This is a genomic window from Microbacterium sp. NPDC056736 (assembly GCF_042790415.1).
GTDB lineage: Bacteria > Actinomycetota > Actinomycetes > Actinomycetales > Microbacteriaceae > Microbacterium.
Window position 1 is genome coordinate 1 of record NZ_JBHTZE010000009.1, and the last position, 56,862, is coordinate 56,862.

Here is a 56,862-nt window from a genome sequence, read left to right on the forward strand (position 1 = left end):
GGCGCCGGGCGGGCGCCCCGAACGTTCACGACGCGCCCCGAACCCGGAGACGTGCGAGGGGGAAGGCAGCCGTCAGGCGTCGACGGGGGTGAGGGCGTGCTCGACGAGCCGGCGGAGCGTCGTCATGCCGTCGCGCGACAGGATCGACTCGAGGTGGCCCTGCACCGACGCGAATCCGGGGCCGCGCAGGGCGTAGACGTCGCCCGTCGCGTCGGCGGCGACCTCGGCCTCGCCCACGCGCCGCGTCCCGGCGGGGACCCGAGCGGTGAACGTGTTGTAGAACCCGATCGATGCGGGCACGCCGAACACGTCGACCGACTTCTGGAGCCCCTGGTGCGGCGCGTCCAGCGACGCGAGGTCGATCCCGAGCGAGTCGGCGAGGATCTGGTGGCTGAGGCAGACCGCGAGGATCGGACGGCCGGTCTCCCGCCGCCGGGCCACGACCTCGCGCATCCGCCGGATGCGGGGGCTGGAGGCGTCCCGGGGGTCGCCGGGTCCCGGCCCCGAGACCAGCAGCTCCGCGGCGTCGACCTGCTCGTCGGTGACCTCGCTCCACGGCGCGATGCGGGCGTCGAGCCCCAGGTGCCGCAGCTGGTGGGCGAGCATCGTGGTGAAGCGGTCTTCGGCGTCGACCACGAGGGCGGAGCGTCCCGTGAACGGGCCGACCTCGTCGGAGCCCTGCGGGTTCAGCCAGAACTCGGCCAGCCGCGCGTTGCGCGACGCGAGCAGCTCGGCGATCGCCGGGTCGTCGGCGAGCCGGCGCGGCGCCGGAGCGGGAGCGTCCTCGTCGATGACGTCGCCGTCGGGTACCGGCACGATCGCCGCCTCGGCGGCGGCGTCGCGCGGGACGGCACCGATCGCGCCGAGCACGCCGGCCGCCTTGCCGTGGGTCTCGCCGACCTCGCCGTACGGGTCGGAGTGGCGCACGAGGGTGGCGCCGACCGGGACGCGCAGGCGGCCGTCCTGGAGGTAGGCCGTGCGGATGAGGATCGGCGCGTCGAGGTCGTGGGTCGCCTCGCCGGCGGCGAGGGTGAGCCGCGGCGTGAAGAGCGCCGCCACGCCCGAGTAGTACCCGCGGGGCGTCGTCTCGTGGCGTTTGATCACCGTGCAGGCGTTCTGCATCGGTGACCCCGTCACCGTCGGCGCGAACATCGTCTCGCGCAGGATGTCACGGGGGTCGAGCCTGCTGCGGCCCCGCAGCACGTACTCGGTGTGGGTGAGCCGCGACATCTCCTTGAGATGCGGCCCGGTGATGCGGCCGCCGTCGGAGCAGACGGCGCTCATCATCTTCAGCTCCTCGTCGACCACCATGAACAGCTCCTCGGTCTCCTTCGTGGAGCGCAGGAACTCGGCGAGCGTCTCGGGGGTGGCGCCGCCGGCGGGGTGGCGGAACGTGCCCGAGATGGGGTTCATGGTCACCACGCCGTCGCGCGCGCTGACGTGCGCCTCGGGGCTCGCCCCGACGGCGACGTGCCCCGGGGTGACGACGGCGAACGTCCAGTACGCGCCCCGCTCGTGCTCGAGGAGCGCTCGGAACCACGTGAGCGCGGCGGTGGCGGCATCCGACCCGACGCCCGCGGTGAAGTCGCGGCGGATCACGAAGTTCGCGCCCTCGCCCCGGCCGATCTCATCGGCGATCACGCGGCGCACGATGTCGGCGTACTCCTCGTCGGCGATGTCGAAGCCGGCGTCCTCGAGCGCGACCGGCTCGGCGGGCAGCTGTGCCAAGACCTCCTCGCGAGGGAGCGCCACGCGCTCGGCCACGATCAGGCAGCGCAGCGGCGCGCCGTCGTCATGGCACTCGAAGCCGCGCTCGCGGACCTGCCGGAACGGCACCAGCGCGAGCACCTCGCGCGGCGCACCGGAGGCGTCGGTGAGCGGGATGTCGGCGAGCAGCTCGACGTCGACCACGTCGCCGGTGAGCAGCTCGACGGCGGTGCCGTCGCGTGCGATGAGGGCGAAGGGGATGCCGCGCTCGGCGATCTCGCGAAGCGAAGGGTGGGCGGGCCCGGTCATGGCTGTGGTCTTTCGTCGTGGGGGGAGGCATCCCTTACGAAAAAGAAGACCGCCCCGAGGGCGGTCTGAGTCGCTCGAAACCCACCGCCTATGCGGTGAGCCACCAGGAGAGGCGAGCGGACATGCGCCGAACCTATCACAGCCGGGATCGGCTCATCTGGGCGTGACGGCCCACGGGCGGCGCGTTTCGCTCCATACTGAGGCCGACCGTTTCCTCGCATCCTCGCGCCGCGGAGGCCCGTCTTGACCCGACTCCCCATCACCGAGCGCCGGCCCGACCCGGCCCGGGCGCACGACCGAACGCGCCCGTCGATCGCCGACCGCATCCAGAACATGGGGGAGCAGCGCACCGGCGCGCTCCTGCTGGTGCTCGCGACCCTCGCGGCGATCGTGTGGGCCAACCTCGGGGCGGCGTCGTACCACGACTTCTGGGAGACCGACCTCACGATCGGCTTCGGCGACATCGAGCTGGAGTTCACGCTCCACGCACTGGTCAACGATGCCCTGATGGCCGTCTTCTTCTTCACCGTCGGCCTCGAGGTGCGCCGGGAGTTCGCGATCGGCGAGCTGACGAGCTGGTCCCGGGCCATGATCCCGGTGATGGCGGCGGTGGCGGGTCTCGTCGTGCCGGCGGCCCTGTTCCTGGCGATCGCCGCGGGCACCGGGCAGGAGCACGCGTGGGGTGTCGTCATCTCGACCGACACCGCGTTCCTCGTGGGCGCGCTCGCCCTCATCGGCCCGCGCGCGTCGGGCCGGCTCCGGGTGTTCCTGCTGGCCCTCGCGGTCGTCGACGACATCGGCGCGCTGAGCATCATCGCGCTCTTCTACACCGAGAGCTTCACGCCGCTGCCGCTGCTGATCGCCGCCGCCGGTCTCGCCGCCATCTTCTTCACGCGCTACGTGCCCCGCGGGCGGGGGCCGATCTACGCGACGCTGTCGATCATCGTGTGGCTCGCGTTCCTCGCCTCCGGCGTGCATCCCACACTGGCGGGGGTCGCGATCGCGCTGCTCATCCCGGTGTACCGGCCCAACCGCCGCGACGTCGAGCAGGCGCTGGAGCTGGCGCGCATCTTCCGGCAGTCCCCGAACAGCGAGTACGCGCGCCAGGCCGCGAACAGCCTGCGCGAGTCGATCTCGATCAACGAGCGCCTCCAGTCGGCGTACGCGCCCTATGTCGCCTACGTGATCCTGCCGCTGTTCGCCCTCGCCAACGCGGGCGTCGAGGTGTCGGGGCCGATCCTCGCCGCGGCGGTGCAGTCGCCGGTCACCTGGGCCATCGTCGTCGGCCTCGTCGCGGGCAAGTTCGTCGGCGTGTTCGGCGCGGCGCTGGTCATGAAGGTGTTCAGGCTCGGCGAGTTCGGGCTGGGGCTGACCCTGGACCGTGTCGCGGGCGGCGCCATGCTGTGCGGCATCGGCTTCACGATCTCGCTGTTCATCATCGACCTCGCGATCGACGATCCCGGCGTGCAGAACGAGGCGCGCGTGGGCGTGCTGGCGGCCTCCCTGCTGGCGTTCGTGCTGGCGGCGGTCATGTTCCGCATCTCCGACGCCCGACGGCCCGACGACGACGGCGGCCGCACGCTCGTGCGGCCGGTGGACCCCCAGCGCGACCACATCTACGGCGACGTGAACGCCCCGCTGACGATCGTGGAGTACGGGGACTTCCAGTGCCCGTTCTGCCTCAAGGCCTCCGGCTCGATCGAAGAGGTGCGCCGCGAGCTCGGCGACCGTCTGCGGTACGTGTGGCGTCACGCGCCGCTCGAGCGTCAGCATCCGAATGCGCTCGCCGCGGCCGAGGCGGCGGAGGCGGCGGCGCTGCAGGGGAGGCTGCCGGAGTTCTCGCGGAGCCTGTTCGCCGACCAGGAGCACCAGCTGCCGTCCGACATCATCCGGCGCGCCCGCGAGCTGGGATTGGACGTCGACCGCTTCGAGGAGGACCTCGCCTCCCCGAAGGTCACCGGCCGGGTGCGCGACGACATGCTCGACGCCGAGGCGATGGACATCACGTCGGTCCCCACGTTCTTCGTCAACGGCATCCGTCACACCGGCCCGTACGACGCGCAGACGCTGATCCGCGCGCTCACGAGCTCCGCGCCCGACCCCGCCGAGCCCGGCGGGGTCGCCGAGCCGGGCATGCCCGACGCCGGGCGGTGACCGCCGGTCAGGCGGTCGCGCGCTCGAGCATCGCGGCGCCGTGGCGCCAGCCCACCGTCTCGTACCCGACGACGACCACCGCCGGCGAGCAGGCGATGAGGAGCATGCCGATGGCGAGCGACGCGCCCAGCGCGACCGCGCCCACACCCACGGCGAGGACCGCGACGACGCCGAGCCACAGCACGAGGTGGAAGCCGTCGAACTGCCTCACCAGCACCGCGTAGAGCACGAAGAGCAGCGTCTCGAACGCCAGCACCGGCACCGCGATGGTCAGCGCGGCGAACGTCGCGTCCACGTGCGCGTCGCCGCCGATCACCTACGCGGCGACGTGCAGACCCGCCCCCACGCCCACGAGCGCGCCGAAGAGCGCGATCTGCAGGTAGCCCCACGCGAAGCTCCGTTCCGGATGCCGCGCCAGCACCCGGCCCCAGGGGATGGCGAAGTAGATCCACCACATCCCGAAGGCGAGCGCCACGCCCGAGAAGGCGACGACGCCGGTCTCGAGGGTCCACCCGTCGACCTCCAGCACGGCCGGGATCGCAAGGATGGTCCCGAGGATCACCTCGCCGAGCGTGATGATCACCAGCAGCCCGTACCGCTCGGCGATGTGGTGCGCATGCCACGGCGTGCGCCCGAAGCGCAGTTCTGCGAAGAGCGGCCCGGCCAGTTCGAACAGGGTGAGCAGCGTCGTGACGACGAGCGTGATCCCGATCGGCATGTTCAGGAAGATGAGTGCGATCCACCCCAGCTGGGCGATCGAGATGTTCACGATGTAGGCGATCGCAGTGCGGCGTCGGGCCTCGTCGTGCATCGCCACGCGGGCCCACAGCGCCACCGTCGCCAGCCGCATGACCACGTAGCCCGCCACCATGACGGTGTTGTCGAAGATCCGCCCCTCCTCCAGCGAGTGGAACACCGGCGGCACGCCGAGCGCGACGACCAGGACGCCGATCATGACGACCATCGTCGCGAGGCGGAAGAAGAGGTCGTCGTTGTCGTACGCCGAGGCGAGCCAGGAGTAGTTGATCCAGGCCCACGTCACGGCGAACGTCGTGAAGGCGAACCCGACGAGGGCGGTGGGCAGGTGTCCCAGCTCGAGCTGGTGCGCCGTCTGCGAGCCGATCTGGCTGAAGGCCACGACGAAGACGAGGTCGAAAAGCAGCTCCAGCGGCGTGGCAGCCCGGTGAGCCTCGTGCGGGTCCCTGCCCGTCATGCGTCCGATGCGGTGGCTCAGGCTCAGGCCCGGAAGATACACCGTCCCCCGTACGGCCCGGCACGATGACGGATGCCGCGGCGCGCGGCATCCGTCGTCGACGGCGGCGGCTCGGAGCCGACGGTCAGATCCGCCCCGTAGGCTGGTGCCGTGCCAGCCGTGAATCTCGGGATGCCCAAGGTCCCCGAAACGCTCGCCCCCCGTCGCAAGACCCGCCAGATCAAGGTGGGCAAGGTGCTGGTCGGCGGCGACGCGCCGGTGAGCGTACAGTCGATGACGACCACGCCGACCACCAACATCAACGCGACGCTGCAGCAGATCGCCGAGCTGACCGCCTCCGGCTGCGAGATCGTGCGGGTCGCGGTGCCGTCCCAGGACGACGCCGATGTGCTGCACATCATCGCGAAGAAGAGCCAGATCCCGGTGATCGCCGACATCCACTTCCAGCCCAAGTACGTCTTCCAGGCCATCGACGCCGGCTGCGGCGCGGTGCGCGTCAACCCGGGCAACATCCGCAAGTTCGACGACCAGGTCGGCGCGATCGCCGCCGCCGCGAAGGCGGCCGGGGTCTCGCTGCGCATCGGCGTCAACGCCGGCTCGCTCGACCGGCGGCTGCTCGAGAAGTACGGCAAGGCGACGCCCGAGGCCCTCGTCGAGAGCGCGGTGTGGGAGGCGTCCCTCTTCGAGGAGCACGACTTCCACGACTTCAAGATCTCGGTCAAGCACAACGACCCGATCGTGATGGTCAAGGCCTACCGCCTGCTCGCCGAGCGCGGCGACTGGCCGCTCCACCTCGGGGTGACCGAGGCCGGGCCCGCGTTCCAGGGCACGATCAAGTCGGCGACCGCGTTCGGGATCCTCTTGGCGGAGGGCATCGGCGACACCATCCGCGTCTCGCTGTCGGCGCCGCCCGCCGAAGAGGTCAAGGTCGGCCACCAGATCCTGCAGTCGCTGAACCTGCGTGAGCGCAAGCTCGAGATCGTGTCGTGCCCGTCGTGCGGACGCGCCCAGGTCGACGTCTACTCGCTGGCCGACTCCGTCACGGAGGGGCTCAAGGACATGACGGTCCCGCTGCGCGTCGCCGTCATGGGCTGCGTCGTCAACGGGCCCGGCGAGGCGCGCGAAGCCGACCTCGGCGTGGCATCCGGCAACGGCAAGGGGCAGATCTTCGTCAAGGGACAGGTCATCAAGACCGTTCCCGAGGCCGACATCGTCGCCACCCTCATCGAGGAGGCGAACCGCATCGCCGACGAGATGGGCCCGGCCGCGCCGGTCGGCACCGCGCAGGTCGTCACCGCCTGATGGGCCTCGGCCGCCTGTCGGCGGCGCAGCAGGCGCTCGTCGCGTCGTGGCTGCCGGGCGTCGAGATCGTCGCGGATCTGAGCTGGAACCAGGCGGACACCGTCGTGCTCCGCGCGCGGCACGACGGCCGCGATCTCGTCGTCAAGGCGGGGGGAGCGCAGAACCACCACCTCGGCCGCGAGCTCGATGCGTACGAGGGCGGCTACACCGCGGGGTGGGCGCGGTCCGGACGCGCGCCCGGGCTGCTCCACGCCGATCGCCCGGCGCGCATCCTGGTCACCGAGTGGCTCGAGGGCCGGCTGGTGTACCGGACGCCGGCCGCGGCCGACCCCGACGTGCACCGCCGCGCGGGGGAGCTGCTGCGCGCGTTCCACGATCAGGCCTCGCGGCCGTCGGAGGGGACGGATGCCGCCGCCACCGGCCGTGCGATCGCCTGGCTCGATGCGGATCACGCGATCTCCGGCGACGTCGAGGAGCGGCTGCGGCATGCGCTGGCGGTCCTCGCGCCCGTGGAGGCGGACCTCGTGCCCACGCACGGGGACTGGCAGCCGCGCAACTGGCTCACCGACGGTGGCATCCTGCGTGTCATCGACTTCGGCCGGTTCGCATTCCGTCCGCCGGCGACCGACCTCACCCGGCTCGCCGCGCAGGAGTGGCGCGACGATCCCGCGTGCGAGGCGGCCTTCCTCGACGGTTACGGCCGGGACCCCAGGAATCCGGCGCATTGGCTCCTCCTGCGGCTGCGCGAGGCGATCGGCACCGCGGCGTGGGCGCACCAGGTGGGCGACACGGCCTTCGAGGCGCAGGGGCACCGCATGATCGCCGACGCGCTCGCGGAGTTCGATGCCGGCCAGGCGGGCGGTCGCCGTCCGTCGTGGCAGGATCCGATGTCATGACCGACGCCGAGTCCGCCGCGACCGCACCCGCGTCGGCACCCCTGTCCCGCCCGATCGTCGCCGGCATCGTCACGGCGCTCGTCGGGGTGACGAGCACGTTCGCGGTCGTGCTGACCGGTCTCGACGCCGTGGGTGCGACCCCCGCGCAGGCCGCGAGCGGGCTGCTGATCCTCTGCCTCACGATGGGCGCCTCGGGTCTGCTCCTGGCGTGGCGCCACCGCATGCCGATCACCGTGGCGTGGTCGACGCCGGGCGCCGCGGTGCTCGCGGCCACGGGTGCCGTCGACGGCGGCTGGCCGGCCGCCGTCGGTGCGTTCCTCGTCACGGCGGGACTCATCCTGCTCACGGCCCTGTGGCCGCAGCTCGGGCGGCTGATCGCCCGGATCCCGCCCTCGATCGCGCAGGCCATGCTGGCGGGCGTCCTGCTTCCGCTGTGCCTCGCGCCGGTCACCGGGCTCGTGACCAACCCGTGGGGCGTGGCGCCGGTCGTCATCACGTGGCTCGTCTTCGTGCGGCTCGCGCCGCGGTGGGCGGTGCCGCTGGCCTTCGTCGCCGCGTCCGTCGTCGTCGCGGTCGACGTCATGGCCCGCGGCGCCGCGTTCGACCCGGCCCTGCTGGTTCCGCGGCTGGAGTTCACCGCGCCCACCCTCACCGTGGGAGCGGTCGTGGGACTCGCGCTGCCCCTCTTCCTGGTCACGATGGCGTCGCAGAACGTGCCCGGCGTCGCGATCATGCGCAGCTTCGGCTACCGGGTGCCGTGGCGTCCCGCGATGGTGGTCACCGGCGTCGGCACGGCGGTCGGCGCGACGGCCGGCGGGCACGCGATCAACCTCGCCGCGATCAGCGCCGCGCTCGCCGCCGCGCCCGACGCCGACCCGGACCCAGCCCGACGGTGGGTGGCGGGAGTGTCGACGGGGATCAGCGGCATGGTGCTCGGCGGACTGTCGGCCGCACTGGTGGCGCTGGTGGTGGTGGCGCCGGACGCCGTCATCCCCGCCGTCGCCGGCATCGCGCTGTTCGCGGCCTTCGGATCGTCGGTGCAGCAGGCGATCGACGACCCCGGCGAGCGGCTGCCGGCGGTCGTGACGTTCCTCGTCGCGGCGTCGGGAGTCGCCGTCGCCGGCGTGAGCGCGGCGTTCTGGGCGCTCATCGCGGGGCTCGTCGTGCGCGAGGTGCTGCACCTCGGCCGCCGCGCGCGCTGACGAGCGGAGTCAGTGCAGCGCCCCGCCGGGCACCGCGGCGTCCGCGGCGACGTCCAGGCTCGTGCGCACGGCGATCTCGAGGGCCCGGGCGATGTCGGCCACCGGAAGGGTCGCGGACCCCGCCGAGGGCGCGTGCTCGGCGGACCACGGCACGTGCACGAAGCCCGCGCGGGTGCCGGATGCCGCGACCTCGAGGGCGGTGGAGAAGACGTGGTTGCAGACGAACGTGCCCGCCGTGTACGAGACCTCGGCGGGGATGCCGGCGGCGGCGATCCGCCGGGCGATCTCCTTGACCGGCAGGGTGGCGAAACGTGCGGGCGGCGCGTCCGGGACGCTCGGCTGATCGACCGGCTGCGCGCCGTCGTTGTCGGGGATCCGCGCGTCGACGAGGTTCACGGCGACGCGCTCGACGCCGATGGCCTCGCGCCCACCGGCGAGGCCCGCCGCGATCACGGCTTCCGGCCGATGCTCGGCCATCAGGGCTCGCAGTCGATCCGCCGCCCCGGCGAACGTCACCGGCAGCACCGCGGTGACGAGGCGCTCCGGTCCGCTCCAGCGCTCCGCGACCAGGTGCACTGCCTCGCCGGACGGATTGACGGCGTCGCCGCCGAACGGCTCGAATCCGGTGAGGAGGACGGTGGTCATCGCACCAGGCTATGCGGTGGGCTCCAGCACCACGGTTCCGGTGGCGATGTCGGCCGTGCGCACCCGCACCCGCACCGTGGTGCCCGGATCCGCGTCGAGATCGGCGACCTTCGCGGTCACCGGGGGCTGGACCAGCTGCACTCTTGCGGCGCCGTTGCGTCTGCCCAGCACCATCGCGTCGAAGACCGCACCCTCGCTGCCCGAGAGCAGGGCGGCCTCGACCCGGTCCAGGGTCGCCGCCTCGAGCCGAGCGGCGAGGCCGCCGCTGCGGTCCATGGTCTTCGGCAGCGAGGCCAGGCTCTCGCGCGCCCACGCCGGCACCTCGTCGCCGGCGGTGAGCGCCTCGCAGACGACGAGGGACCAGCGGTCGACGAGCCGGCGCAACGGCGCGGTGGTGTGCGCGTAAGGGGCGCCGATCGCGGCCTGGGAGGGATCCGCGGGCGGCTCCCCGTCGAACGCGACGTAGCCGGCGCCGCGGAAGAGCCCGGCCGCGGCGGCCAGGATCGCCAGTGCGGCAGGGGTGCGGCGGTCGAGACCGCGGAGGTAGTCGCCGTACGTGATGCCCGACGGCCAGGGGATGCCGAGCACCGAGGTCTGCGCCCGGAAGGCCGCGACGTCGTCGGGATCCGCCGCCGGCATGGTGCGGAGGATGCCGACGCGGCCCGCGAGCATGATGTCGGCCGCGGCCATCCCGGTCATCAGCGACACCTGCGCGTTCCAGTCCTCGACCGACAGCGGCGCGTCGCGCTCGAGCCGGTACCGGTCGCCGTCCGCGACGATGCGCGTCTCGGGCACGTTCAGGCTCGCGCCGCCGCGCTCGGCCTCCCGCTCCAGGCGGAGGGGGCCGAGCCATGCCAGCGCCGCCAGGCTCGGCGGCGCCGTCCCGGCGTCCAGCGCGGCCTGCGCGTCCACGTAGGTCCACTGCGCCCGCGACCGGATCGTCGCGCGTCGCACGGATGCCTCCACGGGACGCGCGACGTCGTCGAGCACGAAGCGCCACACGTAGGCGCTGCGCTGCACGCCCGGCAGCAGCGAAGCGGCGTCGTGGCTGATCGGCGCGGGGTGCAGCGGCACCCGTCCGTCGACCGCGTACAGCGTCCGGCCCCGTCGACGCGCCTCGACGTCGACGGCGCCTCCCGGCCGGACGAAGGCCGGCACATCGGCGATCGCGTAGTGCAGCACCGCCCCGGTGCGCGTCCGCTCGATGTGCAGCGCCTGGTCGAGGTCGGTCGAGCCGGCGGGGTCGATCGTGAGGAAGTCGAGGTCCCGCAGGTCGTCCAGTTCCCCGCCGGGTTCGGTGGACACCGACGCGGCGGCCTGCTGCGCCTCGGCCTCCACCTCCGGGGGGAAGGCGCCGGGAAGATCCAGCTCGTCGCGCAGCCGGCGCAGCGACTCGACCAGCTCGTCGTGCGCGCGGGCGGGAACGAGTCGGGAGCGGTGTGCGGGCACGCGAACAGTGTAGGCACCGGTGTGCGGGAGGCGCCGCGGACGCGGTCGATCCGGCCGTTGTACGGGCGGGGTGGGAACCTTCCGCGCGAACGCGGACACTACAGGGTATGGACGCTGATGACGCCTCCCTGTGGGAGCGGGTCCTGGCCGGCGACGAGGCCGCGCTGGCGGCGCTGTTCGACCGCCACGAGGCGCGTCTCTTCCGCCACGCGCGACGCCTGCTGACCGCGCGCGAGGACGCGAAGGATGCCGTGACGATCGGGTTCTTCGAGCTCTGGCGCAAGCGCGAGTCGGTCCGGCTGGTCGACGGCTCACCGCTGCCGTGGCTGCTGAACGCCGTGTCGAACTGCGCCCGCAACCTCGAGCGCTCGGGCCGCCGGTACCGCGCGCTCCTGGCGCGCACGCCGGTCGCGCCGAACCCGGGTGCACCCCAGGGCTCGGACGAGAGCGGCGTGCTCGCCGCACTGAAGCGACTGCCGGCCCGCGAGCAGAGCGTCGTCGTCCTGACGGTGCTCGAGGGCTATCCCGACCGCGCCGCGGCCGAGACGCTCGGCATCCCGGTCGGCACCGTGAAGTCCCGACTGTCCCGCGCCAAGGCGAGGCTGCGCGATGAGATGGCATCGATCGAGGGGGCATGGACATGAACGAGGACCTGACACCGCGGGAGCGCGGCGAGCTGCGCGACCTCGTCCTCGCCGGCGCCCAGCGCATCCGCCCCGCGGACAGGCGGCGGTCGCGGATCGCCGCGGGTGCGATCGCGCTCGTGCTCGTCGGGGCGGTGGGCGGCGGCGCCGTCACGACGGCGGCGCTCCTCGGCACGGACGCCCGTCCTGCGCCCACGACGAGCCAGACCGAGCCCACGCCCACGCCCACGCCGACGCCGACGCGGACGCCCGCGCCGACCCCCGAGCCCACGCCCCAGCCGACGGCGCCGGCCGCCCCACCCGAGGGCGTCACGCCCTTCGCCGGGGACTGCGCCGCCGCCCTGGACGAGGCCTCGGTCGAGGCGGTCGCCGGGATCGACATGATGCTCTCGGACTACCGGTGGAGGACGGGCGCCGACGACGTGCTCGGCGGAATCGACTGCGTGTGGGTGTCGGACGGCGTCTATCTCGCTGCCACGGCGCACCTGTTCGCCTACCCCGAGGCGGTGGTGGGCGAGGATCTGCGCGCCGGCACGCCGACCGGCTGCGCGTCCATCGAGGACGGCGCCCGCGTCGAGTGCACCCAGGCGGGCACGGTGGACGGCACCTGGATGGTGGTGCGCGCCGCCGGTGACACGGACGCCGTGACGGCCGCGGGCGTCGCCGGCCTCTTCGCCGAGGCGTCCACGCGGCTGGCCGATCACCCGACCCCCAGCCCCGCCCTGCGCACCCCGCAGTGGTGGTCGCTCCCGGACTGCGCCGAGGTCGCGGCATCCGTCGATCCCGCGGTGTACGGCTTCGAGCGCGTGGCGCTGCTCGGCCAGAGTAGCCGGGGCGAGGCGACGGAGCGGCTCGAGGGCATCGCCCTCTTCGCCGAGGCGACCAGCTGGTGCGAACTGCACTTCACCTCGGGCAGCGGCGACACGAGCTCCGGCGAAGTCGTCCGTGTCGACGTCGTCCCGGGCGGCGCGATCGCGTTCCCGACGGCGCTCGCCGCGGCGGGCGCGGAGCCGGTGACCGTCGACGGCGCCCAGGCCGCGGTCATCGCACCGGGACTGGACCGCTACGAGGGCTCCGGCGCGGTGGTCGTCGCGACGGACGGCGTGAACGTCCTCCTGGTGACGCCGGACTTCATCCGTCCGACGACCGATGCCCTGGCGCTGACGGCCGACGTGTTCGCACTCATGCACCCGTGACGCGAGGGCGCTGCAGCCGCTCGTCATACACTTGACCCTCGTGGTCACCCGTCTGTCGCACTACTTCCTCCGCACGCTCCGTGAAGACCCCGCCGACGCCGAGGTCACGAGTCACCGGCTGCTCGTGCGCGCCGGCTACATCCGGCGTGCCGCGCCCGGCGTCTTCACCTGGCTGCCGTTGGGCCTGAAGGTCAAGGCGAGGATCGAGGCGGTCATCCGCGAGGAGATGGCCGGCGCCGGCGCCTACGAGGTGCACTTCCCGGCGCTGCTGCCGCGGGAGCCGTACGAGGCGTCCGGCCGCTGGACCTCCTACGGCGACGGCATCTTCCGGCTGCAGGACCGCAGGGGCTCCGACTACCTGCTGGCGCCGACGCACGAGGAGATGTTCACGCTTCTCGTGAAGGACCTCTACTCGTCGTACAAGGACCTGCCCCTGACGATCTACCAGATCCAGGACAAGTACCGCGACGAGGCCCGTCCGCGCGCCGGCCTGCTCCGCGGGCGCGAGTTCACGATGAAGGACGCCTACTCGTTCGACTACACCGACGAGGGACAGGATGCCTCGTACCAGTCGCAGCGCGACGCCTACGAGCGGATCTTCCAGAAGCTCGGGCTGGAGTACGTCATCGTCGCCGCCGACAACGGCCTGATGGGGGGTGCGCGCTCCGAGGAGTTCCTGCACCCCACGGCCGTGGGCGAGGACACCTTCGTCCGCTCCGCCGGCGGCTACGCGGCCAACGTCGAGGCGTTCACCACGATCGCGCCCGACCCGATCCCGTTCGACGGGATCGGCGCCCCCGTGATCTTCGACTCGCCGAACACGCCGACGATCGAGACGCTCGTGAACCACGCGAACGCGCACCTCGACGCTCCCGCGTCGGGCATCGCCGGTCCCGCCACCGACGGGACGTCCGCGTGGACGGCCGCGCACACGCTCAAGAACGTGGTCCTCGCGCTCACCCACCTCGACGGACGCCGCGAACTCGTGATCGTCGGCATCCCCGGCGACCGCGACGTCGACGACAAGCGCGTCGAGGTCGCCTTCGCCCCCGCCGCCGTCGAGCCCGCGACCGAGCAGGACTTCGAGAGCAACCCGCTGCTGGTCAAGGGCTACATCGGCCCCTGGTCCGAGACCGGGCCGATCCTCGGCGAAGAGTCGGCGACCGGCATCCGGTACCTGCTGGACCCGCGCGTCGTCGACGGCACCGCCTGGGTCACCGGCGCCAACATCGACCAGAAGCACGTGCACACCCTCGTCGCGGGTCGCGATTTCACCGGCGACGGGTTCATCGACGTGGCGAACGTGCGCGACGGCGACCCGGCGCCCGACGGGTCGGGTCCCGTGGAGCTGGCACGCGGCATGGAGATCGGCCACGTCTTCCAGCTCGGCCGCTTCTTCGCTGAGACGCTGGGCCTGAAGGTCCTCGACGAGAACGGCAAGCTCGTGACCGTCACGATGGGCTCGTACGGCATCGGCGTCACGCGCATCCTCGCGATCATCGCCGAGCTCAACAACGACGAGCGCGGTCTCATCTGGCCGCCGGCCGTGGCGCCGTTCGACGTGCACGTGGTCGCCACCGGCAAGGACCAGGTCGCGTACGACCTCGCGGCGACGCTCGCCGCCGACCTGGAGGCATCCGGTCTCGACGTGGTCTACGACGACCGGCCGAAGGTGTCGCCGGGGGTCAAGTTCGGCGACGCGGAGCTCGTCGGCGTGCCGCGCATCGTCATCGCCGGCCGCGGCGCCGCCGACGGCCAGGTCGAGCTGTGGGACCGCCGCACCGGCGACCGCGAGGTCGTGCCGGCCGCCGACGCGGTGGCGCGCCTCACGGCGCGCTGACGCGCGCGCGGGGCCGCCGCGGCTGACGACGGCCGGCGGCGCCGGCGTCTTCCACGGCCGGCGGTCGCACGCAACCCCTGCGCACATCGGGCCCGGCCGGTGCTCCGACGTGGCAACGTGGAGGCATGGCCGACAGCACCGTGGTTCCCTCCGAGGTCACCGAGGATCTGCGCCGGATCCTCGCCGACGCCGGCATCAGCGACAACGCCGACCTCGTCGCGCGCATCCTCGCCACCGGGATCGGGCTCGGGATGGACGGCGCCGATCGACTCGACCTCAAGATCGCCAGCTCTGCGCTGACCGAGATGCGCGCGGCGTTCCGGCTCTTCGCGCCCTACGACGACGCACCCAAGGCCACCATCTTCGGCTCCGCGCGGACCAGGCCCGATGACGCGCTCTACCGCCAGGCATCCGAGGTGGCCGCAGCGCTCGCCGCCCGCGGCTGGCTCGTGGTGACCGGCGCAGGTCCGGGCATCATGCAGGCCGCCGCGGAAGGCGCCGGCCCGCACAACTCCCTGGGCGTGTCGATCCGGCTGCCCTTCGAGGAGAAGCCGAACGCGGTCGTCGGCGAGAGCGCGCGCAACGTCGCGATGAAGTACTTCTTCACCCGCAAGCTCATGCTGGTGAAGGAGTCGCGCGGGTTCGTGTGCGTGCCCGGCGGCTTCGGCACGCTCGACGAGATGTTCGAGCTGCTCACCCTGCAGCAGACCGGCAAGGCCGACCCGGTGCCGATCGTGCTGCTCGACGCACCCGGCGGCGGTTTCTGGGAGGGCCTGCGGCGGTTCATCGACGACCACCTGCTCAGCTCGGGCGTCATCTCGGACGGCGACTTCGACCGCGTGCTCATCACGGACTCGGTCACCGAGGCCGTGGACGAGCTCACGGGCTTCTACCGCAACTACGACTCGCTGCGATGGGTGGGCAAGCGGCTCGTCCTGCGGCTGCGAGCCGAGCCGACGGACGAGGAGGTGGCCGCACTCAACGAGGAGTTCGCCCCGATGCTCACCGAGGGTGGCATCGAGCGCCGCGGCCCGCTCACGATCGAGCGCGAGGACGCCGACAGGGTCGATCTGCCGCGGCTGGTGCTGCGGCTCGACCAGTTCCGCGTGGGGGAGCTGTACCGACTCATCCGGGCCGTGAACGCGCTCGGGTCGGCTGCCGCGCCGGCATGAGCCGGTTCTCACACGCTCGTCTCCGGCCGTTCACCCGGCGTTCCGGTGGACGTCGCCACGCGCGGCGAGGCTTCGGCCAGTCCCACCGAACCGTCTCGAACGCAGAGAGGACGATCGTGAGCATCGTCGAAGGATTCCGCCGCTCCCTCCCCATGGCCGACCACGCGCGAGGCAAGCGCCTCGCGGTCACGTGCCAGTACAAGTGCGCCAACGCGTGCCTGGGGCCCGAATGCAACCCGTCGCAGAACGAGACGTTCCAGCAGGTCGCCGCCGCCGCGCTGTCGCGGCGCGCGCTGCTCGGCCTCGGCGCCGCCGGCGCGGTCGCGATCGCGGTGGGGGCCACGCGCGGGCAGGCGCCGCTCTCGGGCCCGGGCTCGGCCGGCGTCGGGGGAGCGGGTGCCGCGTTCGCCCGTCCGGTGAGCGGGGGCCTTGCGTTCGACCCGATCGCGCCGGTCAACCGCTTCGTCGACGAGGTCGTCGTGCCCTCCGGCTACACGTGGCAGCCGATCATCCGCTGGGGCGACCCGCTGTTCTCCCACGCTCCGGTGTTCGACATCGCCGCCCAGACGCCCACGACGCAGGCCCTGCAGTTCGGCTACAACTGCGACTACCTCGACATCCTCGCGGACCCGAGCGGCAAGACCGGCGTGCTCGTCACCAACCACGAGTACGTGAACCCCGACATCATGTTTCCGCCCACGACCGACCCGGCCGAGCGGCGGCGTCGCGGCGACATCTACAAGGCCGCGATGGGCATGTCGGTGGTGGAGATCACGCGCACGCGCACCGGCGAGCCGTGGTCGTACGTCGTCGGCGGCACGCGCAACCGCCGGATCACCGTCGAGACCGTCTTCGAGCTCACGGGCCCCGCAGCCGGCAGCGACCTCGTGAAGACGGCCGCCGACCCCGAGGGTCGCTGGGTGCACGGAACGCTCGGCAACTGCGCGGGCGGGACGACGCCGTGGGGCACGATCCTCTCCGGTGAGGAGAACTTCAACGGGTACTTCGCCTGGGCGGCGGACGCCCCCGCGCAGAAGCGCTACCAGTCCACGTCGTCGACCTCGACGTCCACCGGGTGGGAGACCTACGACCCGCGCTTCGACGCGCACAGCCCCGACTACGTCAACGAGCCGAACCGGTTCGGCTACATCGTCGAGATCGACCCGCAGGACCCGACCTCGACGCCGCGCAAGCACACTGCGATGGGCCGTTTCAAGCACGAGGGCGCCAACGTCACCGTCGCCGAGGACGGCCGCGTCGTGGCCTACATGGGCGACGACGAGCGCAACGACTACCTGTACAAGTTCGTCTCGAAGAACCGGATCTCCGGGTCGCGCAAGAAGAACCTCGAGCTGCTCAGCGAGGGCGACCTGTACGTCGCGAAGTTCGCGGGCAACTCGCCGGCCGCGCAGATCACCGGCACCGGCGTCCTCCCGGCCGACGGCCTGTTCGACGGCTCCGGCACGTGGATCCCGCTCACGCAGAACGGGCAGTCGGTCGTCCCCGGCTTCTCGACCGAGGAGGTGCTCGTCTACACGCGTCTGGCGGCGGATGCCGTGGGCGCGACGAAGATGGACCGCCCCGAGGACGTCGAGCCCCACCCCACGACCGGCAAGGTCTACCTGGCGCTCACGAACAACTCGGCCCGCTCCGTTGCGACGCTCGACGAGGCGAACCCCATCACGGGGAACCGCTACGGCCACGTCGTCGAGCTCACCGAGACCGAGGGCCAGTCGGGCACCACGTTCGGGTGGAGCATCCTGCTCCTGTGCGGCGATCCCGCCGTGTTCGCGAACTCGTACTTCGCGGGCTTCCCGAAGGAGCTGGTCTCGCCGATCTCGTGCCCCGACAACGTCGCGTTCGACTCGGCGGGGAATCTGTGGATCTCGACCGACGGCGCCCCGAGCACCATCGGCTACAACGACGGGCTGTTCCTCGTGCCGCTCGAGGGGGCCGAGCGCGGTCACGTGCAGCAGTTCCTCGCGGTGCCGCGGGATGCCGAGACGTGCGGCCCCGTGATCCACGATGCCGAGGGACTCGTCTTCGTCGCGGTGCAGCATCCGGGCGAGGACGGCTCGTACGCGGCCCCGACGTCGCGGTTCCCCGACTACGGCTCCGCGGCGCCCGGCGATGCGCCGAACGCGCCGCGCCCCTCGGTCGTGCAGGTGTACCGCGCCTGACCCGTCCCCACTGCGACGCCGCGCCCCCTACCCCGGGGGCGCGGCGTCGCCCTCGTCGCGCGGTCACATCCGGGCGAGGCGGGCCCGTGCGATGGTGAACACGGCGTAGGCGATCAGCCCCAGACCGACGATCCATGCGAGCGCCGGACCGAGGAAGAGGTCCAGGAGCGCATCCACCGCGCCGTCCAGGCCACCCGCGACCTCGGCGTCCGTGCCGACGGCCGCGACCACCAGGAGCACGCCGACGATGGTCAGTGCGACACCCTTGGCCACGAAGCCCGCGATGCCGAGGATGGTGACGCTGCGTCCGCGCTTGCCCTCGGGGATCCGGATCCGCTTGCGGAAGCTCCGGCGCACGCCCATGACGATGAACGCGATCCCGCCGATGCCGATGCCGAGCCCGATGAGGAACAGCACGATCGACCCGCCCCAGATCCGCAGCAGCATCTGGCTCGCCGTCTCGGCGGCCTGCTCGCCGTCCGGTCGGGCGCCCAGCGCCACGGCGGCGGCGATCGCGCCGAGTGCCGCGAAGACGGCCGCCTGGCCCCACTCGGCCACCCGCCGCCCCCACTTACGGGCCGCTCCCTTCGTGTCGCCGGTCCAGTCGCGAGCCAGCAGCCCTTGACCGGCGCGCCAGACAGCCAGCGCCCACAGCCCGACCGCGACCAGCCACAGCAGCACGAAGCCGGCGGGCGCGCCTGCGACGGCCTTGAGCGCGCCGGCCTGGTCGCCGTCGCCGTCACCCCCGGAGGCGATGACGAGGACGATGATCCCGATGAGGGCGTGGATCACGCCGTTGGCCGCGTAGCCGGCGCGCGCCATCACCTCGAAGACGGTGTTCGACTCGGCCTCGCGCGCGAGCTGCTTGGCGCCCTGCCTCACGCCGTCGGTGCTCTCCACCCCCTCACGCTAGACCGCGCTCCCGGCCCCTGCACGGGCTTGACGCGGGTGCCGGGATGGTCCATCGGACGGGCGACCGCGGGAGGGCTCGCCGGACGGCTGACCTAAAATGGTGCGGATGATGCGCGCGGACCTCAGGGCTGCCGCGTCCGGATGGAGCATCGTCCCGCGCGTGGTGCGCGGTGCCTCACCGGTCGTGCTGGTCGTCGTGGGCGCCCTCGCGCTGCTGACCGGGCTGCTGATCGTCACGCGGCCGCTGACGTCGCTGCTGCTGCTGACGATCTACGTCGGTCTGAGTGCGATCTTCTCCGGCGTCGCCCGCATGCTCTCGGCACCCGAGACGCCGCTGTGGTCGCGGGTGCTGTTCGGCGCGGCGTGGGTCGCGCTCGGCCTCGCCGTCCTGCTCGGACTCGGCCGAACACTCGAGCTGCTGCCCCAGCTCATCGCCGTGCTGCTGGTGCTCGGCGGGCTGGCCTCGCTGTACGACGCGATCGCCCGCGGCACGGTCAGCCAGCGCGTGCTGGCGGCGGTGTGGGGCGGTGCGCAGATCGCGTTCGGCATCCTCTCGTACGCATGGCCGGACGTCACGGTGCTCGTCGTGGCGGTGGTGTTCGGCGTGCGCACGATCGTCTTCGGCGCGACGCTGCTCGTGCGCGCGGTCCGCGCGTTCGTCGAGGGGCGACGGACCGTGCCGTCGGGTGCGCAGGGCGGGGTGCGGGGCCATCGTCGGAAGGCGGATGCCGCGCCCTCGCGCCCGTCGTCGGCCGCCGGCGACGCCACCCCGCCGAAGCGGCCGTCGCGCACCCGCGCCGCCTGGCTCGCCGCGGGCCGCTACGCGCTGGCGGCGCTCCTGGTCGGGCTGGCCGCGGGCGGCTGGTGGGCGAACTCCTGGTTCCAGGACGGCGCGCAGGTGGTCGACGGGTTCTACGATCCGCCCGACGTCGTGCCGTACGAGCACGGCCGTCTGATCCGCTCGGACGACTTCTCCGGTCAGAAGCCGCCGGACGCCGACGTGCGGCGCATCCTCTACACGACGCGCGACGCGCTCGGGCAGCCGGCCGTCGCGAGCGCCCTCGTGATCATCCCGCAGGACCCGCCGCCGGGTCCGCGCCCGGTGGTCGCGTGGAACCACGGGACGACCGGCGTCGCGCGCGGCTGCGCCCCGAGCCTGCGGGACGCCTCGGCGACGAGATGGGCGATCCCGGGGCTCGATCGGGCGGTGGCCGAGGGCTGGGTGGTCGTGGCCTCGGACTACTCCGGCCAGGGCGCGCCCGGGGTCTTCCCCTACCTCATCGGGCGCGGGGAAGCGCGGTCGTCACTGGACGCGGTGATCGCGGCCGACGAGCTGGAGGGTCTCACCCTCTCCCGCCGGACGGTGGTGTGGGGCCACTCGCAGGGCGGCCACGCGGCTCTCTGGATGTCGCAGGTCGCCGGCGACTACGCGCCCGACCTCGACATCCTCGGGACGGCGCTGCTCGCCCCCGCGGCAGAGCCGGTGAAGCTCGCGGAGGAGCTGACGCGCGGCGATGCCAACGTGCTGCTGTCCATCCTGATCTCCTGGGTGCTCGTCCCGTACGCCGACACGTATCCCGACGTCGACCTGAACCGCTACATCGCCCCGGGCTCGGAGGCGATCGTCCGGGAGATGACGCAGCGCTGCCCCTCGGAGCCCGGCGTCGTCGTGTCGGTGGCGACCGCGCTGGGGGTGTCGGAGGACCGCCCGCTGTACGTCGGCGACCTCACCGCGGGACCCCTGGGCCGCCGGCTCGAGGACAACACGCCGACGGGGCCCTGGGGGCATCCGATCCTCATCGCCTGGGGCGACCAGGACGAAGTCATCCCGCCCCGCCTGCAGCAGGACTTCGTGGACCGCCTGTGCGCGCTGGGGGAGCAGGTGCGCAGCCTCGAGTACCGCGGCTACGACCACCTCCGTCCACTGCTGCCCGGCTCCGCCTTCGTGCCCGTGATCATCGACTGGACCGAGGCGCGATTCGGTCGCGCGGCCACGCACGTCGACGACTGCCCGCGGTGATCGGCGCCGACCGGCTCCTCGCGCCGGGGGAGTCGGCATCCGGTAACGTTGTAGGGTTCCGGCGCGCGGCGCGTGCCGGTGAGAGCTGAATACGGAGGCCATTGTGGACATCGATCTCGGACTGCTGCGGACTGTCGAGCGCGAGAAGGAGATCCCCTTCGACGAGCTGGTGCGGATCATCGAGCAGGCGATCCTGACCGCCTACGCCAAGCACACCTCGCCCACCGGCGAGCTGCCCGAGGGCGCACGGGCGCAGCTCGACCGCAAGACCGGTCACGTGGCCGTGTTCATCCCGCTCCGCGACGACGAGGGCGCCGTCATCGGCGAGGAGGAGTCGACCCCGGAGGACTTCGGGCGCATCGCGGCCTTCGCGGCGAAGCAGGTCATCAGCCAGCGTCTGCGCGACATCGCCGACGACGCCGTGCTCGGGGAGTTCCGCGGCAAGGAGGGCGACATCGTCGCCGGCGTCGTGCAGCAGGGCCCGAACCCCCGGATGGTGCACGTCGACCTCGGCACCGTCGAGGCGATCCTGCCGCCGGAAGAGCAGGTGCCGGGCGAGGACTACGCCCACGGCTCCCGCCTGCGCGTCTACGTGACGTCGGTGGCCAAGGGCGCGAAGGGCCCCTCGATCACGGTCTCGCGCACGCACCCCGGCCTCGTGCGCAAACTCTTCGCCCTCGAGGTCCCCGAGATCCCCGCCGGCCTCGTCGAGATCGTCTCGCTCGCCCGCGAGGCGGGTCACCGCACGAAGATCGCGGTCAAGGCCAACGACCCCTCGATCAACGCCAAGGGCGCCTGCATCGGCGAGCTGGGCCGGCGCGTCCGGGCCGTCACCGAGGAGCTCGGCGGCGAGAAGATCGACATCGTGGACTACGACCCGGAGCTGGCGAAGTTCGTGGCGAACGCCCTGTCGCCGGCGAAGGTCACGTCGAGCTTCGTGCTGGACGCCTCGAGCAAGGCCGTGCGCGCGCTCGTGCCGGACTACCAGCTGTCGCTCGCCATCGGCAAGGAGGGTCAGAACGCACGCCTTGCGGCCAAGCTCACCGGCGCGAAGATCGACATCCAGCCCGACTCCATCCTCGAGGAGGGGTGACCGTCGGCGCTGGCTCCCAGCCGGTCGGTGTACCATGGATCCTGTACGAACGTGCGTCGGATGCCGCACGCGTGCTCCCCGGTCCGCTCTTCTGAGAGTGGTCTCCATCGAATCCGTCCTCGTCCTCGACGAGCGCGCATCGATGCCCGGACGAGGCGCGTGGGTGCACGAGACGCAGGAGTGCGTGGATGCCGCCATCCGGCGCCGCGCCTTCGTGCGGGCATTGCGTGTGTCAGGCCCGCTTGACACGCAGACCATCGAAGAGCACATCCAGCGAAAAGGCTGAACGGCTATGGAAACAAAGTGAACGGCTCGAAATGAGACCCGTCCGCGACTAACGGTCTGCCCTGTCTGGGTGGACCCAGACAGGAGAATTTGTGGCTGCCAAACCACGCGTGCACGAGATCGCCTCCGAGCTCGGCGTCGACAGCAAGGTCGCGCTCGAGAAGCTGAAGGCGCTCGGCGAATACGTCAAGAGCCCCTCGTCGACCATCGAGCCCCCCGTGGCTCGCAAGCTCCGCGCCGCCCTCGAGGCGGACGGTGCAGGCAAGGGCGCTGCCGCAGCGCCCGCGGCGGCGAAGCCCGCCACGCCCGGCGCCCCTGCGAAGCCCGGGGCATCCGCGGCGAAGCCCGGTCCGGCTCGCAAGCCGGGACCCGCGCGCCCGGCCGCTCCGGCCGCCGAGCCGGCCACGCCCACGGCTCCGGCCGCGCAGGCGCCGGCTGCGGCTCCGGCCGCCGAGGCGCCCGCTGCGGCTCCGGCTGCTGAGGCCCCGGCTGCTCCGGAGGCGAAGACCCCCGGCGCGCCGGCCGCACCCGCCGGGCCCAAGCCCGGCCCCGCTGCCGCCACGCCGCAGCCGCCCCGCCCCGGCGGAACGCCGCGCCCCGGCAACAACCCCTTCGCATCGTCGCAGGGCATGGGTCAGCGTCCCGCGGGCCCGCGTCCGGGCAACAACCCGTTCGCGTCGGCACAGGGCATGGGTCAGCGCCCCAGCCCCGGCAACATCCCGCGTCCGCAGGCTCCGCGTCCCGGCGCCCCGCGCCCCGGCGCTCCCCGTCCGGGTGGCGCAGGTCGTCCCGGTGGCGGCGGTCGTCCCGGCGCGCCGTTCCAGCAGCGTCCCGGCGGCCCCGGTCGTCCGGGCGGCGCCGGTGCCGGTGCCGGTGGCGGCTTCCAGCGTCCCGGCGGCGGCGCTCCCGGCGGCTTCGCCGGTCGTCCCGGCGGTGGCGGCGGTCGTGGCCGCGGTCCCGGCGGTGGCACCGCCGGAGCTTTCGGCAAGGGCGGCGGCAAGTCGAAGCAGCGCAAGTCGCGTCGTGCCAAGCGGCAGGAATTCGAGATGCGGTCGGCGCCGGTCGTCGGCGGCGTCAACGTCCAGAAGGGCAACGGCGAGATCATCCGCCTTCGCCGCGGCGCGTCCATCGCCGACTTCGCCGACAAGCTCGAGGCGCTGCGCGGCTACACCGTCCAGCCCGGCACGCTCGTGACCATCCTGTTCAACCTGGGCGAGATGGCGACCGCGACGGAGTCGCTCGACGAGGCCACCTTCGAGGTGCTCGGCGAGGAGCTCGGCTACAAGATCCAGATGGTCTCGCCCGAGGATGAGGACAAGGAGCTCCTCGAGGGCTTCGGTCTCGACCTCGAGGCCGAGCTGGAGGCGGAGAACGAGGAGGACCTCGAGATCCGGCCTCCGGTCGTGACCGTCATGGGTCACGTCGACCACGGTAAGACGCGGCTGCTCGACGCCATCCGCCAGACCAACGTGGTCGCGGGCGAGGCCGGCGGCATCACGCAGCACATCGGTGCGTACCAGGTCTGGACCGAGCACGAGGGCATCGAGCGTGCGATCACCTTCATCGACACCCCGGGTCACGAGGCGTTCACCGCCATGCGTGCCCGCGGTGCGCAGGTGACCGACCTCGCGATCCTCGTGGTCGCCGCCGACGACGGCATCATGCCGCAGACGGTGGAGGCGCTCAACCACGCCCAGGCGGCCGATGTGCCGATCGTGGTCGCGGTGAACAAGGTCGACAAGCCCGACGCCAACCCGGCCAAGGTGCGCCAGCAGCTCACCGAGTACGGCCTGGTCGCCGAGGAGTACGGCGGCGACGTCATGTTCGTCGACGTCTCGGCTCGCCAGGGCACCGGCATCCAGGAGCTCCTGGACGCGGTGCTGCTCACCGCCGACGCGGGTCTGGACCTCACGGCCAACCCGAACAAGGACGCGCGCGGTGTCGCGATCGAGGCGAAGCTCGACAAGGGTCGCGGTTCGGTGGCCACCGTGCTCATCCAGTCCGGAACGCTGCGCGTCGGCGATGCGATCGTCGCCGGCACGGCGTACGGCCGCGTCCGTGCGATGTCCGACGAGAACGGCGACGCGGTCGAGGAGGCCTTCCCGTCGCGTCCCGTGCAGGTGCAGGGTCTCAACTCGGTGCCGCGCGCCGGCGACACGTTCATCGTGACCGAGGAGGACCGCACCGCCCGCCAGATCGCCGAGAAGCGTGAAGCGGCCGAGCGCAACGCCCAGCTGGCCAAGGCCCGCAAGCGCATCTCGCTCGAGGACTTCACCCGCGCTCTCGAAGAGGGCAAGGTCGAGTCGCTCAACCTCATCATCAAGGGCGACGTGTCCGGTGCCGTCGAGGCGCTGGAGGAGTCGCTGCTCAAGATCGAGGTCGACGACTCGGTGCAGCTGCGGATCATCCACCGCGGCGTCGGTGCGATCACCGAGTCCGACATCAACCTGGCGACGATCGACAACGCGATCGTCATCGGCTTCAACGTGCGCCCCGACACGAAGGCGCGCGAGCGCGCGTCCCGCGAGGGTGTGGACGTCCGGTTCTACTCGGTCATCTACAACGCGATCGACGACGTCGAGCAGTCGCTGAAGGGCCTGCTCAAGCCGGAGTTCGAAGAGGTCCAGTCGGGTGTGGCCGAGATCCGCGAGGTGTTCCGCTCCTCGAAGTTCGGCAACATCGCCGGTGTCATCGTCCGCTCGGGCACGATCACGCGCAACGCCAAGGCGCGCGTCATCCGCGACGGCGTGGTCATCGCCGACGGCCTGGCGATCGAGTCGCTGCGCCGGTTCAAGGACGACGTCACCGAGGTCCGCACGGACTTCGAGGCGGGTATCGGCCTCGGCAAGTACAACGACATCCAGGTGGGCGACGAGATCGAGACCACCGAGATGGTCGAGAAGCCCCGCGCGTAGGTCGCGGACGTGAGGGGCGCCCCGGGAACGGGGCGTCCCTCACGCTTCGAAAGGAGTCATCATGGCATCAGAGCGACAGGCCCGCCTGGGCGACCGCATCAGGGTGATCCTGGCGGAGCGGCTCGAGAAGGGGCTGCGCGACCCGCGGCTCGGGTTCGTCACCATCACCGACGTGCGCGTGACCGGTGACCTCCAGCACGCCTCGGTGTTCTACACGGTGCTCGGCTCGGCCGAGGAGCGCGAGGCGTCGGCGGCAGCGCTGAGGTCCGCGACGGGGATGCTGCGCTCGGAGCTGGGCAAGCATCTCAACGTGCGGCTCACCCCGTCGCTGGAGTTCATCCCCGACGCGATCCCTGAGAACGCCGGTCATATCGAAGACCTGCTCCGCGAGGCCCGCGAGCGCGACCAGGCGGTGGCCGGCATGGCGTCGTCCGCCACGTCCGCGGGCTACGCCTACCCTAACTTGATCCCGCGCGAGCACTCCCACGAGTACTCACCCACCCGCGGGCTGCTCAGCCCCCCCCCGGTCCGACCGGTCGCGGCGTCTCGTCGTGTGCAGGCGGGATCACGCCGGAAGGCGCAGGAATCCGTGTGATGCCTCGGCCAGCCCGTCCGCGATGAGCGAGTCGATCGCGCGGTCGCGCTGCAGCGGGTCCGGCCAGTCGGGCACGACGTCGCTCAGCGCGACCGCGTGGGTCCCGGCATCCCGCAGGATCTTCAGCACCGCGCCGCGGGCCTGACGGTCGCTGCCCTCGTACCGTGCCTGCCTGCGCCGGTCGTCGCCGGTGTCGGGATACCCGGCGGCGCGCCAGGCGCACCGGTCGGCGAGCGGGCAGGCGTCGCACCGCGGGACGCGGGCGACGCAGACGGTCGCGCCGAGCTCCATAGCGGCGGCGTTCGCCTCGGCCGCCTGGGCGCGGTCGTCCGGAAGGATCGCCGCCATGGCGTCGAGGTCGCGCCGCGAGGGCGGGCCCGGCTGCGCGCGGCCGTCGACGGCCCGGGCCAGCACACGGCGCGTGTTGGTGTCGACGACGGGGTGGCGGTCGCCGTATGCGAAGACCGCCACGGCCCGCGCGGTGTAGTCGCCGATGCCGCTCAGCGCGAGGAGGGCCGTGACGTCACGCGGCACCACGCCATCGTGGCGGTCGCGGATCTGGACGGCGGCGCGATGCAGCCACAGCGCGCGACGCGGGTACCCGAGGTTGGCCCACTGCCGCACGGCGTCGGCCGGAGCGGCCGCGGCCAGATCGGCCGGCGCGGGCCAGCGCGCGAGCCACGCCTCCAGATGCGGGATGACCCGCTTGACCGGCGTCTGCTGCAGCATGAACTCGCTCACGAGCACGCCCCACGCCCCGAAGCCCGGCCGTCGCCAGGGGAGGTCCCGGGCGTTGTCGCGGTACCACTCGACGAGCGGCGCGGCGAGGTCGGGCATGCGCTCCAGCCTAGGCGGCGGGCACGTGGCCGGGCGGGGCGTTCGGCCCGCGCGCCGTAGGCTGGAACCATGCGCCTTCCCGTCACGCCGACCACGACGCTGTGGCGTGACCTCCGCGACCGGGTGCGCCGGCAGAGCCCCGCCGGGCGCGTGATCGTGGCGGTGGACGGGCTCGACGGCGCCGGCAAGACCGTGTTCGCCGACGGTCTGGCCGAGGTCTTCGCCGAGACGGGCGACGCGGTGTTCCGTGCGGGCATCGACGGTTTCCATCGGCCGCGCATCGAGCGATACGCCCGGGGCCGCCGCAGCCCCGAGGGGTTCTACCTCGACTCGTACGACTACCCCACGTTCCGCCGCGTGCTCATCGACCCCTTCCGCGACGGCGCGCAGACCGCGGCGGCGACGGGGTTCCAGCTCGCCGCGTTCGACGTCGTGCGCGACGCGCCGGTCGAGTCGCAGTGGGTCACCGCTCCGCTGGACGCGGTGCTCGTCGTCGACGGCATCTTCCTCAACCGGCCGCAGCTGCGCGATCTCTGGGACTGGTCCATCTGGCTGGACGTCCCGTTCGAGATGGCCTTCGCGCGCATGGCGCTGCGCGACGGCTCCGACCCGGATCCGGACGCGCCCGCCAACGCGCGCTACCGGCAGGGGCAGGAGCTCTATCTGGACGAGGCGCGGCCGCGGGAGGCGGCATCCGTCATCGTCGACAACACCGACCTCGCCCGCCCTCGGATCGTCGGGCACGGCTGATGGCGGCGCCCGGAATCCTCCTCGTCGACAAGCCCGGCGGCATCACCTCGCACGACGTGGTCGCGCGGGCCCGCCGCGCGCTCGGCACGCGCAAGATCGGCCACGCCGGCACGCTGGACCCCATGGCGACGGGGCTGCTCGTCCTGGGCGTCGAGGGGGCGACGCGTCTGCTCACGTTCGTGGTGGGGCTCGACAAGACCTACGAAGCCACCATCCGGCTCGGCGTGGCGACGACCACCGACGACGCCGACGGGGAGGTCGTACAGGCGACGGATGCCTCGTCCCTCGAGCCCGCCGCCATCGCGGCGCGCGTCGCGGCGCTGACCGGCCGCATCTCGCAGGTGCCGAGCACATACTCGGCGATCAAGGTCGACGGGCGCAGGGCCTACGACCTGGCACGCGCCGGCGAGGACGTGCAGCTCAAGGCCCGCGAGGTCACCGTGTCGCGCTTCGACGTCGTCGCACAGCGACGCCTGCCGGCGGGGCCCGCCGGCGACCCGGAGAAGGGCGGGGGAGTGGTCGACCTCGACGTCGTCGTGGACTGCTCCAGCGGCACCTACATCCGATCGCTCGCGCGCGACCTCGGCGAGGCGCTCGGGGTCGGCGGGCACCTCACCGCGCTGCGGCGGACGCGGGTGGGGCCGTTCGACGTCGCGGCCGCTGCGGCCGTCGACGGCATCGCCGACGCGCCTCTGCTCGCACCGGCGGCCGCGGCCGCGGCGGTGCTGGGCCGGCTGGAGGTCACCGCCGACGAAGCGCGCGACCTCCGCCACGGCAAGCGGCTGCCCGGAGCCGCCGGACGGCTGCGCGGCGCGGGACCCATGGCCGCCGTCGACCCCGGCGGCGTGCTCGTCGGCATCGTCGAACGCCGCGGGGACGACGTCAAGAGCGCCATGAACATGCCCGAGGAGGCAGCCGGATGATCCTGTGGTTCACGATCGCGCAGGTCGTCGTCGCCGTCGCGGCGGGCCTGTTCTGCATCATCGCCGGACTGGCCGGACGCCGGCCGAGCGACTGGACTGTCGGCTCGCTCGCGCTGGTGGAGCTGCTCCTCGTCGTGCAGATCGTGGTGGCCATCGTGGCGCCGTTCGTCGGCAACCCGCCGACCGGGAGCCTGCTGGAGTTCTGGGTGTATCTGGTGTCGGCCGCACTGCTGCCGTTCGCGGCGGTCGCATGGGCGCTGCTGGAGCGCAGCCGGTGGAGCACGGTCATCATGGGGATCGCCGCCCTGTCGATCGCCGTGATGGTGTGGCGCATGCAGGTCATCTGGACCGTCCAGGTCGCGTGAGCGAGACCCCGAGCGGGCCGGCGCGCCGCGGCCGCCGGCATCCGAACTAAAATCGTGACGTCATGTCCTCGCCCGCCCGCCCCCGCATGTCCGGCATCGGCCGTGTGCTCGTGATCGTCTACGCGATCATGGCGCTCGGTGCCACCGGCCGGTCCTTCGTCCAGATCGTCGAGCGCTTCGACGAGGCCCCGCTCGCCTACGCCCTCTCCGCCCTCTCGGCGGTCGTGTACATCGTCGCCACGCTCGCGCTGGTGTTCGCCGGGCGACGCGGCTGGTATCTGGTCGCGTGGATCGCGATCGTCTTCGAGCTCGCCGGCGTCCTCGTCATCGGGACCCTCAGCCTCCTGCTGCCCGAGCTCTTCGCGCACCCCACGGTCTGGTCGTGGTTTGGCATGGGCTACCTCTTCGTCCCGCTGGTGCTGCCGTTCCTCGGAATCTGGTGGCTCGCGACGCATCATCCGGTCGCGGCGAGCGCGACCGTTGCGCCCGCGGCGGTCGCGTCGTGATCGTCTTCCGGCATCCGAGCGAGGTGCCGGCGGGGTTCGGTCCGTCCGTCGTCGCGATCGGCAAGTTCGACGGCGTCCACTCCGGTCATCGTGCCGTGATCGCTCGCGCGAGAGTGGATGCCGAGGCCTCCGGCGCGCGCGTCGTCGCGGTCACCTTCGACCGCAACCCGCTGGCGCTGCTGCGCCCCGAGATCTGCCCCGACAGCCTCGTCGGGGTCGATCAGAAGCTGCGACTCCTCGCCGACGCGGGCGTGGATGCCACCCTCATGCTGACCTTCGACCGCGCCCTGGCGGACCTCGGCGCGCGGGAGTTCGTCGAGCACGTGCTCGTCGGGGCGCTGGGCGTGCGGATCGTGATGGTCGGGGCCGACTTCCGCTTCGGCCGCGGGGGAGCCGGCGACGCCGAGCTGCTGCGAGAGCTCGGGGCCGAGTTCGGGTTCGAGGTGGACGTCGTCGACGACGTGCGCGCGATCGACGCGGGTCGTCGGGTCTCGTCGACGTGGGTGCGCGAGCTGCTGGACGGCGGAGATGCCGCCGGAGCCGCCCGGCTGCTCGGCCGGCCGCACGCCGTGCGCGGCGAGGTGGTGCACGGTCTCAAGCGGGGCCGCGCCCTCGGCTTCCCGACGGCGAACCTGTCGCCCGACCTCGAGGGCTTCGTGCCCGCCGAGGGCGTGTACGCCGGCTGGCTCGTCGACGAGGGGATCCCGGGCGGCGGCGCGGCCGAGCCGCGCAGCACGGTTCGCTATCCCGCCGCGATCAGCGTGGGCACCAACCCCACGTTCGACGACGTGGAGGGGCGCCAGGTCGAGGCGTACGTCCTCGACGAGACAGACCTCGACCTGTACGGACACGTCGTGGAAGTCGAGTTCGTCGCCCGCATCCGCGGCATGGTGGCCTTCGAGGGCGTCGACGCGCTCATCGAGCAGATGGCCGACGACGTCGTCCGCGTCCGCGGCGAGCTCTCCTGAGGCCGTAGACCGCGCACCCCGCGCGCGCCTAGCATCGAGGCGTGCACGCGCTGGTCCTGATGGCCGCGGAGGCGGCGGCCGAAGACTCCGTCAACCTGTGGGGCGCGCTCGGCTGCGCGGTCGCCTACTCCGCCTCGCTGCTGGCGACGCTGGATGCGTTCGCGGATCTGATCCTCGCGCGCGGCGACTCGCCCGCCGGGCGGCTCACCCCCGCGGTGGGGCTCAAGTTCGGGTCGAAGCTGGCCGCCGCCGCCATCGCCGTGGTGTCCGCGGCGATCGTGCTCGCCCTCGACTCGAACTGGTTCGCCTTCGTCTCGCTGTCGATCGCGTTCGCGGTGGTGGTCGGGATAGGCCTGCTGGTGCTGGTGCGCCATGCCAGGGCGATCGGCGCCCCGGCGGGGATCGGCGGGGGCGGCTGAGGCGCGGCATCCGTTCGAACTGCTCATATGAGCAAACTTCGTGCAGATGTTGCTCATCTGCTGCCGGGTATGTCAGTGTGGAGGGACCGACGGAAGGAGGCTCGTGGACGCCGTCGACGAACTCCTCTCGATCCGGGCAGCCGAGCTCTACTACGAAGAGAACCTCACGCAGGAGCAGATCGGCCGGAGCCTGCAGATCACCCGCTGGAAGGTGGGCCGCCTGCTCATCCAGGCCAAGGAGGAGGGCTTCGTCCGCATCGAGATCCTCCACTCGCGCGCGCGACGGCCGCAGCTCGAGCGGCGGCTGCGCGAGGAGCGCGGCCTCCGCGACGCGGTGGTCGTGTCGCAGGCGGGCATCCGCAGCGACGACGAGCTGCAGCAGCGCGTCGCCCAGGCCGCCGCCGATCACCTGACCGCACTGCGTCCGAGCCCCCGCGTCCTCGGGGTGAGCTGGGGTCGCACCCTCGCCGACATCGCGCATCATCTGCGCGAGGGCTGGTCGTCCGGCACCGATGTCGTGCAGATCAACGGCGGTCTCAGCATGAGCGCGCAGCCCGGCACCGCGGCCGCGACCGCCGTCAGCATCGCGCACAAGGGCGGTGGCGGCGCCACCCTGCTGCCCAGTCCCGCGATCCTCGAGCACCGGGCGACGAAGGAGGCCATCGAGGCCGATCGCGTCGTCGCCCGCGTGCTCGGCATCGCCCGCTCCGCCGACGCCTACCTGTACAGTGCCGGCGCCGCCGACCACCGTTCCGTGCACGTCGACAGCGGCTACCTCAGCGAAGCGGACATCGACCGCCTCGTCGCCGCGGGCGCGGTCGGCGACGTCGTCGGCCGCTACATCGACGCCGCCGGACGCGTGGTCGACGCCGCCCTCGACGCGCGCACCGTCGGCCTTTCGCTCGACGAGCTGCGACGCGCCGACGTCGCCGTCGCGGCGATCGCCGGCGAAGCCAAGCGGGCGGTCGCTGCCGCCGTCGTCGCATCCGGGCTGTGCACGGTGCTGATCACGGACGAGTCCACCGCACGCCACCTCCTCGACGGCTGACCGCGCGGCCGGCCACCCGAACCCCAACCACGAAAGCCAGGTCATCACATGTCAGGCACCTCCATCGTGACGCTGCCCGAGAGGGCCGTCGAGCTGCTGGGCGGACAACCCGACGACACGACGCTGCGGCGGTATCTCCACGGCCTGCCCGGTGTCGACGCCGTCGGGCTCGAGCAGCGCGCCGCGGGTCTCGGCACCCGCTCCATCAAGACGACCTCCAAGGCGTGGGCCCTCGACAAGATCATCGAGCTCATCGACCTCACGACGCTCGAGGGCGCCGACACGCCGGGCAAGGTGCGCTCGCTCGTCGCCAAGGCGCTGAACCCGGATGCCTCCGACCCGACGACCCCGCGGGTCGCGGCCGTGTGCGTGTACGGCGACATGGTGCCGTACGCGGTCGAGGCGCTCGGCTCCGCCCACGGCGATCCCGACGAGGGCGGGGTGAGCGTCGCGGCGGTCGCCACCGCCTTCCCCAGCGGCCGGGCATCGCTGGACATCAAGCTCGCCGACACGGCCGAGGCCGTGGCGCACGGCGCCGACGAGATCGACATGGTGATCGACCGCGGCGCCTTCCTCGCCGGCCGCTACGGGCTCGTCTTCGACCAGATCGCGCGGGTCAAGCAGGCCTGCCGCCGCGAGGACGGCACGTACGCGTCGCTCAAGGTGATCCTCGAGACGGGCGAGCTCAACACCTACGACAACATCAAGCGCGCGTCGTGGCTCGGGATCCTCGCGGGCGGCGACTTCATCAAGACGTCGACCGGCAAGGTGCAGCCGGCGGCGACGCTGCCGGTCACGCTCTTGATGCTGGAGGTCGTGCGCGACTGGCACCGGGCGACCGGTGAGAAGGTCGGCGTGAAGCCGGCTGGCGGCATCCGCACGTCCAAGGACGCGATCAAGTACCTCGTCACGGTCGCCGAGACCGTCGGCGAGGACTGGCTGCAGCCGCACCTCTTCCGCTACGGCGCGTCGAGCCTGCTCAACGATGTGCTCCTGCAGCGCCAGAAGCTGAAGTCCGGACACTACACCGGCGCCGACTACGTGACGATCGACTGAGATCAGGGATAACAAGACATGAGTTTCCTCGAGTACGCCCCCGCCCCGGAGTCGCGCGCGATCCTTGATCTGCGCGACGAGTACGGGCTCTTCATCGACGGCGAGTTCCGCCCGGGCGCGGGCGAGTCGTTCGCGACGATCTCACCCGCCGACGAGAAGCACATCGCGACGATCGCCTCGGCGACCGAGGCGGACGTCGACGCGGCGGTGGCCGCCGCCCGCCGTGCCTACGACAAGACGTGGTCGAAGATGAGCGGCCGCGACCGCGGCAAGTACCTCTTCCGGATCGCGCGGCTCGTGCAGGAGCGCGCCCGCGAGCTCGCGGTCGCCGAGAGCCTCGACAACGGCAAGCCGATCAAGGAGAGTCGCGACGTCGACGTGCCGCTGGTGGCCGCGTGGTTCTTCTACTACGCCGGCTGGGCCGACAAGCTCGACTACGCGGGCCTCGGAGCCGACCCGCGCTCGCTCGGTGTCGCCGCCCAGGTGATCCCGTGGAACTTCCCGCTGCTCATGCTCGCGTGGAAGATCGCTCCCGCCCTCGCCGCGGGGAACACCGTCGTGCTCAAGCCCGCCGAGACGACCCCGCTGTCGGCGCTCATCTTCGCCGAGATCCTGCAGCAGGCCGACCTGCCGCCGGGCGTGGTGAACATCGTGACGGGTGCCGGCGCCACCGGGGCGGCCCTGGTGCGGCACCCCGATGTGAACAAGGTCGCCTTCACCGGCTCGACCGCCGTCGGCCGCGAGATCGCCAAGGCGGTCGCGGGAACCGACAAGAAGCTGACGCTCGAGCTCGGCGGGAAGGCCGCGAACATCGTGTTCGACGATGCGCCGATCGACCAGGCGGTCGAGGGGATCGTCAACGGCATCTTCTTCAACCAGGGTCACGTGTGCTGCGCGGGCAGCCGCCTGCTGGTGCAGGAGTCCATCCACGACGAGGTCGTCGACCGGCTGAAGAACCGCCTGTCGACGCTGCGCCTGGGTGACCCGCTCGACAAGAACACCGACATCGGCGCGATCAACTCGCGAGAGCAGCTCGACCGCATCCGCGAGCTCAGCCGCATCGGTGAGGACGAGGGCGCCGAGCGCTGGAGCGCCGACTGCGCCATCCCCGACAGCGGCTTCTGGTTCGCGCCGACGATCTTCACCAACGTGCAGGCCAGCCACCGCATCGCGCGCGACGAGATCTTTGGGCCGGTGCTCTCGGTGCTGACGTTCCGCACGCCCGCCGAGGCCATCGAGAAGGCCAACAACACGCCCTACGGGCTGTCCGCCGGCATCTGGAGCGACAAGGGCTCGCGCATCCTGGCGGTCGCCGACCGCCTGCGCGCCGGTGTGGTGTGGGCCAACACCTTCAACCGGTTCGACCCGTCATCGCCGTTCGGCGGATACAAGGAGTCCGGCTACGGCCGCGAAGGCGGTCGGCACGGCCTGGCCGCCTACCTCAGGAGCGCGCCGCCCGCCGGCGGCGCCACCCGGATGCTCGCCCGTGCCGCGAAGAAGGAGGTCTCCTCATGAGCACGCGCCTGACGATCCCCAAGACCTACAAGCTCTACATCGGCGGCGCCTTCCCGCGCAGCGAGTCCGGGCGCACCTACGAGGTCGCCTCGCCCAAGGGCGGGTTCCTCGCCAATGCGGCGCTCGCCTCCCGCAAGGACGCCAGGGATGCCGTCGCCGCCGCCCGCGGCGCCGTCAAAGGCTGGTCGGGCGCGACCGCGTACAACCGCGGTCAGGTGCTCTACCGGGTCGCCGAGATCCTCGAGGGCCGCCGCGCCCAGTTCGTCGACGAGATCGTGCAGCAGACCGGCGTGTCGTCCTCGGCAGCCACCGCGGAGGTCGACGAGGCGATCGACCGGTGGGTCTGGTACGCGGGCTGGTGCGACAAGTTCGGCCAGGTCGCCGGCAACGGCAACCCCGTGGCAGGTCCCTACTTCAACATCTCGGTGCCCGAGCCGACCGGCGTCGTGGGCGTCGTCGCGCCGCAGGACACCGCGCTCGTCGGGCTCGTGTCGGCCGTCGCCCCGGCTCTGGTCACAGGCAACGCGGTCGTCGTCGTGGCATCCCAGCGCTACCCGCTGTCGGCCATCTCGCTCGCCGAGGTGCTCGCGACGAGCGACGTGCCGGGGGGAGTGGTCAACGTCCTCACCGGCTCGCCCGCCGAGATCGCGCCGTGGCTGGCCTCCCATCCCGACGTGCACGCCCTCGACCTCGTCGGCGCCGGGGACCTCGACTGGATCGACCTCGAGATCGCCGCCGCCGAGACGCTGACGCGGGTGCTCCCGCCCGAGAACGGGTCGGATGCCGCGGCGCCGAGCCTCGCCCGCATCACCGCGTTCACCGAGACCAAGACGATCTGGCACACCAAGAGCCTGGTGTGAGCTGACGGCTCCGGCGCTGCACAGCGTCGGGGACTTCCGCCGACACGCCGGGGAACGGATGCCGCTCCCCGGCGGGTCGGGCCGAACCTCCGATCCTGTGCGCGGCCGGCGACGAGCTCAGCCGAGCTGGAGGCCGCCCCACTGCCCGGGCTCGCGGAGCTCGCCGTAGTGCACGTCGACGTCGTGCGCCGACACCGACGCGACGCAGGCCAGGAGGGACAGGGTCGGGTAGCCGAGCGGGCGGTTGTCGCGGATGATCGCGCCGTCGTCGGTGGGCGGGAGCTCCGCCGAGCGCTCGAGCACCTCGACCCACGGCATCCACCACCGTCCTTCCGATGCCGGCGCGGCGGACTGGAACTCGCCCAGCCACCGGGCGATGCGCGGCGTGCCGGTGTCGTCGACGTCGTCGTGCGCGATCATGTGCGTGCCCGGCGCGAGGTCGGTCGTGCGGAGGGCGACGCCGTCCCACGTGAGCACGCGGGCGCGGGCGCCCTCGACCTCGACGAGGTTGAAGCCGTGCGTCGCCGGCTCGGCGGCGGGGGAGTGGCCGGCGACGGAGTCCAGCACGATGCCGCCCCGCGACTGCAGCTCGGACTCCGGGCGCTGCGTCTCGTCGGCGCGGTTGAGGAGCACGGCCAGGCGCCCCGTCTCAGGGTCGGCCGCGAGCCAGGCGCCGCCCGCCCGCACGTCGCGCACGCCGACGACGCCGTCGTGCGGCTCCGGCCACCAGCGGCCGAGCGGGTTCCACGGGCGCTCGGGGTCCTCGTCGCGGATCGCGAGCACGCGGGTCGGCTCGGCGGCGGACTCCGGGACGCGGATGACGACGGTGCACATCGGGGCTCCTCGGGGTTTCGGGCCGCGCGGGCGGCGGGTCGGGCACTCGTGCCAAGATCGGAGGGTGTTCGTCGTGGTCGGGGTCACCGGTGGCATCGCCGCCTACAAGACGGTTCAGCTCGTGCGCCTCCTGGTGAAGGCGGGGCACGAGGCCCACGTCGTCCCGACCGACGACGCGCTGCGGTTCGTGGGTCTTCCCACCTGGGAGGCGATCAGCCGCCACCCCGTGACGACCTCCGTCCACGACGACGTCGCGCGCGTCCGTCACGTCGCGCTCGGCCAGGCGGCCGATCTCGTGATCGTGGCGCCCGCGACGGCGAACACCCTGGCGAAGATGACCGCGGGGCTCGCGGACGACCTCCTCGGAACGACCCTACTCGCCACCACGGCACCGGTCGTCGTGGCGCCGGCGATGCACACCGAGATGTGGCGGCACCCCGCGACGACCCACAACATGCGGGTGCTCCGCGAGCGGGGCGTCATCGTCGTGGGCCCCGAGGAGGGCGAGCTCACCGGCGGCGACAGCGGGCCCGGGCGCATGTCCGAGCCGGAGGCCGTCCTCGAGGTCGCGCTCGCCGCGGCCGAAGGCGGCGCGGGCGACCTGGAGGGGCTGCGCGTCGTGGTCAGCGCCGGCGGCACGCGCGAGCCCATCGACCCCGTGCGCTACATCGGCAACCGCTCCAGCGGCCGTCAGGGGGTGGCCGTCGCGCTCGCCGCCGCCGATCGGGGCGCCGACGTCGTGCTGGTCGCGGCGCACCTCGACGACGGCGTGCTGGCCGAGGCATCCGCCGGCGGGCGCATGCGGGTCGTGCGCGCCGGAACCGCGGCCGAGCTCGGCTCCGCGGTCGATGCCGAGGCGGACGCCGCCGACGTCGTGGTGATGGCCGCGGCGGTCGCCGATTACCGGGTCGCCGAGGTCTCGCCCCTCAAGCGCGCGAAGGAGGCCGCCCCGGTCGGCGGCATCACGCTCGATCTGATAGAGAACGACGACATCCTGGCCGGGCTCGTCCGCGCCCGGCGGGCCGGGCAGACGGTCGTCGGCTTCGCCGCCGAGACCCCGGGCGAAGGCGAGACGCTGCTCGACCGCGGCCGGCGCAAGGCCGCGCGCAAGGGGGCCGACCTGCTCGCGGTGAACGAGGTGGGGTGGTCGCGCGGTTTCGAATCCGCCGACAACGCGGTGACGATCATCGACGCCGCCGGAGAGGTCGTCGCCGCCCGCCGCGGCAGCAAGCGCGACGTCGCCGACGCGCTGTGGGACGCGGTCCTGGCGGTCCGGAAGAAAAAGTAACGAAACAGTAACGGCGCATGTAGAGTGGTCCGCACCACGTCGACGAGGACGTGGAGCACGACCCTCGGAGGACATGCCCGATGCCCTACCCTGCGGCATCCGACCGCGCCCGCGACCGGATCCACGCCCTGTTCATCGTGTGCGTGCTCGCGGCCGCGAGCCTCGTCGTCGCGGTGCTGGGCGCCGCGCCGTCCCGCGTCACCGCGCAGGAGCTGCTGGGCGACCCGCGCACTCCCGGCGACGCGGCGTTCATCGCGAGCCACCGGGGCGGTGCCGCCCACGCGCCGGAGAACACGCTGCCGGCGATCCAGGCCGCCCTTGCAGCCGGCTTCGAGTACGTCGAGGTCGACGTCGCGCTCACCGCCGACGGCCACCCCGTGCTCATGCATGACAAGACGGTCGATCGCACCACCGACGGACACGGCCGGCTGTCGGCGCTCACCCTCGCCGAGGTGCGGGCGCTGGACGCCGGCTCCTGGTTCGACGCGGCCTACGCGGGAACCCCCGTTCCCACGCTGCAGGAGTTCCTCGATGCGCTCCTGGCCGACGACGCGCGCGCGATCCTGGAGCTCAAGGGCGAATGGGATGCCGCCGCCGTCGCCGCGGCGGTCTCCGAGGTGTCCGCGCGTGGCCTGGAGCGGCGTGTCGTGCTCGCGAGCTTCGACGCCCGCACGCTCGCCCTCGCCGCCACCGAGTCCGAGGTGCTGTCGCGCCTGCTCATCGTCAAGCACCTGCCGTCCGACGTGGTGAGCGCCGTCACCGAGGCGGGCGCGCGCGGAGTGGTCGTCAGCCGCAAGGCGGTGCTCGCACGACCCGAGATCGTCGACGAGCTCCACGCTGCGGGCGCCCGCGTGGTCGTGTACACCCTCAACGACGACGAGCAGTGGGGCGCGGTCACGGCGCTGGGGGTCGACGGCATCGTCACGGACGACCCCCATACGCTGTCGGAGTGGCAGGCCGCCTACGCCGGTCGGTGACGCGCGCACGGGGGCGGGCGGCGTGCCCCGGTGCATCCGCTCGTGGTGCTCATTAGGGTGAGGGGGAGGGCGCCCCGCACGCGGCGGCGGCGCCGAGCGAGAGGTGTCGGGCGATGGGCGGGCAGAAGGCGATGACGCGGGTCGCGATCGGCGGCGTGGCCGCCGCGGTGGCGGTCGTCGTCCTCACCGGATGCGCCGCGGGGTCGTCGGGCACGCCTACGGGCAGCCCCACCAGCAGCCCGACCGTGACCCTGGAGACCCCGGCGCCGGGTCCCTCGGCGACGCCCATCGAGACGGAGAAGCCGCAGAGCGGATTCACGGTGCCGGAGTCGTGCGAGCAGATCTACTCCGCCGGGATGCTCGGCGAGCTGCAGTCCGAGAACCCGCCGCTCAACGACCCCGGCGTCACGATGCTCTCCACGGAGAACGCCGACCTCCTCGAGATCATCCACGGGGGAGCGCCGACGCTCCGGTGCTCGTGGGGGATGCCGAGCGAGTACGGACTGGCGACCAATGTCACGGCGGTCACCGCCGAGCAGGCCGAGGCCGCCATCGGGGCCCTTCCGGGGGCCGGCTTCGGATGCGAGACGCTCGGCGAGGGCACGGTCTGCCGGATCGAGCAGCGCGGCGTGACGCTCGACGACGAGGAGTACCTCCGCGGCGAGACCCACTACATCGGCGCGGGCGGGCTGGTGACCACCGCGTACATCAACTTCGCGCCGGAGGGCTACACGGAGGACATCGTCGCGACGCTCTGGGGCTGAGGGCCCCGCGTCCCGTAGACTAGTCGCGGGGAGACCTCCGACGACGTCGCAGCTCGCAGAAGCGAGTGCCCGCGACCGTCGGCGGCACATCCCCGATCCCGCGTTCGCGACGGCGACCACGCCGCCCGCGGGAGCACGCAGAACCATCGGTGTCATCCGATCCTTCGCCGGTCCCGATCCGGCACTCACGCTCAGGAGGAGCATGCCGACCACGGCACCCGCCCAGACGGCGCAGCGTCGCCGCAAGTCCTCGTCCGCGCGCCGCGACGACGAGGCACCCATCATCCCGATCCTCGCGCGCAAGGTGCGCGAGGTCGAGGCCAAGGCCCAGCGCGGAAAGCTCGGCCCGACCAACCGCGTCAAGTTCCAGGTCATCGCGTTCCTGGTCCGCGAGGAGCGCGCGCGGGTGAAGGCCGATACCGAGGTGACCGACGCCGCCCGCGCCGAGCTGCTCAAGCGGCTCGACGGCGTGGCGACGATCCTCGCGAAGACGGCCGCCCGCGACACCTCCCTCATCCAGCTGCTCGAGGTCGATCAGGCGACGTCGCCGGTCGCCCGGCGCATGCGCCGCGACTGGCTGCTGGAGTCCGGCGCCGAGCTGCCGCCCGACGAGCTGATCATCACCGACGTGGCGCCGGTCGCCGTCCCCGTCGTGCCCGCCGCGCTCGCCGAGCGCCAGGTGGTGCCGCCGCAGGTCGAGGCGCGCCGCGAGGCGAACCCGTTCCTGCCGCCGGACCTGTCCGCGCGCGCCCCCAAGGAGACGCCCCGTCGGCGCCTCGACAGCTGGGAGCTCATGGGCCCGCTGTACAAGGCCTTCGAGACCGGGGCCGGTGGCGGCAGCGCCACGATGGAGCTTCCGCCCGTGCCGGAGTTCGACCGCCTGTCACCCAAGGGCCTGGAGGTCATGCCCCACCAGTCGCGCTTCCTCGAGGCGGTGCGCGCTGGACACCGCACGTTCCTCCTCGCCGACGAGCCGGGCCTGGGCAAGACGGCGGAGTCGGTGCTCGCGGCATCCGTCGCCGGCGCCTACCCGCTGCTGGCGGTCGTGCCCAACGTCGTGAAGATGAACTGGGCGCGCGAGGTGGAGCGCTGGACGCCGCAGCGGCGCGCCACGGTGATCCACGGCGACGGCGAGGGCATCGACGCGTTCGCCGACGTCTTCATCGTCAACTACGAGATCCTCGACCGTCACCTCGCATGGCTCAGCTCGCTCGGGCTGAAGGGCATGGTCGTCGACGAGGCGCACTTCATCAAGAACCTCACGTCGCAGCGCTCGCAGAACGTGCTGGCGCTGGCCACCCGCATCCGCGAGCAGGTGCGCGACCCGCTGCTGCTCGCCCTCACCGGCACGCCGCTCATCAACGACGTCGAGGACTTCGACGCGATCTGGCGATTCCTCGGCTGGACCAACGGCGAGAAGCCGGGTCCGCTCCTCATGGAGAAGCTCGACGAGACCGGTCTGACACCGGCCGACAAGTCGTTCTACCCCGAGGCCCGCGATGCGGTCATCTCGATGGGCATCGTGCGACGCAAGAAGAAGGACGTCGCCGCCGACCTTCCCGACAAGCTCATCGCCGACCTCCCCGTCGAGCTGGACGACGAGTTCGGGCGCTCGATCCGCCAGGCCGAGCGCGAGCTGGGCGAGCGGCTCGCGGCGAAGTACCGGCGGATCATCGAGGCGCGCGGCGACCGCGGGCTCGCGCCCGGCGAGGTCGATGCCGACATCGTCCGCCTCGTGGCGCACAACGAGCTCGAGGAGTCGAAGGCCGCAGGCACCGGGTCCGAGAACGTCTTCACGATGGTGCGGAAGATCGGTCAGGCCAAGGCCGTGCTCGCCGCGGACTACGCGGTGCAGCTGCAGCGCTCGGTGGGCAAGGTCGTCTTCTTCGCCAAGCACATCGACGTCATGGACGCCGCGGAAGCCCACTTCGCCTCGGCGGGGCTCAAGACGGTGTCGCTGCGCGGCGACCAGGCCACGACGGCGCGCCAGCAGGCCATCGACGAGTTCAACAACGATCCCGACGTGGGCATCGCCGTCTGCTCGCTCACCGCTGCCGGCGTGGGGGTCAACATGCAGGCCTCGTCGAACGTCGTCCTCGCCGAGCTCTCGTGGACGGCCGCCGAGCAGACGCAGGCGATCGACCGTGTGCACCGCATCGGCCAGGACGAGCCGGTGACCGCGTGGCGCATCATCGCCGCGCACACGATCGACACGAAGATCGCCGAGCTCATCGACTCCAAGCAGGGGCTCGCCGCTCGCGCGCTCGACGGCGAGGCCGTCGACCCGCAGTCGAGCGACTCGGTGCAGCTCTCGGCGCTCATGCACCTGCTGCGGCAGGCGCTCGGCGCGGCGTAGCGGAGCTGCGGACGAAGGGGCGGTGCGGGTTCGCACCGCCCCTTCGTCGTGCCGCCGCCGCGTGTGGCAGGCCGGCCGTTCCGGCACTAGTGTCGGGGGAGGCAGCGTCGCCGTCCCTCATCCCCGACTTGCGAGGAACACAGCATGAAGATCGGCATCCTGACGAGCGGCGGCGATTGCCCCGGACTGAACGCGGTCATCCGCGGTGTCGTGCTCAAGGGCACGACCACCTACGACCTCGAGTTCGTCGGCATCCGTGACGGCTGGCGCGGTGTCGTGGACGGCGACTTCTTCCCGCTCACCCGTCATGAGGTCAAGGGTCTCTCGAAGGTCGGCGGCACCATCCTCGGCACCAGCCGCACCAACCCGTACGAGGGTCCGCGGGGCGGCGCCGAGAACATCGCCAAGACGATGTACGGCCACCGCCTCGACGGCATCATCGCGATCGGCGGCGAGGGCACCCTCGCGGCCGCGAACCGGCTCTCGAACGACGGCATCAACGTGCTCGGCGTGCCCAAGACGATCGACAACGATCTGCGGGCCACCGACTACTCGTTCGGCTTCGACACCGCCGTCAACATCGCCACCGACGCGATGGACCGCCTCCGCACGACCGGCGACTCGCACCAGCGTTGCATGGTCGCCGAGGTCATGGGGCGCCACGTCGGCTGGATCGCCCTGCACGCCGGCATCGCCGCCGGCGCCCACGTCATCTGCATCCCCGAGGTGCCCCTCTCGATCGACGAGATCACCGCCCAGGTCTCCAAGGCCCACGACCGCGGTCGCGCCCCGCTCGTCGTGGTGTCGGAGGGCTTCACGCTCACGGGAATGGACGAGGCCTTCAGCGACAAGGGCCTCGACGCGTTCAACCGCCCCCGCCTCGGCGGCATCAGCGAGGTGCTGGCGCCCGAGATCGAGCGCATCACCGGCATCGAGACCCGGGCCACGGTCCTGGGCCACATCCAGCGCGGCGGTTCGCCGTCCGGCTTCGACCGTGTGCTGGCCACGCGCCTCGGACTGCACGCCGCCGACGCGGTCGTCGACGGCGCGTGGGGCCAGATGGTCGCGCTCCGGGGCACCGACATCGTCCGCGTGCCCTTCATCGACGCGCTCGGCGAGCTCAACACCGTCCCGCTCTACCGCTACGAAGAGGCCGCCGCACTGTTCGGCTGACCCCCCTGACGTGCCAGGGACGGACGCCTCACCCCGAGGCATCCGTTCGCCCCCGACGTGTTCGCTCGGCCCGACGCGCGTCCGCCCGGCCGTCGCCCGCGATCTCCCCGTGCCCGCGATCTCCCCGTGGATGTCACACATCTGGTGGCCTGAGGCTCACGGAGGCGGATTCTCGTGTGACACGACGGCCACGCCCGTCGCAGGTGACCGGTCAGCGGGCCCCGGGGCGCCAGCCGGCCTCGACCAGGGCGTCCGCCACACGGCGCACCGCGACGGTTCGATCGGGATGGAGATGGTGACTCAGGACTCGCACCAGGCGCCAGCCGAGGGCGGAGATGCGGTCCCACCGGTCGGCGTCCCGCGCGAACTGCGCCTCGTCGAACGCGTGCGTGCGCCCGTCGTGCTCGACGGCGACCTTCAGGTCGGGATAGGCCATGTCCAAGCGGGCGACGAACTCGCCGTCGGCGCCTCGCAGACTCCAGTTGAGCTGAGGCTCCGGCAAGCCTGCGCGCACGATGGCGAGGCGGAGCGTCGTCTCCTCCGCGGTCTCGGCGCCGACTCGTATCGCGTCCAGGGCACGGGTCAGCACCCCGCCTGCGACGTCACCCGCCTCCGAGACCTCGCGCCTCAGGTCGTCGAGGGTGACCAGGCGGTTCCGCGGCAGGACCAGGAAGTCACCCGCTGCGATGAGGTCGTCGACATGCCATAGCGCGGCCGCCTGTCGCCACATCCGCGCCGGATGCTCGATCGGCAGGCCGCGAGCGGTCCAGCGAGCCGCTTCCCGCGCCTGCAGCCTGTGGCCGATGACCCCCTCGCGGCGCGGTTTGCCGGCGGGGCGGCGCGCGGACACGTGGAGCGCACGTACGGCGGCCCTCGTGAACGGAAGCGGCGCGCCGGCGAGGGCGAGGCCGCAATCGTGGCTGAAGAACTGGTCGGGCGTCAGAGCGGGGGCGAAGAGCGCCGCCCGCTCGAACAGCTCACCGCGGAGGCGCGCGAGTCTCTGCGAATGGGTCTCGTCGCCCGATGGCTCGGCCGCCTCACCCCGCGGCGCCCGGACGCCCCGCGTCGGGAGGATGAGGTCGTTCGCGCGGAGGCGCGACGCGGAGACACCGTGGACACGCGCTTCCGCAACGGAGAACGCGCGGCCCGCGAGCACATCGGGAAGCGGATTCGCGCGGGACACCGTCCCATTGAGGAGCCTCGCGCACCGGCATCCGTCGCCCAGAAGCGATTGTGTGCATCGCCGGCCCCCGTGCGGGACCTGGGGAGGAGCCGCAAGCCACCAACGTGTCCCACTTCACGTGCCCATTCGCTCGCTTCTCCCGCATCTTGTGTGCCATGGCGGAGTGGAGAGTCTCGGTTGCGGGTACCAGAGCGCGCGTGAGGCGCCCCTACTGAGACACGCACGACGGTGACGGATGCCTCGGGCCCGAGGCATCCGTCACCGCTCACGCGTCGGCGAGGCCGAGCACGTCCAGGAGCCACGCGAGCTCGAAGGCGCGCTCCCGCCAGGCGTTGTAGCGGCCGCTGACGCCGCCGTGCCCGGCGACCATCTCGCACTTCAGCAGCGCGTCCGCGCCGACCTCCCGCAGCCGCGCGACCCACTTGGCGGGCTCGACGTACAGCACCCGGGTGTCGTTGAGCGACGTCACGGCGAGGATGCGCGGGTAGGAGGCATCCGTCCGCACGTTCTCGTACGGCGAGTACGACTTCATGTAGGCGTAGACGTCGGGGTTGTGAAGCGGGTCGCCCCACTCGTCCCACTCGATCACCGTGAGCGGCAGCGACGGGTCGAGGATCGTGGTCAGCGCGTCGACGAACGGCACGTCGGCGAGGATCCCGGCGAACAGCTCGGGGGCGAGGTTGGCCACCGCGCCCATGAGCAGGCCGCCCGCCGAGCCTCCCTCGGCCACCAGCTGCGACGGCGACGTGTAGCCGTTGTCGATGAGGTGCAGCGCGCTGTCGACGAAGTCGGTGAACGTGTTGCGCTTGCTGAGGAGCTTGCCGTCCTCGTACCACTGCCGCCCCATCTCGCCGCCGCCGCGCACGTGGGCCACGGCGAACACGACGCCGCGGTCGAGCTCCGACAGCCGCGCCACCGAGAATCCGGGCTCGATCGAGTGCTCGTACGAGCCGTAGCCGTACAGGTGCACCGGCCGCGGCGCGACGCCCGCGTCGCCGAACGAGCGCTTCCACACCAGCGAGATCGGGATCTGCGCGCCGTCCTGGGCGGTGGCCCACACCCGCTCCTGCGCGTATTCGGCGGGGTCGTAGCCGCCGAGCACCGGCTGACGCTTGCGGAGGTGCAGCTCGCGCGTGGCCACGTCGAGGTCGTACACCGTGCCGGGCGTGACGAAGGAGCCGTAGCCGAGGCGCAGCAGCGGAGGAGCCCACTCGGGGTTGCCGCCGGTGCCCACCGAGTACAGCGGCTCGTCGAACGCGATCTCGCTGACGTCGCCGGTGCCGTAGTCGAGCATGCCGAGGCGCGCCAGCCCGCCGCGGCGGTATGCCACCACGCCCCAGTCGCGGAACGTCGAAACGCCCAGCAGGCGCTCGCCGGGACGGTGGGGGATGACGACGGCGCGTTCGCCTGACGGGTCGGATGCCGCGACCCGCACCAGCTCGAAGTCCAGGGCGTCGTCGTTGTGAAGGATGAACAGCACGTCCTCGCCGTCGATGACGGCGTGCTCGGAGTCGTACTCGACGCCCTCGGCGCGCGGCCAGACCACGCGCGGCTCGCCGCGGAGGTCGTCGGCGTCCAGCAGCCACTCCTCCGAGGTGATCGACGAGCCCAGCCCGATCAGGAGGTAGCGGTCGCTGCGCGTGAACCCGGCCCCCACCCAGAACCTCTCGTCGGGCTCGTGGAACAGCCGGGTGTCGTCCTCGACGGGCGTGCCGAGCTCGTGCAGCCACACCGTGTCGGGGCGCCACGCGTCGTCCACGGTCGTGTACACGATGAACCGGCCGTCCGGCGAGAAGGTGGCGCCCGCGAACGTGCCGGGGATCTCGTCGGGCAGCTGTTCGCCGGTGCGCAGGTCGCGCACGCGCACGGTGTAGCGCTCGTCGCCGGCGACGTCGACGCCGAAGAGCATCAGCGCACCGTCGGTGCTGACCTCGAAGCTGCCCAGCGAGAAGAACTCGTGGCCCTCGGCCTCGACGTTGCCGTCGAGCAGCACCTGCTCGCCGGGAACCTCGACGTCCGGCGACAGCTCGGGCGGGGTCCAGTCATCGGGGGAGGCGAGGGGAGCGCGGCACTGGATCCCGTACTGCTGGCCCTCCACCGTGCGGCCGTAGTACCACCACTCGCCGCGACGCGTCGGCACCGACAGGTCCGTCTCGAGGGTGCGCCCCTTGATCTCGTCGAAGATGCGCGCGCGCAGTCCTTCCAGATGCGCGGTGCGCTGCTGGGTGTAGGCGTTCTCGGCCTCGAGGTGCGCGATGACCGCGGCGTCCTCCTTCGCGCGGAACCACTCGTAGCGGTCCTCGACCTCGTCGCCGTGGTGCGACCGAACGGTGATCCGGTGCTCGGCGACAGGGGGACGGATGCCGGAATCCGGCGTGGACGGGGCGGATGCGGAGTCGCTCAGAGTCACCGTTCCACGCTAGTCGCCCGGCGAGTTGACCGGCAGGTCGACCGATGTAGGATTCTTCTGGCCGGTTGCCGGTTCCTGAATTCCTGGTGAACTCTTCGTTCGTCACGCCGATCCCGTCGGCACCATTCCCTCACTCCCTCACCGAAAGCGAACGGTGGAAACCGCAACCCTCATCACCGCCGTGCTGGTGATCGCGCTGGCGCTGTTCTTCGACTTCACGAACGGCTTCCACGACACCGCCAACGCCATGGCGACTCCGATCGCGACCGGCGCGCTCAAGCCCCGCACCGCGGTCCTGCTCGCCGCCGTGCTCAACCTCGTCGGCGCATTCCTGTCGACGGAGGTGGCCAAGACGATCTCGGGCGGAATCATCCGCGAAGAGGAGATCTCGGCCTCCATCTTCCCTGCCGTCATCCTGGCGGGCCTGATCGGCGCGATCACCTGGAACATGCTCACGTGGCTGCTCGGGCTCCCGTCGTCGTCGTCGCACGCCCTCTTCGGCGGACTGATCGGCGCGACCATCGTGGGCGTGAGCGTCACCGCCATCGACTTCGGCGTCGTGATGTCCAAGGTGATCCTGCCGGCCATCATCGCCCCGCTGACGGCAGGGCTCATCGCGTTCACGGTGACCAAGATCGCCTACGCCGCGACCCGCCGGTACGACAGCAAGGCGGACGGCCGGGACGGGTTCCGCGTGGGTCAGATCTTCACGTCGTCGCTCGTCGCGCTCGCGCACGGCACGAACGACGCCCAGAAGACGATGGGGATCATCACGCTCCTGCTGATCACGGTGGGCCTGCAGGATCACCCCGAGCCCGAGTGGTGGGTGATCGTCGCCTGCGCCGTGACGATCGCGCTCGGCACCTACATGGGCGGCTGGCGCATCATCCGCACGCTCGGCAAGGGGCTGACCGAGGTCAAGCCGGCCCAGGGCTTCGCCGCCGAGAGCTCGACCGCATCGACCATCCTCGCCTCCAGCGCGCTCGGCTTCGCGCTGTCGACCACTCAGGTCGCCTCCGGGTCCGTCATCGGATCGGGACTGGGCCGGCGGGGATCGCAGGTCCGCTGGCGCACGGCCGGACGCATCATGATCGGCTGGGTGCTGACCCTTCCCGCCGCGGGCGGCGTCGGCGCGCTCGCCGCGCTCATCGTCACGTGGCTGGGGTTCTGGGGCATCATCATCGACGCGGTGCTGGCCACCGCCGTGATCCTCCTCATCTTCCTGCGCTCGCGGCGCAACGAGGTCAACGCCTCCAACGCCATGAGCGAGGTGGCCGAGTCCGGTCGCGCGGTCAAGGTCAAGAAGAACCCGCCGCCGACCCGTCGGCAGCGCGCGCTCGCCCGTGAGGAGGCGCGACGCTCGGCCTCGGCGGCCGCCGCGGCGAAGAAGGCGGCCAAGGCCGCCCGGACGCCCACGCCGCCGCAGCCGACGGCATCGGGCTCGAAGGAAGGAGGCGAGCGATGACCATCGACTGGTTCGCCTTCGTGCAGGTGTTCGCCGCGGCGCTCACCGCCGCCGTCCTCGTGGTGGGCTTCTACGCCCTCGGCCTGCGCCTGCTCGTGCGCGCCGGGCGCCCGCCCGTGGTCGCTCCCGTCGAGTTCACCGACGCCATCACGGTGATCACCGAGAAGGAGGCCCGCCGCGCCGAGAAGGCGGCGGCGAAGGCGGCCAAGCGCAGCCCACTCACCGAGGGGCAGAAGCGTTTCGCGCTCGTCGGCGCGTACGCGTGCTTCGCGGTGTGCGCCGCAGCCGTGCTGGGCGGTCTGCTCCTGATCGTCTTCAACCACTGAGCGCGCGCCACGATGCCGCCGCGCGTGCGCAATAGGGTGGGCACATGGTCGCCACCGTCCAGTTCGGTCAGTACCCCCCTGCGCGCCGCACGCTCCTGCATCTGAGCGACACGCACCTGCTCGCGGGCAACCGTCCGCTCGGCGGTCGCTTCGACACCGCGGCCAATCTCACCCGGACCCTCGAGGCGGCCGAGGCCATCGGCATCCGTCCCGACGCCATCGTGTTCACCGGTGACCTGACCGATCTCGGCGAGCCGGAGGCGTACGAGGCGCTGCGGAAGGCGGTCGAGCCGGTCGCCGCACGCCTCGGCGCCCCCGTCGTCTGGGTCGCGGGCAACCACGACGAGCGCCCCGCCATGCGCAGCGCCCTGCTCGGGCAGGACGAGAGCCAGCACCCGATCACCGGCGTCTGGGACCTCGGGGGACTGCGCCTCGTCGCGCTGGACTCGTCCGTTCCGGGGTGGCACCACGGCGACCTCGACACCGCCCAGCTGGAGTGGCTCCGCGGCGTGCTGGCCGCCCCCGCTCCGCTGGGGACCATCCTGGCGCTCCATCACCCGCCGCTGCCGTCGCACGTGCCCCTGTTCGACATCCTCGAGTTGCGCGACCAGGGCCGTTTCGCCGAGGTGGTCGCCGGCAGCGACGTGAGGGCGATCCTCGCCGGTCACCTTCACTACTCCACCAGCGGCACGTTCGCCGGCGTCCCCGTCAGCGTCGCGGCGGCCACGTGCTACACGATGAACCTCGCCCGCGCGGCGGTCGACGTCAACGGGATGGACGCCGGCCAGTCCTTCCACCTCGTGCACGTCTACGACGACACGATCACGCACGCGGTGGTGCCCGTCGTGGACGCCCCGACCTCCGACGTGTTCTCCGCGGAGTGGGTCGAGCGGATGTCGCTTCTCACGCCGGAGCAGCGGCTCGAGGAGTTCTCCCGCAAACGAGCGTGAGGCGGCGCCTCGGAGGCGGCCGAACCTCCGCGGTGTATCGAGATCCGGGGCGCGGTGTACGCGGTGTACAGGTGGGCGGGCATCTCCGCCGAGTAGTCTCGAATCGACCCCCACACCGCTGTGAACGACCCACGAGGACTGCACACATGGCTCTGGACGCAATGATGCGAACCCGCACCGAGACCGATTCCCTGGGATCCCTGGAGATCCCCGCCGATGCGTACTGGGGGATCCACACCGCCCGCGCGCTGGAGAACTTCCCGATCTCCAAGCGGCCGATCTCGGTCTACAAGGACCTCGTGAAGGCCCTCGCCATGGTCAAGCAGGCCTCGGCGCGTGCGAACAAGGAGATCGGGGTCCTCGATCCGTCGAAGGCCGACCTCATCGACCAGGCGGCGCAGCTCGTGATCGACGGGCAGTACCACGACCAGTTCGTCGTCGGCGTCGTCCAGGGCGGTGCCGGCACGTCCACGAACATGAACGCGAACGAGGTCATCACCAACGTCGCGCTCGAGCTCGCCGGTCGGGAGAAGGGCGACTACGCCTTCCTGTCGCCGATCGACGACACCAACCGCAGCCAGTCCACGAACGACGTCTACCCGACCGCCATCAAGGTGGGGCTGGGCCTGGATCTGCTGACCCTGCTGGAGGAGCTCGATCTCCTGCGCAAGGCGTTCCTCAGCAAGGCGGTCGAGTTCCACGACGTGCTGAAGGTGGGCCGCACCCAGCTGCAGGACGCCGTGCCGATGACGCTGGGGCAGGAGTTCCACGGCTTCGCGACGACCCTCGGCGAGGACTACAGCCGTCTCAAGGAGAACGCGTACCTGCTCTGCGAGATCAACATGGGCGCGACGGCCATCGGCACCGGCATCACCACCCATCCCGCGTACAGCCAGGCGGTGCTGGGCCATCTGCGCGAGATCAGCGGCCTCGACCTGGACCTCGCGACGGACCTTGTGGAGTCCACCAGCGACACCGGCGCCTTCATGTCGTTCTCCTCGTCGCTCAAGCGCAACGCCATCAAGCTGTCGAAGATCTGCAACGACCTGCGGCTGCTGTCGTCGGGACCCCAGGCAGGACTCGGCGAGATCAACCTCCCGGCGCGTCAGGCCGGCTCCAGCATCATGCCGGGCAAGGTGAACCCGGTGATCCCCGAGGTCGTCAACCAGGTCGCCTTCGCGGTGGCCGGCGCCGACCTCACCGTCACGATGGCCGTCGAGGGCGGCCAGCTGCAGCTGAACGCCTTCGAGCCGGTGATCGCGCACTCGATCTTCCAGTCGATCACGTGGATGCGCCGCGCCATGTACACGCTGCGGGTCAACTGCGTCGACGGCATCACCGCGAACCGGGAACGGCTCGGGGCGATGGTGGGATCCAGCGTCGGCGTCATCACCGCGCTGACGCCGTTCATCGGGTACGCGGCCGCCGCGGCGCTCGCCAAGGCCGCCCTGCTGACGGGGCGCAACGTCGCGGACCTCGTCGTCGAGGCCGGCCTCATGTCGCGCGACGAGGTGACCAAGCAGCTCTCGCCGGCGCGCCTGTCGGGTCTCGAGACGGTGACCGCCGCCATCCCGCTGGTGCAGGCGCCCGAGGACACCGTCGCCGAGCAGGCGTCGGCAGACACGCGCTGAGCTGTTGCCGCGGGCGGCTCCCGGTCGATAACGTCAGGGAGACTCGAACGAAAGGCGAGAAATGACCGATCCGCAGAACCCGGCCGCGCCGGAGCCGCAGCAGCCCGCGTCGCAGCCGGCTGCGCCTCCGCCCCCCGCCGCCGCCTCGACGCCGCCACCGGCGTACGACGCGCCTCCGCCCGCCTACGGCGCGGCGCCGGCGTACAGCTCCGCCCCGCCCGCCGCCTACGGCGCGCCGGCGGACCAGCAGCCGGTCCCCGGCAAGACGCTCGGCATCGTGGCGTTCATCCTGTCGTTCTTCGTCCAGCTCGTCGCGCTGATCCTCGGCATCGTCGCGCTCGTGCAGAGCCGCAAGGCGGGCGTCAAGAACGGCTGGGCGCTGGCCGCGATCATCATCTCTTCGGTGCTGATCGTCATCGGCATCATCGTGACGATCATCATCGTGACCGTCGTGGCCGGCGGCATGGCGGCGGCGTGCGCAGAGCTCGGACCCGGCACGTGGGAGCTCCAGGGCGGCGGCACCATCACCTGCAACTGACGCATTCCGACGAAGGGCGGGCTCGCAGGGCGGGCCCGCCCTTCGCCGTCGAAGCGCGGGCGCGGACGCCTCAGCCGATGATGCGGCAGTGCGTCGTGAGCGCCCCGATCCCGTCGATGCCCACCGTGACGGTGGAGCGGTCGCGCAGGAACACCTGCGGGTCGCGGGAGTAACCGGCGCCGCCCGGGCTTCCGGTCGAGATGAGCGTTCCCGGCAGCAGGGTCGCCGACGTCGACAGGTGCGAGATCAGCGCGGCGACCGGCCGGACCATCTGCGCGGTGGAGGCATCCTGCAGCGTCCTGCCGTCGAGCACCGTCCAGATGTGGAGGCGCTGCGGGTCGGGGACCTCGTCGGCGGTGACCACGAAGGGGCCGGTGGGGGTGAACCCGTCGAACGACTTGCAGCGCGACCACTGGGCCTCGGAGTACTGGATGTCGCGCGCGGTGATGTCGTTGACGACGGTGTAGCCCCACACGTGGTCGAGGGCGTCCTCGGGGGCGACGTCCTTGGCGGGGGTGCCGATGATCACGCCCAGCTCGGCCTCGTAGTCGACGGACTCGCTGAGCGTCCGCGGCCAGATCGTGGTGCCCTGGTGGCCCGCCAGCGAGTTCGGCCAGAGCACGAAGACGGTGGGCGTCGAGTCGGTCTTGAGTCCCAGCTCGCTGGAGTGCGCCGCGTAGTTGAGCCCGATGGCCAGGATCACCGGGGGATCGAGCACGGCCGAGGCGAAGGTCATCGCTCCGAGCGCGTAGCGCGCCCCTCGGCCCGCGCCGTCGCGCACACGGGACAGCAGCTCGTCCCCGCCTCCGATGAGCTCCTCGAGGGTGCGCGGTGCACCGTCGAAGAGCTGCTCCACGAGGATCGCCTCGTCGTCCTCGATGAGGGCGAGCCTCGGTCCGCCCGACTCGGCCGGCACGACATGGGCGAAGCGCATCCTCCCAACCTACTCATACGGCGAGCGGGCGCGCGTCCCGACCGGATGCGCGTCCGATGCGCGGTCGCAGCCATAGGCTGTGCGCATGACGCACGACCCCGGCGCCTCCCGTCCGCGACCGTCCCTCACTCCGCCGGAGTTCGCCTCCGCGCTCGCGCAGCCCCGTCATGCTGCACCCGCCGCCATCACGCCTCCGGCCACGTCGCCCTCGCCCGTCCCCGTCGGTGCGCCGGCCGTGGCGCGGCGGGGGCGCTCCGCCACGATCTGGATCGTCGGCATCCTCGTCCTCGTCCTCATCGCGCTGGTGGGCTACTTCCTCAACGCGCTCGGGCCGGGGGCGTCGATCGTGGGGATGGTGCTCGCGCTGATCCCGCTCGCCGGGGTGCTCTTCGCCGTCCGCCTCGTCGACCGCTGGGAGCCCGAGCCGCGCGGCCTGCTCATCCTCGCGGTGGCCTGGGGGGCGATCGCCGCGGTCGGCATCGCGCTCGGGGCGGACCTCGTGCTGACCGTGGCCTTCGGCGACGCGGACTCCACCGCCAGAGACGTGCTGCGCACCGTCGTCCAGGCCCCGGTGGTCGAGGAGCTCGCCAAGGGCATCGGCGTCTTCCTCATCTTCGCCACCGCCCGCCGCGCGTTCGACGGACCCGTCGACGGGATCGTGTACGGCGCGCTCGTCGGCGCGGGTTTCGCGTTCACCGAGAACATCCAGTACTTCGCCGTGAGCTTCATCGAAGGCGGTCCCGCCGAGACGTCTACGACGTTCTTCCTGCGCGGGATCCTCTCGCCGTTCGCCCACGTGATGTTCACGAGCGTGACGGGCTTCGCGCTGGGCCTCGCGGCGCGCCGCGGGCTGTCGACCGGTCAGGCGATCGGCCCGTGGCTCATCGGACTGGCAGGGGCCGTCGCGCTGCACGCGTTCTGGAACGGCTCGGCGATGTTCGGCGACTTCTTCTTCCTCTACCTGACCCTGCAGGTGCCCCTGTTCATCGGGTTCATCCTGGGCATCGTGGCGCTGCGCCGCGAGGAGTCCCGGCTGACCAGACGCCGGCTGGGCGACTACGCCGCTGCGGGGTGGTTCACGCCGCAGGAGGTCGACATGCTGGCCACATCGGCCGGCCGCAAGGCGGCGCTCGCGTGGGCGCGCACCCTGCGCGGCGACCGCTCGGCGCTGATGAGGACGTTCATAGCGGATGCCACGGCCCTGGCCGCGACACGCCAGCGCGCGATCACCGGCCGCGACCCGCTGGCCGCCTCGGAGGAGCGGGATCTGCTGGCCAAGACCGCCGCGGCACGGGCGGCCATGTTCGCCCCGTAGCCCTTGACACCGCGTCGGGGCCCCCGGCAAGCTGAGATCAGGTCAACTCAGCGCTCGGTAGGCACGCAGGCATCGCCGCGGCACCGAGCGCTGAGTCTTGCCGTCCTCCGGCGTACGCCGGGAGTGAACCCGCCTGCGCCGTTCGTGACAGGCGTGCTTGGATGGAGTCATGACTGACGACCGCACCAAGCCCGAGATCGACGCACCCGCCGGCCCGGCCCCGGCAGACCTCGTCGTCCGCGACATCGTCGTGGGCGAGGGCGCCGAGGCGAAGCCCGGCGACACTGTGACCGTCCACTACGTGGGCGTCGAGTACGAATCCGGCGAGGAGTTCGACTCGTCGTGGAACCGCGGCGAGAGCATCCAGTTCCCGCTCCGCGGCCTCATCCAGGGCTGGCAGGACGGCATCCCGGGCATGAAGGAGGGCGGACGCCGCGAGCTCGTGATCCCGCCGCACCTCGCCTACGGTCCCGCCGGCGGCCACTTCCTCGGCGGCAAGACGCTGATCTTCGTCATCGACCTCATCTCGGTGGGCTGACGTCTCGACCCGATCGGAGGGAGCGGATGCTGCGGCGTCCGCTCCCTCCGTCATTTCCGCGACCGGGAACTTTCATTCACGGGAATAGAACCATCCTTCGTCGGCGTTCCACCCCGTGTGCCCGCAGCAGCGGGCGCTCCCGCGAACCACGACGAAGGACCGATATGACCGACGCCACCGCCATCGACATCCCCGGCTACAAGACGGGCACCTGGGTGCTCGACCCCGCGCACAGCGAAGTGACCTTCAGCGTGCGTCACATGATGATCTCCAAGGTGCGCGGCACCTTCGGCATGAAGAGCGCGACGCTCGTGGCTCCCGAGAACCCGCTCGAGGCGACCGTGGTGGCCAGCGTCGACGTGGCCTCCGTCGACACCAAGGACGAGGGGCGCGACAACCACCTGCGCTCGGCGGACTTCTTCGATGTCGAGAACCACCCCACGATGGAGTTCCGCTCCACCGGCGCACGCGTCGAGAACGGCGACTTCCTCGTCGACGGCGACCTGACCATCCGCGGCATCACCAAGCCGGTCACGTTCGAGTTCGACTTCGGCGGCTTCGGCGTCGACCCGTGGGGCAACTACAAGGCCGGCGCGACGGCGAAGACCGTCGTCAACCGCGAGGAGTTCGGCCTCACCTGGAACGCCGCACTGGAGACCGGCGGCGTCCTGGTCGGCAAGGACATCACCATCACCCTCGACCTGCAGGGCGCGCACCAGCCCGAGTGAGCGATTCGAGACGCGGTGGCCTCGGCGCGAGGCATCCGCTTCTCGTTCGTCCACGTCCGTCCGCGGCGGTGCGACCCGGCCCCGCGCTCAAGCGGTGCGGCGGCGGAGGCGGTCCTGGGCGAGCAGGATGCCGAGGAAGATGACGAGCGCACCGACCGGCTCGTTCCAGGTGATCGTCTCGCCGAGCACCAGGATGCCCAGCAGGACGCCGACGACCGGCGTGATGTACGTGACCGTCGAGGCGCGGGTCGGTCCCCACGCCCGCACCGTGTTCTGGCTCCAGACGTAGGCGATGCCCGTGCCGAGGCAGCCGAGCATCAGCAGGCTCGCGACGATGGACGGGTCCAGGCGCACCGGGGTGAGCACGAGGAACGGCGTCAGCAGCGCCATCACCACACCGGCCATGGCGATGTAGCCGAACGTGAAGGCGAGGGCGGACATCCCGGTGTTCGATGCGAAGCGCCGCATGTAGGCGAGGCTGAAGCCGTAGCTGGCCGTCGCTCCGAGGATCGCGAGCTCGGCGACGAGGCTGCCGTCGAAGGCGATCCCCTCCCACGGCGCGATGATGACGACCGCTCCCACGATCCCCACCCCGATGCCCAGCACCTGCAGCACGTTGAGGCGCTCGACCCGGAACACCAGCCACGCCATGATCGCCGTCATGATCGGAGTGGTCGCGTTGAAGATGCTCGCCACACCCGACGTGACGTGCTGCTGGGCCCATGAGAAGAGCAGGAACGGGATCACGCAGAACGTGAGTCCCAGCACCGTCAGGTGCCCCCACACGCGGAGACTCCGCGAAAGGTGCTCGCGGCGCAGCAGCACGAGGGCGCCGAGCGTCAGCGCCCCCAGCAGGATGCGGGTCCAGGCCACCTGGCCGGGGGAGATGCCGGTGAGCGAGACCTTCATGAACAGGAAGCTCGAGCCCCAGACGATTCCCGCGAGCACGAACTGCACGCTGACCCACCGCGCCGTGGGCGCGGGGGTGGCGCGCACCGGGGGAGCCGTCTGCGTCGTGACCATGGAGCCCACGGTACGACCGCCCGCGTCCCGCGGCGCGCGTCGCGGGATGCGACGTCCGAAATCCGCCGAAGTGCGGCCGTTCGGCTACGGGACCGGGTTCTCGGCGTCGTAGTCGCGGAAGCGGGGGCTGAGCCGCACGAGCGTGGCGACGAGGGCGAGGATGACGAGACCGCCCAGGAGCGGCGGGAACCACAGCGCGGTGAGCGTCGCGAGCACTCCCGCGTAGAGCGCCCCGAGACGCGGCCCGCCCGCGACCACGACGATGAAGATCCCCTGCAGGCGGCCGCGGATCGCGTCGGGCACCGCCGCCTGCACCATGGTGTTGCGGAAGATGGAGCTGATGTTGTCGGCCGCTCCCGCGACGGCGAGCACGACGCACGCGAGCGAGATGAGCACGAGGTTCGGGGTGTCGGCGTCGACGCCCACCGGGGCGAACCAGCCGAGGGCGGCCGCGCCGAGCACGAGCCCGAGCGCGCCGATGGCGCCGCCGTAGACGAGGATCGCCCGCTCGATGCCCAGACCCTGTCGTCGGATGCCACCGACGCGGCCCGAGAACAGGCTCGACGCGAACGCGCCCGCGGCGATCGCGGCGGTGAGCAGCCCCGTCGTGATCGGTCCTCCGCCGAGGAGGACGGCGCCGATCGCGGGGAACAGCGACAGCGGCTGTCCGAAGGTCATCGCGATGATGTCGAGGACGAACTGGAGGCGGATGTTGGACGCGCGCCTGAGGAACCGCCACCCGTCGCGGAGCGACTCGAGGCCGGGCCGGACGACCGCGCCCTCGGGGCGGAGCGCGGGCAGCGTCCAGAGGCCGAGGAACAGCGACAGCATCAGCACCACGTCGAGGGTGTACGTCCACGCGTAGCCGGTGAGGGCCACGAGCACACCGGCGAGGGCGGGACCGGCCATCACCATGATGCCCACCGTGATGCCCCCGAGAGCGGATGCCGCCGGCAGCAGCTCGCGGGGGAGCAGCCGCGGCACGATCGCCTGGCGCGTCGCCAGCACGATCGAGTTCGCCGCGGAGTTGACGATGCTCAAGCCGTACAGCCACCAGACCGTCTCCATGCCCGTCCACGCGAGGACGGCCAGCACGGCGGTCGACGCGAACGTCACGGAGGCGGCGAGCAGCGCGATGGCGCGGCGGTCGAACGCGTCGGCCAGCATGCCGCCGTAGATGCCGGCGACGATCATGGGGACGAGCCCGGCGACCGCGATCATCGAGACGGCGAAGGTCGACCCGGTGATGTCGTACATCTGGAGCATGATCGCGACGATCGTGAGCTGGCCGCCCAGACCCGCCAGCGTCGACCCGATCCACATCCGCGTGAACGCGGGACTGGCGCGGAACGGCCGCAGATCGATGAAGTGGCTGCGATGCTCTCCGGGCGCGCTCACTTCCCGACCCCCGCGTGCTGCACGGGTTCGAGCGTACCCGCGCGCGCACGTCGTC

Annotated in this window: 50 protein-coding genes; 37 read left to right on the forward strand and 13 right to left on the reverse strand. The window is 72.0% G+C overall.

Features of this window, described 5'->3' with window-relative positions; translation table 11 throughout:
- Positions 1–72: 72 nt before the first annotated feature.
- Positions 73–2,016 carry an anthranilate synthase family protein gene (locus ACFRAL_RS15680; RefSeq protein ID WP_378884660.1) on the reverse strand — a complete coding sequence of 648 codons (1,944 nt, stop codon included), beginning with the start codon at positions 2,014–2,016 and terminating at the stop codon, positions 73–75.
- Between the two features lie 333 nt (positions 2,017–2,349).
- On the opposite strand from ACFRAL_RS15680, the gene nhaA reads away from it, so the two are divergent.
- Positions 2,350–4,170: a Na+/H+ antiporter NhaA gene (gene nhaA / locus ACFRAL_RS15685; RefSeq protein ID WP_378884913.1), complete on the forward strand. Its 1,821-nt coding sequence runs from the start codon at positions 2,350–2,352 to the stop codon at positions 4,168–4,170.
- A gap of 7 nt (positions 4,171–4,177) precedes the next feature.
- Here the strand turns inward: nhaA and ACFRAL_RS15690 are convergent, their stop codons facing one another.
- Positions 4,178–4,465 (reverse strand): hypothetical protein, encoded by a 288-nt coding sequence (locus ACFRAL_RS15690; protein WP_378884663.1) that lies wholly within the window; start codon positions 4,463–4,465, stop codon positions 4,178–4,180.
- 21 nt (positions 4,466–4,486) lie between these two features.
- Positions 4,487–5,383 (reverse strand): low temperature requirement protein A, encoded by an 897-nt coding sequence (locus tag ACFRAL_RS15695; RefSeq protein ID WP_378884666.1) that lies wholly within the window; start codon positions 5,381–5,383, stop codon positions 4,487–4,489.
- Between the two features lie 150 nt (positions 5,384–5,533).
- Between ACFRAL_RS15695 and ispG the strand changes: the two genes are divergently transcribed.
- The 3 genes from ispG to ACFRAL_RS15710 are packed head-to-tail and all read left to right on the forward strand — an operon-like array spanning position 5,534 to position 8,783.
- Positions 5,534–6,685, forward strand: a complete 1,152-nt coding sequence (gene ispG, locus ACFRAL_RS15700; protein ID WP_336398595.1) for a flavodoxin-dependent (E)-4-hydroxy-3-methylbut-2-enyl-diphosphate synthase — start codon at positions 5,534–5,536, stop codon at positions 6,683–6,685.
- Positions 6,685–7,581 carry a phosphotransferase gene (locus ACFRAL_RS15705; protein ID WP_378884669.1) on the forward strand — a complete coding sequence of 299 codons (897 nt, stop codon included), beginning with the start codon at positions 6,685–6,687 and terminating at the stop codon, positions 7,579–7,581. Before ispG ends, ACFRAL_RS15705 begins: the two co-directional genes overlap by 1 nt.
- The gene (locus ACFRAL_RS15710) at positions 7,578–8,783 is read left to right on the forward strand and encodes a benzoate/H(+) symporter BenE family transporter (protein ID WP_378884672.1); all 1,206 of its coding nucleotides are present in this window, start codon (positions 7,578–7,580) and stop codon (positions 8,781–8,783) included. The genes ACFRAL_RS15705 and ACFRAL_RS15710 overlap by 4 nt, the downstream gene beginning before the upstream one ends.
- Positions 8,784–8,792: 9 nt before the next feature.
- Here ACFRAL_RS15710 and pcp read toward each other — a convergent pair whose 3' ends face one another.
- Entirely contained in the window at positions 8,793–9,428 is a 636-nt protein-coding gene (gene pcp, locus ACFRAL_RS15715; RefSeq protein WP_378884675.1) for a pyroglutamyl-peptidase I, read from the reverse strand.
- A 9-nt stretch (positions 9,429–9,437) separates the two neighbouring features.
- Entirely contained in the window at positions 9,438–10,877 is a 1,440-nt protein-coding gene (locus ACFRAL_RS15720) for an RNB domain-containing ribonuclease (protein WP_378884678.1), read from the reverse strand.
- 107 nt (positions 10,878–10,984) lie between these two features.
- Here ACFRAL_RS15720 and ACFRAL_RS15725 point away from each other — a divergent pair, with 107 nt between their 5' ends.
- The 5 genes from ACFRAL_RS15725 to ACFRAL_RS15745 all read left to right on the forward strand — a co-directional run bounded on the left by ACFRAL_RS15725 (position 10,985) and on the right by ACFRAL_RS15745 (position 17,909).
- On the forward strand, positions 10,985–11,521 hold the full coding sequence (locus ACFRAL_RS15725) for an RNA polymerase sigma factor (protein ID WP_336398600.1): 537 nt from the start codon (positions 10,985–10,987) through the stop codon (positions 11,519–11,521).
- Complete coding sequence (locus tag ACFRAL_RS15730; protein WP_378884682.1) at positions 11,518–12,717, forward strand: hypothetical protein; 1,200 nt, start codon at positions 11,518–11,520, stop codon at positions 12,715–12,717. Before ACFRAL_RS15725 ends, ACFRAL_RS15730 begins: the two co-directional genes overlap by 4 nt.
- Positions 12,718–12,757: 40 nt before the next feature.
- On the forward strand, positions 12,758–14,557 hold the full coding sequence (locus tag ACFRAL_RS15735) for a proline--tRNA ligase (RefSeq protein WP_378884685.1): 1,800 nt from the start codon (positions 12,758–12,760) through the stop codon (positions 14,555–14,557).
- A gap of 125 nt (positions 14,558–14,682) precedes the next feature.
- The gene (locus ACFRAL_RS15740) at positions 14,683–15,729 is read left to right on the forward strand and encodes a TIGR00730 family Rossman fold protein (protein ID WP_378884687.1); all 1,047 of its coding nucleotides are present in this window, start codon (positions 14,683–14,685) and stop codon (positions 15,727–15,729) included.
- A 152-nt stretch (positions 15,730–15,881) separates the two neighbouring features.
- A complete protein-coding gene (locus tag ACFRAL_RS15745; RefSeq protein ID WP_378884916.1) occupies positions 15,882–17,909 on the forward strand; it encodes a PhoX family protein in 2,028 nt (675 codons plus the stop codon).
- Between the two features lie 63 nt (positions 17,910–17,972).
- Here the strand turns inward: ACFRAL_RS15745 and ACFRAL_RS15750 are convergent, their stop codons facing one another.
- Positions 17,973–18,809 (reverse strand): DUF1206 domain-containing protein, encoded by an 837-nt coding sequence (locus tag ACFRAL_RS15750; RefSeq protein WP_378884690.1) that lies wholly within the window; start codon positions 18,807–18,809, stop codon positions 17,973–17,975.
- Positions 18,810–18,927: 118 nt separating this feature from the next.
- Here ACFRAL_RS15750 and ACFRAL_RS15755 point away from each other — a divergent pair, with 118 nt between their 5' ends.
- The 5 genes from ACFRAL_RS15755 (at position 18,928) to rbfA (ending at position 25,729) form a co-directional block, all read left to right on the forward strand.
- Positions 18,928–20,841, forward strand: coding sequence for a lipase family protein (locus ACFRAL_RS15755; RefSeq protein WP_378884693.1), 1,914 nt, complete (start codon positions 18,928–18,930; stop codon positions 20,839–20,841).
- Positions 20,842–20,944: 103 nt separating this feature from the next.
- Positions 20,945–21,934 (forward strand): transcription termination factor NusA, encoded by a 990-nt coding sequence (gene nusA, locus ACFRAL_RS15760; protein WP_336398606.1) that lies wholly within the window; start codon positions 20,945–20,947, stop codon positions 21,932–21,934.
- Between the two features lie 34 nt (positions 21,935–21,968).
- Positions 21,969–22,220: a YlxR family protein gene (locus ACFRAL_RS15765; protein WP_336398607.1), complete on the forward strand. Its 252-nt coding sequence runs from the start codon at positions 21,969–21,971 to the stop codon at positions 22,218–22,220.
- 91 nt (positions 22,221–22,311) lie between these two features.
- Positions 22,312–25,134: a translation initiation factor IF-2 gene (gene infB / locus ACFRAL_RS15770; RefSeq protein WP_378884698.1), complete on the forward strand. Its 2,823-nt coding sequence runs from the start codon at positions 22,312–22,314 to the stop codon at positions 25,132–25,134.
- A 61-nt stretch (positions 25,135–25,195) separates the two neighbouring features.
- Complete coding sequence (gene rbfA, locus ACFRAL_RS15775; protein ID WP_378884700.1) at positions 25,196–25,729, forward strand: 30S ribosome-binding factor RbfA; 534 nt, start codon at positions 25,196–25,198, stop codon at positions 25,727–25,729.
- On the opposite strand, the gene ACFRAL_RS15780 is transcribed toward rbfA, so the two are convergent.
- A complete protein-coding gene (locus ACFRAL_RS15780; RefSeq protein WP_378884702.1) occupies positions 25,700–26,566 on the reverse strand; it encodes an A/G-specific adenine glycosylase in 867 nt (288 codons plus the stop codon). The genes rbfA and ACFRAL_RS15780 overlap by 30 nt on opposite strands.
- 69 nt (positions 26,567–26,635) lie before the next feature.
- Between ACFRAL_RS15780 and ACFRAL_RS15785 the strand changes: the two genes are divergently transcribed.
- From ACFRAL_RS15785 to ACFRAL_RS15830, 10 genes are all read left to right on the forward strand, one after another.
- Entirely contained in the window at positions 26,636–27,316 is a 681-nt protein-coding gene (locus ACFRAL_RS15785; RefSeq protein ID WP_378884704.1) for a uridine kinase, read from the forward strand.
- Positions 27,316–28,239 (forward strand): tRNA pseudouridine(55) synthase TruB, encoded by a 924-nt coding sequence (truB, locus tag ACFRAL_RS15790; RefSeq protein WP_378884707.1) that lies wholly within the window; start codon positions 27,316–27,318, stop codon positions 28,237–28,239. Before ACFRAL_RS15785 ends, truB begins: the two co-directional genes overlap by 1 nt.
- Positions 28,236–28,604, forward strand: a complete 369-nt coding sequence (locus ACFRAL_RS15795; protein WP_336399094.1) for a hypothetical protein — start codon at positions 28,236–28,238, stop codon at positions 28,602–28,604. Before truB ends, ACFRAL_RS15795 begins: the two co-directional genes overlap by 4 nt.
- A gap of 62 nt (positions 28,605–28,666) precedes the next feature.
- Complete coding sequence (locus tag ACFRAL_RS15800) at positions 28,667–29,110, forward strand: hypothetical protein (RefSeq protein WP_378884710.1); 444 nt, start codon at positions 28,667–28,669, stop codon at positions 29,108–29,110.
- On the forward strand, positions 29,107–30,078 hold the full coding sequence (locus ACFRAL_RS15805; RefSeq protein WP_378884713.1) for a bifunctional riboflavin kinase/FAD synthetase: 972 nt from the start codon (positions 29,107–29,109) through the stop codon (positions 30,076–30,078). The genes ACFRAL_RS15800 and ACFRAL_RS15805 overlap by 4 nt, the downstream gene beginning before the upstream one ends.
- A gap of 41 nt (positions 30,079–30,119) precedes the next feature.
- Entirely contained in the window at positions 30,120–30,497 is a 378-nt protein-coding gene (locus tag ACFRAL_RS15810) for a hypothetical protein (protein ID WP_336399091.1), read from the forward strand.
- 103 nt (positions 30,498–30,600) lie between these two features.
- Positions 30,601–31,545, forward strand: coding sequence for a sugar-binding transcriptional regulator (locus tag ACFRAL_RS15815; RefSeq protein ID WP_378884716.1), 945 nt, complete (start codon positions 30,601–30,603; stop codon positions 31,543–31,545).
- Positions 31,546–31,593: 48 nt separating this feature from the next.
- The gene (gene deoC / locus ACFRAL_RS15820; protein ID WP_336399089.1) at positions 31,594–32,601 is read left to right on the forward strand and encodes a deoxyribose-phosphate aldolase; all 1,008 of its coding nucleotides are present in this window, start codon (positions 31,594–31,596) and stop codon (positions 32,599–32,601) included.
- A gap of 18 nt (positions 32,602–32,619) precedes the next feature.
- Positions 32,620–34,116, forward strand: a complete 1,497-nt coding sequence (locus ACFRAL_RS15825; RefSeq protein ID WP_336399088.1) for an aldehyde dehydrogenase family protein — start codon at positions 32,620–32,622, stop codon at positions 34,114–34,116.
- A complete protein-coding gene (locus ACFRAL_RS15830) occupies positions 34,113–34,976 on the forward strand; it encodes an aldehyde dehydrogenase family protein (protein ID WP_336399087.1) in 864 nt (287 codons plus the stop codon). The genes ACFRAL_RS15825 and ACFRAL_RS15830 overlap by 4 nt, the downstream gene beginning before the upstream one ends.
- Before the next feature lie 117 nt (positions 34,977–35,093).
- Here the strand turns inward: ACFRAL_RS15830 and ACFRAL_RS15835 are convergent, their stop codons facing one another.
- Positions 35,094–35,810, reverse strand: coding sequence for an NRDE family protein (locus tag ACFRAL_RS15835; protein ID WP_378884721.1), 717 nt, complete (start codon positions 35,808–35,810; stop codon positions 35,094–35,096).
- Between the two features lie 64 nt (positions 35,811–35,874).
- Between ACFRAL_RS15835 and coaBC the strand changes: the two genes are divergently transcribed.
- From coaBC to ACFRAL_RS15860, 5 genes are all read left to right on the forward strand, one after another.
- Positions 35,875–37,098 carry a bifunctional phosphopantothenoylcysteine decarboxylase/phosphopantothenate--cysteine ligase CoaBC gene (gene coaBC / locus ACFRAL_RS15840; protein WP_378884724.1) on the forward strand — a complete coding sequence of 408 codons (1,224 nt, stop codon included), beginning with the start codon at positions 35,875–35,877 and terminating at the stop codon, positions 37,096–37,098.
- Between the two features lie 80 nt (positions 37,099–37,178).
- Positions 37,179–38,075 carry a glycerophosphodiester phosphodiesterase family protein gene (locus tag ACFRAL_RS15845; protein WP_336399084.1) on the forward strand — a complete coding sequence of 299 codons (897 nt, stop codon included), beginning with the start codon at positions 37,179–37,181 and terminating at the stop codon, positions 38,073–38,075.
- Positions 38,076–38,188: 113 nt separating this feature from the next.
- A complete protein-coding gene (locus ACFRAL_RS15850) occupies positions 38,189–38,839 on the forward strand; it encodes a hypothetical protein (RefSeq protein ID WP_378884727.1) in 651 nt (216 codons plus the stop codon).
- Positions 38,840–39,041: 202 nt separating this feature from the next.
- A complete protein-coding gene (locus ACFRAL_RS15855) occupies positions 39,042–41,195 on the forward strand; it encodes a DEAD/DEAH box helicase (RefSeq protein ID WP_378884729.1) in 2,154 nt (717 codons plus the stop codon).
- Between the two features lie 144 nt (positions 41,196–41,339).
- Positions 41,340–42,368 carry a 6-phosphofructokinase gene (locus tag ACFRAL_RS15860; RefSeq protein WP_336399081.1) on the forward strand — a complete coding sequence of 343 codons (1,029 nt, stop codon included), beginning with the start codon at positions 41,340–41,342 and terminating at the stop codon, positions 42,366–42,368.
- A gap of 211 nt (positions 42,369–42,579) precedes the next feature.
- On the opposite strand, the gene ACFRAL_RS15865 is transcribed toward ACFRAL_RS15860, so the two are convergent.
- Together ACFRAL_RS15865 and ACFRAL_RS15870 are read right to left on the reverse strand one after the other, a co-directional pair.
- Positions 42,580–43,551 carry a hypothetical protein gene (locus ACFRAL_RS15865; protein ID WP_378884732.1) on the reverse strand — a complete coding sequence of 324 codons (972 nt, stop codon included), beginning with the start codon at positions 43,549–43,551 and terminating at the stop codon, positions 42,580–42,582.
- A 265-nt stretch (positions 43,552–43,816) separates the two neighbouring features.
- Positions 43,817–45,955, reverse strand: a complete 2,139-nt coding sequence (locus tag ACFRAL_RS15870) for a S9 family peptidase (RefSeq protein ID WP_378884919.1) — start codon at positions 45,953–45,955, stop codon at positions 43,817–43,819.
- 160 nt (positions 45,956–46,115) lie between these two features.
- Between ACFRAL_RS15870 and ACFRAL_RS15875 the strand changes: the two genes are divergently transcribed.
- The 5 genes from ACFRAL_RS15875 to ACFRAL_RS15895 all read left to right on the forward strand — a co-directional run bounded on the left by ACFRAL_RS15875 (position 46,116) and on the right by ACFRAL_RS15895 (position 50,871).
- Positions 46,116–47,426, forward strand: coding sequence for an inorganic phosphate transporter (locus ACFRAL_RS15875; RefSeq protein ID WP_336399078.1), 1,311 nt, complete (start codon positions 46,116–46,118; stop codon positions 47,424–47,426).
- On the forward strand, positions 47,423–47,752 hold the full coding sequence (locus ACFRAL_RS15880; protein ID WP_378884735.1) for a peptidase: 330 nt from the start codon (positions 47,423–47,425) through the stop codon (positions 47,750–47,752). The genes ACFRAL_RS15875 and ACFRAL_RS15880 overlap by 4 nt, the downstream gene beginning before the upstream one ends.
- 44 nt (positions 47,753–47,796) lie before the next feature.
- Positions 47,797–48,702: a phosphodiesterase gene (locus tag ACFRAL_RS15885; RefSeq protein ID WP_378884738.1), complete on the forward strand. Its 906-nt coding sequence runs from the start codon at positions 47,797–47,799 to the stop codon at positions 48,700–48,702.
- A gap of 146 nt (positions 48,703–48,848) precedes the next feature.
- A complete protein-coding gene (locus ACFRAL_RS15890) occupies positions 48,849–50,333 on the forward strand; it encodes an aspartate ammonia-lyase (RefSeq protein ID WP_378884741.1) in 1,485 nt (494 codons plus the stop codon).
- A 61-nt stretch (positions 50,334–50,394) separates the two neighbouring features.
- A complete protein-coding gene (locus tag ACFRAL_RS15895; protein ID WP_336399074.1) occupies positions 50,395–50,871 on the forward strand; it encodes a DUF4190 domain-containing protein in 477 nt (158 codons plus the stop codon).
- A 70-nt stretch (positions 50,872–50,941) separates the two neighbouring features.
- On the opposite strand, the gene ACFRAL_RS15900 is transcribed toward ACFRAL_RS15895, so the two are convergent.
- Positions 50,942–51,805, reverse strand: coding sequence for a fumarylacetoacetate hydrolase family protein (locus ACFRAL_RS15900; RefSeq protein ID WP_378884745.1), 864 nt, complete (start codon positions 51,803–51,805; stop codon positions 50,942–50,944).
- Positions 51,806–51,890: 85 nt separating this feature from the next.
- Here ACFRAL_RS15900 and ACFRAL_RS15905 point away from each other — a divergent pair, with 85 nt between their 5' ends.
- The 3 genes from ACFRAL_RS15905 to ACFRAL_RS15915 all read left to right on the forward strand — a co-directional run bounded on the left by ACFRAL_RS15905 (position 51,891) and on the right by ACFRAL_RS15915 (position 54,386).
- On the forward strand, positions 51,891–53,120 hold the full coding sequence (locus ACFRAL_RS15905; RefSeq protein ID WP_378884748.1) for a PrsW family intramembrane metalloprotease: 1,230 nt from the start codon (positions 51,891–51,893) through the stop codon (positions 53,118–53,120).
- A 169-nt stretch (positions 53,121–53,289) separates the two neighbouring features.
- Entirely contained in the window at positions 53,290–53,658 is a 369-nt protein-coding gene (locus ACFRAL_RS15910; protein WP_336399071.1) for an FKBP-type peptidyl-prolyl cis-trans isomerase, read from the forward strand.
- Positions 53,659–53,822: 164 nt separating this feature from the next.
- Positions 53,823–54,386, forward strand: coding sequence for a YceI family protein (locus tag ACFRAL_RS15915; protein WP_378884751.1), 564 nt, complete (start codon positions 53,823–53,825; stop codon positions 54,384–54,386).
- A gap of 87 nt (positions 54,387–54,473) precedes the next feature.
- Here ACFRAL_RS15915 and ACFRAL_RS15920 read toward each other — a convergent pair whose 3' ends face one another.
- The gene (locus ACFRAL_RS15920; RefSeq protein WP_378884754.1) at positions 54,474–55,409 is read right to left on the reverse strand and encodes a DMT family transporter; all 936 of its coding nucleotides are present in this window, start codon (positions 55,407–55,409) and stop codon (positions 54,474–54,476) included.
- A gap of 84 nt (positions 55,410–55,493) precedes the next feature.
- Entirely contained in the window at positions 55,494–56,807 is a 1,314-nt protein-coding gene (locus ACFRAL_RS15925) for an MFS transporter (protein WP_336399069.1), read from the reverse strand.
- Positions 56,808–56,862: the final 55 nt, after the last annotated feature.

Excerpts from the sequence above, each read along its gene's own strand:
- ACFRAL_RS15680 (WP_378884660.1), bottom strand. The coding sequence starts at position 2,016 with ATGACCGGGCCCGCCCACCCTTCGCTTCGCGAGATCGCCGAGCGCGGC.
- nhaA (WP_378884913.1), top strand. The coding sequence starts at position 2,350 with ATGGGGGAGCAGCGCACCGGCGCGCTCCTGCTGGTGCTCGCGACCCTC.
- ACFRAL_RS15695 (WP_378884666.1), bottom strand. The coding sequence starts at position 5,383 with ATGACGGGCAGGGACCCGCACGAGGCTCACCGGGCTGCCACGCCGCTG.
- ACFRAL_RS15705 (WP_378884669.1), top strand. The coding sequence starts at position 6,685 with ATGGGCCTCGGCCGCCTGTCGGCGGCGCAGCAGGCGCTCGTCGCGTCG.
- ACFRAL_RS15710 (WP_378884672.1), top strand. The coding sequence starts at position 7,578 with ATGACCGACGCCGAGTCCGCCGCGACCGCACCCGCGTCGGCACCCCTG.
- pcp (WP_378884675.1), bottom strand. The coding sequence starts at position 9,428 with ATGACCACCGTCCTCCTCACCGGATTCGAGCCGTTCGGCGGCGACGCC.
- ACFRAL_RS15725 (WP_336398600.1), top strand. The coding sequence starts at position 10,985 with ATGGACGCTGATGACGCCTCCCTGTGGGAGCGGGTCCTGGCCGGCGAC.
- ACFRAL_RS15730 (WP_378884682.1), top strand. The coding sequence starts at position 11,518 with ATGAACGAGGACCTGACACCGCGGGAGCGCGGCGAGCTGCGCGACCTC.
- ACFRAL_RS15740 (WP_378884687.1), top strand. The coding sequence starts at position 14,683 with ATGGCCGACAGCACCGTGGTTCCCTCCGAGGTCACCGAGGATCTGCGC.
- ACFRAL_RS15745 (WP_378884916.1), top strand. The coding sequence starts at position 15,882 with ATGGCCGACCACGCGCGAGGCAAGCGCCTCGCGGTCACGTGCCAGTAC.
- ACFRAL_RS15755 (WP_378884693.1), top strand. The coding sequence starts at position 18,928 with ATGATGCGCGCGGACCTCAGGGCTGCCGCGTCCGGATGGAGCATCGTC.
- ACFRAL_RS15765 (WP_336398607.1), top strand. The coding sequence starts at position 21,969 with ATGGATCCTGTACGAACGTGCGTCGGATGCCGCACGCGTGCTCCCCGG.
- rbfA (WP_378884700.1), top strand. The coding sequence starts at position 25,196 with ATGGCATCAGAGCGACAGGCCCGCCTGGGCGACCGCATCAGGGTGATC.
- ACFRAL_RS15780 (WP_378884702.1), bottom strand. The coding sequence starts at position 26,566 with ATGCCCGACCTCGCCGCGCCGCTCGTCGAGTGGTACCGCGACAACGCC.
- ACFRAL_RS15785 (WP_378884704.1), top strand. The coding sequence starts at position 26,636 with ATGCGCCTTCCCGTCACGCCGACCACGACGCTGTGGCGTGACCTCCGC.
- truB (WP_378884707.1), top strand. The coding sequence starts at position 27,316 with ATGGCGGCGCCCGGAATCCTCCTCGTCGACAAGCCCGGCGGCATCACC.
- ACFRAL_RS15795 (WP_336399094.1), top strand. The coding sequence starts at position 28,236 with ATGATCCTGTGGTTCACGATCGCGCAGGTCGTCGTCGCCGTCGCGGCG.
- ACFRAL_RS15800 (WP_378884710.1), top strand. The coding sequence starts at position 28,667 with ATGTCCTCGCCCGCCCGCCCCCGCATGTCCGGCATCGGCCGTGTGCTC.
- deoC (WP_336399089.1), top strand. The coding sequence starts at position 31,594 with ATGTCAGGCACCTCCATCGTGACGCTGCCCGAGAGGGCCGTCGAGCTG.
- ACFRAL_RS15825 (WP_336399088.1), top strand. The coding sequence starts at position 32,620 with ATGAGTTTCCTCGAGTACGCCCCCGCCCCGGAGTCGCGCGCGATCCTT.
- ACFRAL_RS15830 (WP_336399087.1), top strand. The coding sequence starts at position 34,113 with ATGAGCACGCGCCTGACGATCCCCAAGACCTACAAGCTCTACATCGGC.
- ACFRAL_RS15835 (WP_378884721.1), bottom strand. The coding sequence starts at position 35,810 with ATGTGCACCGTCGTCATCCGCGTCCCGGAGTCCGCCGCCGAGCCGACC.
- ACFRAL_RS15845 (WP_336399084.1), top strand. The coding sequence starts at position 37,179 with ATGCCCTACCCTGCGGCATCCGACCGCGCCCGCGACCGGATCCACGCC.
- ACFRAL_RS15850 (WP_378884727.1), top strand. The coding sequence starts at position 38,189 with ATGGGCGGGCAGAAGGCGATGACGCGGGTCGCGATCGGCGGCGTGGCC.
- ACFRAL_RS15855 (WP_378884729.1), top strand. The coding sequence starts at position 39,042 with ATGCCGACCACGGCACCCGCCCAGACGGCGCAGCGTCGCCGCAAGTCC.
- ACFRAL_RS15860 (WP_336399081.1), top strand. The coding sequence starts at position 41,340 with ATGAAGATCGGCATCCTGACGAGCGGCGGCGATTGCCCCGGACTGAAC.
- ACFRAL_RS15880 (WP_378884735.1), top strand. The coding sequence starts at position 47,423 with ATGACCATCGACTGGTTCGCCTTCGTGCAGGTGTTCGCCGCGGCGCTC.
- ACFRAL_RS15885 (WP_378884738.1), top strand. The coding sequence starts at position 47,797 with ATGGTCGCCACCGTCCAGTTCGGTCAGTACCCCCCTGCGCGCCGCACG.
- ACFRAL_RS15890 (WP_378884741.1), top strand. The coding sequence starts at position 48,849 with ATGGCTCTGGACGCAATGATGCGAACCCGCACCGAGACCGATTCCCTG.
- ACFRAL_RS15895 (WP_336399074.1), top strand. The coding sequence starts at position 50,395 with ATGACCGATCCGCAGAACCCGGCCGCGCCGGAGCCGCAGCAGCCCGCG.
- ACFRAL_RS15900 (WP_378884745.1), bottom strand. The coding sequence starts at position 51,805 with ATGCGCTTCGCCCATGTCGTGCCGGCCGAGTCGGGCGGACCGAGGCTC.
- ACFRAL_RS15905 (WP_378884748.1), top strand. The coding sequence starts at position 51,891 with ATGACGCACGACCCCGGCGCCTCCCGTCCGCGACCGTCCCTCACTCCG.
- ACFRAL_RS15910 (WP_336399071.1), top strand. The coding sequence starts at position 53,290 with ATGACTGACGACCGCACCAAGCCCGAGATCGACGCACCCGCCGGCCCG.
- ACFRAL_RS15915 (WP_378884751.1), top strand. The coding sequence starts at position 53,823 with ATGACCGACGCCACCGCCATCGACATCCCCGGCTACAAGACGGGCACC.
- ACFRAL_RS15920 (WP_378884754.1), bottom strand. The coding sequence starts at position 55,409 with ATGGTCACGACGCAGACGGCTCCCCCGGTGCGCGCCACCCCCGCGCCC.